This window comes from Cutibacterium sp. 37298 (genome assembly GCF_023838685.1).
In the GTDB taxonomy this organism is placed as follows: Bacteria; Actinomycetota; Actinomycetes; order Propionibacteriales; family Propionibacteriaceae; genus Cutibacterium; species Cutibacterium acnes.
Genome location: NZ_JAJNRJ010000003.1, coordinates 286,779 through 339,942 on the forward strand (window position 1 = coordinate 286,779; position 53,164 = coordinate 339,942).

Genomic DNA, 53,164 nt, shown 5'->3' on the forward strand with positions numbered 1-53,164 from the left:
CGTCATCGTCTGCCCTGAGTTGCCGTCGTCCCCGCAGGAACACCGCACCGGCTCCCCCAACGCCTTGGTGCTGGCCGGCAAGCGTGCCGACGGCGGGCCTGGATATTTGCCGGTCATCGTCAAGGACTACCTGGTGCTGGAGAGCCACCACACCCTGGCGGAATTCACCTGGGTGTCCCCCCTGAATGATCCGGATCCTCGCCACGCACGGATGTCACTGGACCAGACCTTCCGCGCCGGCCGGGAACGCGCCCTCATCCAGGCCGCCCATCACTGGAGGCTCCTCGAGGGCCTGGGCCTGGTCGCCACCCCTGACGAGTGCCCCAGCCATCGACGTCTCGTGGGGCTGGTCGGCCACGACGAGATTGGGATCCTCGACGACAACTTGGCCGTCTCCTGGCTCGATCTCGACCACAAGTTCATTCGCACCTTCTCGCGCTCGTCCGCCTCGGGATGGCGTCGCCGCAGCGTGCTGGACCGATACGACCACGAGCACACCTTCCGGGTGTCGGTGGCCGAGCACGCCATCGCCGGCGGCGAGCCGATGGTCGCCCCGATCGTCGTGCGTGAGTGCGAGTCCTGTCAGTGGTGGGCCATCTGTGAGCCACGTCTCGACGATGCCGATCTCTCCCTGCGCATCTCCAAGGCTCCCCTGGACGTCCGGGAGATCTCGACCCTGCGTCGTCTCGGGGTTTCCACCGTCGACGACCTGGCCGACGCCGACCTGGACGAGCTGCTGCCGGTCTACCTGCCTGAGGTTCAACACCGTCCCCGACCCGAACAACGACTCCGGGCGGCCGCCCGTCGCGCGCGCCTCATCCGTCAGGGAGTCCTGCTGGAGCGCAACGATGAGGGACCCATCGAGGTGGCCTCGTCCCGACTGGAACTCGACTTCGACATCGAGACCTCTCCGGATGGCCGGGTCTATCTGTGGGGTTTCGAGGTCAGTGATCCTGAACGCCTGCTCGACTCGACGACCGGTGACGTGCCCTATTACGTCGCCTTCAGCGAGTTCGCTGACATGGGCGACGACGATGAGAACGCACTGGCCGCCCGCGCCATCGCCTGGCTCGACGAGATCCTCTCGGCCCACCCGGAGACGATCGTGGTCCACTACTCCGACTACGAGATCGTCCATCTGCGTCATTTCGGCCACGTCTGCCAGGACGTGGAGACTCGTCAAGCGGTACGTCGGCTGCTGGACTCCGGCTGTTTCGTTGACCTCTTCACCACCATCAAGGCGCACTTCTTCGGGGTCAACGGGATTGGTCTGAAGGTCGTTGCCAACGCCGGCGCCGGGTTCTCCTGGCGTGACCCGGACCCGGGTGGCCTCAACTCCCAGACCTGGTGGGACCTCGCCGTCCATGACCCCGATCCGCAGGTCCGCGAGTCCTCCAGAACCCGAGTCATGGAATACAACGAGGACGACGTGAAGGCTACCCTCGCTGTTCGCCGTTGGCTTGCCGAGAGGCCCTCCGAGTAATCCTGGGACGCCTGGTCACGACGTTTCGCCGTGACGGGTGTCGCCATCGGCATGAGGTCAGGCAAAGATGATCCTGGCATGGCAAAGGTATACGGTTTTGTTGACACGTCCCTGACGATCCCTATCCGCTCATCTGGAGACCCATGCGTTCCTTGACACGAATCCTTCGATTCACCTCGCAGCTGTGGAAGTTCTACCTCGGGGTCGTCATCTCGGCTGTCATCGTCGCAATCACTCAGCTGGCCGTACCCTTCGTCATCGCCCGGGCCACCGACCTCGCCGTGGCAGGCGTGCGCGGCAACGACCACCACATCCGCGACATCATGCTTCTCGCGGTGGTCATCCTCGTCCTCGACGTCGTCAACTCCCTGCTCACCAACGTCAACGGATGGCTGGGCGACATCATGAGCGCCAAGATGCGCCAGATCCTGTCGACCCGGTACTTCAGCAAGCTGCTGGAGCTGCCGCAGTCCTGGTTCGACGAGGAGCTCACCGGATCGATCACCTCCAAGCTCACCCGATCGATCACCAATGTCACCGACTTCGCCAAGGCCTTCTCGAACAACTTCTTCACCCTGCTGCTGACGACGTTCGCCGTCCTCATCATTTCGGCCATCTACTACTGGCCGCTGGCCCTGCTGTTGGCGATCGTCTTCCCGATCTACGTCTGGTTGACGGCCTTGACGTCACGCAACTGGCAGACCCATCAGGACGTCATCAACCACCACATCGACACCGCCGGCGGGCGGTTCCAAGAGGTCGTCTCGCAGATTCGCGTCGTCAAGTCCTACGTCACCGAGGCCAGCGAGCAGAAACAATTCAACAACCACTACGACGCCACCGTCGACGCCACCCGCCAGCAGTCCAACCACTGGCACCTCATGGACACCGTGCGGAGGGTGGTCCTCAACGTCATCTTCTTCGGTATCTACGCCATCATCTTCGTCCGAACCGCCAAGGGATACTTCGGCGTCGGGGACATGATCCTGCTCATCCAGCTCATGACGATGGCTCGCCAGCCGGTGCAGATGATGAGTTACATCATCGACGTCGCCCAGCGCGCCGTGGCCGGGTCCAAGGACTACTTCTCCGTCATGGAGACCCGTCCGGCCCACGTACCGCAGACCGCCACGACGACCATCCGCGAGCCCGAGCCGGGCGTCCCGATGATCTCCTTCAACGACACCGTCTTCAGCTACGACGGCACCAATCGGGTCATCGACCATGTCACCTTCGACGTCAGTCCCGGCGAGAAGGTGGCACTTGTGGGCGAATCCGGGGGCGGAAAGTCCACCTTGGTGAACCTGCTGCTCGGCCTCTACCCGGTCACCGAGGGCGCCATCATGGTGGCCGGCAACGATATCTCTCAGGTGACCCCGGATGCCTTGCGACGCCGTATCGGAGTGGTCTTCCAGGATCCGGCACTGTTCTCCGGATCGATCCGGGAGAACATCGCCTACGGCACCGAGGCCACCGACGCGCAGATCCGCGACGCTGCTCACCGCGCCTACGCCGACCGCTTCATCAAGCGGTTCTCCCAGCAGTACGACACCCTCGTCGGGGAGCGCGGTATCAAGCTCTCCGGTGGCCAGAAGCAGCGCATCTCGATTGCCAGGGCCCTGCTCAAGGACGCCCCGATCCTCGTTCTCGACGAGGCCACCTCAGCCCTGGACACCAAGTCCGAGCGGTGGGTGCAGGCCGGTCTGGAATCCCTCATGGCCGACCGCACCAGCCTCATCATCGCCCACCGCCTCTCGACGATCTCCAGCGTCGACCGGATCGTCACCCTGGACGCCGGTCGCGTCGACGAGATCGGCACCCCGGCCGAGCTGGCCGCCTCCGGAGGTATCTACGCCGAGTTGTTGGCCCTGCAGGCATCCAGCTCGAAGGCCGACCGCAAGAGGCTGGAGCGATTCGGCATCAAACTGTAATGAGGACCGCGCCGACGATGGCACCGACGCAGCCGCGTCACGAACGGCGAATCGTCCCGACGCGTTTTGGGCCGGGCCGCAGCGGTGTCACGGGGTCGTGGATCAGGTAGCTCTCATGTCGAAGTGGTAACGGCGATGGATGGCGGCCCCCAGCAAGGATCCACCGAACATCCCGGCGGCCAACGCACCGAAGACCCACCACGCGGCCCCAAGCAGGTCCAAGGCTCCCGACAGGATCCTGCCTGTGAGCCACACCGCGACAACCGAGGAGATCACCCCGCATATCAGGGCGGCCAGCATTGTGGTAGCCACCTCCACAAGGATGACCTGGTCCACCCAACGCCTGCCCAATCCGATGCGTTTGAGGCTGGTCACCAGATCACTGTTGGCGGCTCTCTCCTCCTTCGCCAACAGGCCCGCCATGATGGCCGACAACACGATGAAGGTGACGGTCGCGACGATGGTGATCGTTGGCAGCGGGACATCACCGAGGATTCGGGGGGCCATGACATAAAATTCCCCCAACCCGTGCGCCTGCGCCCACTCGTTGGTCAGTCGATCCTGATCGGGGGTCAGCCCTGTGAACAGAATCGCCGATCCAGCGCCTCGTGGTATTCCTGCTTTCGGACGCACGGAGATGCGCTTGACCCAGCTCAGATCATCCGTCAGCCCGACGGTGTGTGCCGGGTCGGCCCTGGAGGGATCATTGGTCAAGTACCCGCCTGATACAAGGACGTCACGTTGGGCGTCGTCAAGCTTTGTGACGACCGCAACATCGTCAACCTTGGAGAAATACCACCATGATCCGCTGATGTTGGCGTCATCGACCTGGTGGACGGTGATGTTTTTGGCGCCTTCCAGGGCATCGGAAAACTGCTTGACCTGAGCCGACTCCAGGGCGGGCACACCCTCCATCGAGACATGGAGCAAGGCCATCCCCGGGGGCATACCGGTGCTCGTCTGCGCGTTGGCCTGGGAGAACAACGCTGAAACGATGAGAAGCCCGGTAGCGGTTGCGGTGACCAGACCCGCCGCCACACCTGCGAAGACGCAATGCCACCCGCCCCGGCTGGAAAGAGCTCGATGAGCAGCAAGAGCCCGGCCTACGGGGCGATGTGTCCGGACCAGACGAGAGAGCACGAAGGGTGCCCCCAAACCACCGGCCACTGCACACATCCCAGCGACCACAGCGACCGCGGTGAAGGTTGCGTCAGCCCCCAGGAGACCCCACAGGCACACTGCGCAGCCCAGTACCAGAGCCGCCCACCCCAGCCGACGAGCCGTGTTCATGTTGATCCCTCGCCGCTTCACGGTCTTACGACGGGAGGGAACCATGTTCACCATGGCCGCAGGAAGTACCCCGATGACCAATGCCATCACCAACGGGACCGTGGGGAATCGCCAAGGCCCCAACGGAGCAGAAGCCCTGGGGGCCATGTACCACCGCGCCGCAGCGACCACCGCCTGGCCCAGGGCCACAGACATCAGCGAGACGGTTTCTGCAACGAGGAGGGCCACCGTCTTACTCATGGCCGATACCGATCGACGGCGTACCCCGATAGCCAGAAGGGGGGATGCGATGCGTCTGAGTAGGGCCGTCAGTGCCGCGCCGGACACGACTGCCCCCAGCAGGCCAAACACCAGCCATGCCAGGTTCTGATCCACGAATGCCTTCGGCGTCAGCCCGTGAGCTTCGCTGGCAGAACGGGTCTGTGTGGTATCGCAGTCACCTGCAAGCTTCAGGGTCTCGGCGAGGAGACTGCATACGTCACCGGGCTCCTGGGAGGTGAACCCAATTTGCCCATTGCCCCTGATACCGGCACGTCCAGCGTCATCGCGGGAAATCCGCCATGACTGCCATGTGCCTGGAGCCGCAAGAACCAAGGTCGCAGCCCGATCGTAGACGGCTTCGACATGGCCGGTGACCGTGAGGTGGAGATCACCTGCCTTGGCAGACAACCGCGATCCATCATCAGCGCCAAGAGTACTGGTGGCCAGAACCTCCCCGGCCTTCGCCGGCCAGCGACCCGAGGTCAGCCGATAGCGACCTTGCGTGGCCGAACCGGCCATGGGCATCTCTTGGTAGGCGACGTCATCGTACTGTACAAGGTTGATATTGCTGTAGAGCTGGGGAAAGGGCGCCGATGCCTGCAACGTGTTATTACGGGGTATCGGTACGGGGGTACCTGGAGGCACGTCTTCCTGCAGCGAGAAGAGACCGCTGGTGGAGCCGTAGCTCGCGATGTTCTTCTGTTCATCGGACAGTTGCCGAGCATTGGTGATGCCGCTGGAGACAGTCAGAGCTACAACGACCAGAGCCAGCGGAATGACGCGAAGCCACGTCCGCCAGTTCGACACGACGAGCCGGGTGACGTGGACGACCCACATCTCATACCTCCTCGAGATCCCCGTCCTCCATGTCGAGAACCCGGTCGACATAGTCGCAGGCTCGCGGATCATGGGAGGACAGCAGGACTGCACGATCAGCACCGTCGGTGACGATGTGACGCAAGACCTTGAAGATCATGTCAGTATTGGCCCGGTCGAGCTGGCCAGTCGGTTCATCGGCGAGCACGATTCGATGACCGCCAGCAATCGCACGGGCGATCCCCACCCGCTGAGCCTGACCCCCAGACATCTCAGCAGGGCGTCGATCTGCCAATTCAGCGACCCCCACCTCTTTGAGAGCATCCATGGCAATGGCCGCAGAATTTTTAATTTCACGCGCCCGCAGGACAAGCTCAATATTCTCACGGGACGTAAAATCGGGGACGAGCCCATGATGCTGAAAAACCATCCCCATTTCATGAAGACGAATGGCGTCCCGTCGTGATTCTGAGATTTTCGTGATGTCCACTCCGTTGATGCACACCGTCCCGCGCAATGGAGACAGGAGCCCAGAGAGCACATTGAGCAGGGTTGTCTTTCCGGAACCACTCACTCCGCGAACGAGTATCAGCTCACCGGTGTGCAGCACAAGATCGACACCTTTGAGTACCTCGTCACCCTTAACATAGGAAACATGGACATCACTGGCCTTGAGGGGGTGAGCCACCCCCTCAAGGCCTTGTCGTTGCGATGTCAGCACCGATGACCCAATCCATAGGATGAGGCTTCATCATGATCTTTCCACCAGAACGACGAATCATTCGTCCACGGCTTATAATCCCAGCAATGCCCCTTCTGGTTTACATCATACCAAAATGCGGCACCATAAGGAGTCTGATTTTTTACAGAACTGAGAGAATCATTCTGATTTTTGTTAAAGTTATAGTAACCTACCTTAGTCTGTTTCGCAATGAGACCATGGAAATTCGAGTCGGCATACATTTCCAACGTAGCCTTCGACGGCGCCGGCGCTGCCGCCAAAACAGTGGCACCCATACACGCCGCCACGACCCCCCCCAACTATTTTCCTATTAACGGACATGGCTAAAGCCTCGATTCTTGATCGCCCGCTGCTCTGCGGCGTGTGATACTTAGGTTACCTAACCTAAGACAGCCTGTCAAGAGTGGGTCACAACGGCCGATCCAGCATCGCCCCGACCAGAAATCCCACAGCGCACAGCAACTCCGCCAGCCCGGTGTTCTTGAGGACCGGCACCAGGGCCATCCCGGTGGCCTCCGTGGCCAAGGCCTTCACCGGGGAGACGAGCAGAATGACCATGAGCAGGCCCAGAAGGACCCACCAGGTCGACAGGGCCGCGACGACGATGACACCGACGCAGGCCAGGGCCACCAGCACGAGGTACAAGATCCGCGTCCCCTGATGGCCCAGCTTGGTGGCCACGGTGTGCTTGCCACTGACGCGATCACCGTCGATGTCGCGCAGATTGTTGGCCACCAGCACCGCACAGGCCATCGCACCGATGACACAGGCCGTCACCCAGCCAGCCGTGCCGACGTGATCGGCCTGGACGTACACCGTGCCGCCGACGGCGACCAGCCCGAAGAAGATGAAGACGAAGGTCTCCCCCAGCCCGGCATAGCCGTAGGGGTGTGAACCACCGGTGTAGAACCAGGCCGCAAGGATGCAGGCCAGGCCCACGATGATGAACCACCAGTGTCCAGTCATGATGGTGATGATGAGTCCGGCCACCGCCGAGACCCCGAAGCACGCGAAGGCAGCAGCTTCGACGTGCGAGGGTTCAGCGACTCCTGACCCGACCAGCCGCAGCGGACCAACCCGGTCCTCCCCGTCGGAGCCGCGAATACCGTCGGAGTAATCATTGGCGAAATTCACCCCGACGACGAGCCCCAACGCCACCACGAGGCACAGGGTGGCCAGTTCCCACCGCGCACCACCGTCGGCAATGGCGATCGCGGTACCCGCCACCACCGGAGCAATCGCGGTGGGGAGGGTACGGGGACGAGCCCCCTCTAGCCATTCGGCTGCAGTGGCCATGGACAACTCCCTGAGTCAGTGGTGGAGACGCGGATCGTGCGTCAGGCGGGCACCACACCGAAGGACTTCTCGGAACGTGCACCAGTGGCGACCATATCGCCGCTGCATGTCCAACCCGTATCTGCACCAGTGACAGAAACGATGGATAATCACAGATGCCCGATACCCCACTCGAGTTCGGCAGGAGTCGTCACCGTGAGAACCATGTTCGCCAGCCTGAGCATTCCGAATTATCGGATCTACTTCTCCGGCACTCTCCTGACGAACATGGGGCAGTGGATGGCCCGTACCGCCCAGTCGTGGCTGGTGCTCGTCATTTTGACCCACGGCAATGCGGCGGTGCTCGGTTGGGTGATGGCGGTGAACTTCACGCCCATCCTGCTCGTCACGCCGTGGGCTGGCGCTTTGGCTGACCGAATGTCCAAGCGTCGCATCATGGTGACGGCGCAGATCGTTCTGGCGATTGACGCCGCGATTCTTTCCACCCTCGTCCTCACCGGGGCGGTGCGCCTGTGGATGGTGTTCGTCATCGCAGCCATGGATGGCCTCGCCGGCGCGTTCTACAGCCCGGCCACCCAGGCCTTCGTCTCCGAGCTCGTCCCACTGAAGAACCTGCCCAACGCCGTGAGCCTCAACTCTGCCTCCTTCAACGGCGCCCGCCTGCTCGGCCCTGGCGTCAGTGGCCTGCTCATCGCCGCCGTGGGAGTCGGCTGGGTGATGGCCATCAACGTCCTCTGCTTCATCGGGTTCATCACAACCCTGTTGTTCATCAGGGCTGACCGTCTCTACGTGTCCCCACCCTCAGCCGAGAAGGCACGGGTGCGCGACGGCGTCCGGTACGTCAAGCGTCGCCCCGACCTCGTCATCCTGCTGGCGATCGGGTTCATGATGGGAACCTTCGGTTTCAACTTCAACATCTCCGATGCGGTCATGGCGACTCAGGCCTTTGGCAAGGGATCTGGCGAGTACGGTCTGCTCGGTTCGCTCATGGGTATCGGCTCGATGGTTGCCGCTCTGGGAGCGGCTCGACGCAGGCCGCGGCTGCGCTGGGTCGAGCTGGCCCTGCTGGTCTACAGCGTCAGCATGGGTTTGTCGGCCCTGGCCCCGAATTACGGCATCTTCGCCGTGCTCAAGATGTTCGTCGGGTGGGGAGCCATCTCGACTCTCATCACCGCCAACGCCATGGTGCAGACCTCGGTTACTCCGCACATGCGTGGCCGGGTCATGAGCCTGTGGGCAACACTAGTCATGGGCGGCACCCCGCTCGTCTCCCCGGTCGTCGGGTGGATCGGCAATGCCATCGGACCGCGCGCCACGGTCGCCTGGGGAGCCATCAGCCTAGGCATCACCTTTGTGGTCATCACCGCCGTCATCATGCACAACGACCGCATCCGGGTCGTGTTCGATCCCTCCAAGCGGGCCCCGTGGCTGCGACAGGTACGCGGCAAGGTAACCATCGACTACGTCCAGCAGACGAAGTGAGTTAGCCAGTTGTGCCACAGCAAGTGAGTGCGTTAATCCATCTGATCGAGCCCCTGGAAAACCGGGGTCAAGATGGTTCACTAGTGCCATGAAGAAACTCATCAACGCTGTCGAGGATGTCGTCGTTGATTCCCTGCGCGGCGTAGCGGCCGCCCACCCACACTGCCTGAAAGTCGATCTCGACCATCGCATAGTGCTGCGCGCCAGTGGTCCGGTGAACGGAAAGGTTGGTCTGGTCTCTGGTGGCGGTTCCGGACACGAGCCGCTGCACTCGGGCTACGTCGGACGGGGGATGCTCGACGCCGCATGCTGCGGCGAGGTCTTCACCTCCCCCGTCCCCGACCAGATCACCGAGGCCACCAAGGCCGTCGATGGTGGGGCTGGCGTACTCCACATCGTTAAGAACTACACCGGTGACGTCATGAACTTCGATATGGCTGCCGAGATGGCTTCGATGGAGGCTGGCACCCGCGTCGAGTCCGTTGTGATCGCCGACGATGTTGCCGTACAGGACTCCCTGTACACCGCTGGGCGTCGTGGGGTCGGCTTGACGGTGCTGGCCGAGAAAATCCTCGGCGCAGCTGCCGAGGACAAGCGCGATCTCGACGCCTTGCTCGAGCTTGCTCAACGCATTAATGACGGTGGCCGCTCGTTTGGTGTGGCCCTGACCTCCTGCACTGTCCCGGCGGCCGGCAAGCCCACTTTCGACCTCGACGAGAACAAGATCGAAATGGGCGTCGGCATCCACGGTGAGCCTGGTCGCGAAACCGCCACGTTGGGCACTGCCGCCGAGGTCGCTGCCCAGATCGTCGAACCCATCCTGGCTGACCGTGACTTCACTACAACCCCGGTCATTGCCATGCTTAACGGCATGGGCGGCACCCCTCTCATCGAGCAGTACCTCGTGTGGGGAGAAATCGCCAAAATTTTGGCGGGAAAGGGCGTCAAGGTTGCCCGCACCCTGGTCGGCAATCACATTACGAGCCTAGAGATGGCAGGATGTTCCTTGACCTTACTCTCCGCTGACGACGATCTCCTGACACTGTGGGATGCCCCGGTGGAGACTCCTGGACTTCGATGGGGATGCTGATGTCTGAAATTTCTGCCGCAACTGTTTCCGAGTGGCTCAAGAACTACTCGGCGGTCATCTCGGAACACGCGAATGAGCTCACTGACCTGGATCGTCAGATCGGTGATGCTGACCACGGATCGAATATGGCTCGCGGAATGACCGCAGTGGCCGCCCTTGATCCCGAGCCCTTCGCGTCTGCCGCTGGGCTCCTCAAGAAGGCGGGGATGACGCTGGTGAGCACCGTCGGTGGCGCTTCAGGCCCCCTCTACGGCACCTTCTTCTTGCGTCTATCGACGGTTATCAAAACCGACGGCGAGCCCACTGCCCAGCTGCTCGCCGATGCCCTCGACGCTGGCTTGGCTGGCATCGTGGCCCGTGGCAAGGCTGAGGTCGGCGACAAAACCCTGGTGGACGCCCTGTCCCCCGCCGTTGACGCCGCTAAACAAGTTGCTGCTGACGATGGCTCTGCCGCCGAGGCGCTCGCTAAGGCAGCCGAAGCCGCTAACGAAGGCCGCGATGCGACTATCGAGATGGTGGCTCGTCGCGGCAGAGCGTCATACCTTGGAGAACGAAGCAAGGGACACCAGGACCCAGGAGCCACCTCGATGGCCCTGCTCGTGGCGTCCGCAGCACACTGCCTATCAGGAGCCAATCATGAGTGACCAAGGCGTCGGAATCGTCATTGTCTCCCATAGCTGCCCATTAGGCCGAGCTGCGGCCGACCTGGCATCCCAGATGCTGCCCGGCCCGGAAATTCCACCCATCGAAGTTGCCGCCGGTCTTGATGACACCACGTTAGGTACCGACGCCACCGCAGTGAGCGCAGCAATCGAAAAAGTGGGCAATTGTGACGGGATCCTCGTTCTCGTCGACATCGGATCGGCAATTCTCTCGGCCGAGATGGCCTTAGACCTCCTCGATGCCGATATCGCTAGCAAGGTCAAGATCTCCACTGCCCCGCTGGTCGAGGGGGCTGTAGTCGCGGCCGTCATGGCATCGACGGGGGCCGAGTTGGAGGTCGTCGCCGCCGAGGCGGAAAAAGCCTTGGACCCGAAAGTCTCCCAGCTCTCTAACGATTGAACCTATTAGACGGTGGTGCCCGGTTCGCCCAGGCACCACCGTTTCACATTCTTAGACTGGCCTTCTGACGAGGACGGTGGCTGTCACAGCTGCCAGTTGACCAGATCGTCTTCACCAAGCTCACCGTCGGGCCACACTGCCCGCACAACACCAGCTGCCGCCAGCGCCTTGCGACAGCCAGAACACGGCTTATCAGTCACGTACGCCGTGGACCCGGCAGTATCCCGAGTGGCGAAGAGTAACGCGTTCATCTCGGCATGAATGGCTATGCAGAACCCGGGGGAACCGGGCACGTCGTAGTCGGAGAATGCCGGCACCTCGCCATAATCCAGCCGGCCCCGCGGGCAAGCCCCCTCCAGACAGTCCGGACGACCGGGAGCAGCTCCGTTGTACCCCGTGGCAATGATGCGATGCTCGTGGACGAGCAAGGCCCCCACTCGACGACGGGTGCATTTGGCGCGTGCCGAGACAGCCTCCGCTATACCCAGGAAGTATTGGTCCCAATCGGGCACTGTCACGACTTTGCCGTTCACCTCGGCCATCGTGGGCTCCTCTCGCTCAACTCCATACGTTCACATCTGTCAGACGCTGCATTGACTGAATCATCATGTTCGACCTTAACCCGGGTCAGACGTCAATATCTTCGTAAGAACGCGGGTCCTCGATGGGTTCCAAATGGCCGCTCACTCTCATCTCAGGCCATTCTTCAAGGATCTCATCGATAAGGTCCTCCATAACGTCATGGCCCTGCTTGACCGTCCAGGAACCCGGAACGAGCATGTGGAACTCGAGGAATTGTCGGTACCCGGCCTCTCGGGTGCGCACCGCATGGAACGTCAGGTGGTCATTGGAATGGGCAGCAAGGAAGTCCCGGATAGCCGCGTTATCCTCTTCGGGCAAGGAGACATCGAGCAGGGCAGTACCAGACTGTCTCACGAGTTTGGCCCCGGTGACAAGGATATTGATCCCTACCGCGAAGGCGACGATCGGGTCGAGCCGCTGCCACCCCGTCAACCAGACCAGTCCGACTCCTACCAGGACGCCGAGGGAGGTCCACACATCGGTAAGGAGATGCTTGCCATCGGCGATAAGTGTCATCGATCGACGCTTGTGACCATTCCTAAGCAGAACCCACGCCACTGCCCCGTTGATGACCGAGGCCAGTACCGACACGAGAAGGCCGACACCGGCGTCCGCGATGGGGCGCGGATAGAGGAACCGCTCAACAGCGCTGTATACGATGACCGCGGCGGCGATGAAGATCATCATTCCCTCGGCACCGGCTGAGAAGTACTCGGCCTTCGAGTGACCGAATTGGTGATTCATGTCCGGTGGACGGATCGATACCTTCAACGCGACCAGGGCGATAATTGCCGCCACAAGGTTCACCAAGGACTCGGCAGCGTCCGAGAGCAGACCGACCGATCCAGTAATTTGCCAAGCGAGGGTCTTCAGCAGGATCGTTGCGATGGCTGCCGCGATCGACAACCATGCAAAACGGCTAAGATCCTCCGGCGGCCGGTGCCGCGAGGTGACCGCGGGAATGTCGGGAATCGTCGTCACCCGAGCATTGTCCCAGCCCCATCTGTACTCCCCAAACAGGACGGTCAATCATCCGCCCAGGACGCAATGTCGGCATAGCCAACGACCAGGGGACGGCCATGCGCGCCGCACGGCACGACCGCTACGGCGGAGGGGCGTCACGAAGTTGAAACCTGCCTGGTGAATGATGGAGATGTAAGCATGTACTGCGAAGGTACTTCGTGACGACTGCAGGAGGTTTCTATGCCCATCAAGCCACATAAGCTCGGGATTATCGGGGTCGGCCGAGTCGGTGATGCAGTGCTATCCGACGCCATGATGAGCGGACTCTTCGGTGAGATTTGCGTCATCGACGTCAATGAGAAGTTGGCTGCCGGGCAGGCCCTCGATCAGCATCACGCCACCGCACTGCCCAACGTCACCAATGTCGCCGTGTACGCCGGTGACTACGGCGACTTGTCTGACGCCGATGTCATCATCGTGACTGCCGGCCCGTCTATCGACGCGTCCAACGGCCCAGCAACCGGTGCTGCACGGCGTGAATTGGCTGCCACTAACGGCAAGATCATCCGCTCCACCATGACGGAGATCACCAGCCGCAACCACGAGGCAGCCATCATCATATGCTCCAACCCCCTTGATGCCTTGGTCCATATCGCCAGCACCGAGTTCGATCATCCGCAGGGGTTGGTGCTCGGTACCGGAACGATCCTTGATTCGGCCCGCATGTGTCGCGTGGTCGCCGATCATCTCGGAGTCGACCCAGATTATGTGCGTGGTTACATGATCGGCGAGCACGGCCCGTCCGGATTCCCGATGTTCACTGGAGTCAATGTCGGCGGCGTCGGCTTCGACGGCCTGGCCGAGCTCTTCGATACGGACCCGATGGACCGCGACGAGCTGACCACGCGCATTAACGATGCCGGTACTGCCGTATTCAACTTAAAGGGCTGGACGAGCGCTGGCATCGGCCAATCGGCCGTCACCATTGCGCGCTCTATCCTCCTCAATGAACACGCCGTCTACCCGGTTTGTACCACCTTGCACGGCCAGTACGGCCACGACGGCGACGTGTCTATGGGCGTGCCGTGCGTTATCGGCGCCGCGGGTGTCGAACGCATCCTCGAGGTGCCGCTGGATGACTGGGAGCAAGAGCACCTGGCCAGTACCATCAAAGCCATCCAGGAGACCGTCAAGGCGGCTTCCTGAACGCGCTTCGACGAAGCTCGTAGGATCGAGCCATGGAACTCCCCTCATGGCTCGGTATCCCTACCCTCGCATTCGGATTGGGGAGCCGAACCCCCCAGCAGGGTCTAGTCCTTGCCGGGGGAGGGTCCAGAGCCTCCTTCCAGATGGGTGCACTGCGGCACCTTTACGACGTTGTCGGGATTGCCCCCACTTCGATGGTGGCCACTTCAGCCGGGTCGATCGTGGCCTGCACCCTGGCCCAATGGACCGATCCAGCCAAGCAATCGGCGGCACTGCGTCAGCTAGAGGCGATGTGGCTCGAGATGACCGATCAGTCCGACATGTTCACGCCGCGGGCATGGTTTTCTCGGTTGCTCGAAATAGGCCCGGAATGGATGTCATTGCTCAACCGGGAAGCCGCTAAAACAAAGAGCCAACGTCCCTGGCTGAGCTTGCCATTCCATCGCGGCCCGGAGCAGACGAAAATCCCTGACCCCGCAGAACCTGTCGCTGGCCGTGACGACGACCGCCTCACCGGTCAGGCAAAGACCTTGGAAATCGCCACTCGTGACGACCCCATTACAGGTGGTTCCTGGACCCCAGGTGTCATCTTGCAGCTGCTATCAGCCCTGTCCCGATTAAGTCGCGACGGCGGTGATATTTCGACGATCGTGCGAGGAGCTGAGACCTCGGCGTCAACTTATCGTGCCGGACCTATCTTGGCGAAACTGCTCGATCGTGGCTTCTTCAAATCCGAATTATTAGCAACCTCGGGAATGTCAGTACGTATTGCCACAGTCGCCCTAGAATCCGGAGAGTTGCGGTACATGACCGAATCAGGGGTGCTCGTCGACCGTGACAACAACCCCATCGGCTCCTCAACCTTCGATGTCTCTCGCGGGGTACTCGCCTCCTGCTCCATTCCCGGGGTCTTCCGTCCCGTTGACCTCGACGGAGAGCACTACGTCGACGGTGGTCTACGGGAAAATGTGCCCGCCGAGATGGCAATCGGACACCTTGGTGTGACGAACCCCTACATCATCACGTGTTCGCCGCAGGGGGCCGCACGAGAGTCCGATTTTGGCTCTCGCAACATGCTCGATCTAGTAATGAGATCGGTGTCGATCCTGACTGACGAGACCGAGCGGGACGAGGTAGCTTATGCCCTCAATGCTGGCGCCGTCGTCATTGGCCCCGAGATTTCAGTACACGACTCAATGACGGTCGACCCTGGATTGCTGCGTATCAACCGCGATTACGGCTGGATGTGCTCGGCAGAAAAGCACGTCACGTCGAGCCCCGACGAGCACGAACTCGTCAAGGATGCGGTACGCACTCGAGTGCGTGGTTGGGAACTCGAACAGGCCTGGCTCAAAGGAGAAGCTTCCCGCGACGACATGGACGAGATGCAATACCTCAAGGACCACTTGCGTGACATCGCGGCCCGGCTACCACGCGATCTAGCTCCTGACGGGGTTAAGACGTGGGGGCGGGTTCTCGAAGGACATGGCCACCCGCAGGCACCCGAGGATGTCGTCATCCCCTGGCAAGTGTAAAAGTCCCAGGAACGTCCGGATACGACACGACGGCGGCGAACGTCACGTTTACCGCCGTCGCAGCATTTCGTCGATGTTTCAGATGAGCTCGTTGAGGTCGGCTACCGAATCAAGAATGATGTTGGGACGGTAGGGGTACTGTTCGACTTCTTCACGCTTGGTGATACCCGAGAGCACCAGGACAGTCAGCAACCCAGCTTCCATACCAGCAACCATGTCGGTATCCATTCGGTCACCGATCATGGCGGTGGTCTCGGAGTGAGCCTCGATGCGATTCAAAGCCGAGCGGAACATCATCGGGTTCGGTTTTCCGACGATGTATGGCTTGTGCTTCGAGGCAGCCTCGATCATCGCAGCGACGGCACCGGTGGCGGGCAGCGGGCCCTCCTTGCTGGGGCCAGTCGCGTCGGGGTTAGTGCAGATAAACCTGGCACCGTCGACGATGAATCGGACGGCCCGGGTAATGGCCTCGAAAGAGTAGGTACGTGTTTCTCCGAGGACGACGTAGTCAGGGTCGATGTCGGTGAGGATAAACCCGGCTTCGTGCAGAGCCGTCGTCAGGCCAGCCTCGCCAATAACGTAAAGGCGCGCGCCGGGCTGCTGATCGGCTAGGAAATGGGCGGTAGCCAGGGCGGAAGTCCAAATATTGTCCTCCGGCACGGTCAGGCCAGAAGCCTGCATCCGGGCAGCCAGGTCACGCGGGGTGAAGATGGAGTTGTTGGTCAGCACCAAGAATCGCTTCGAGGTGTCAACCCAACGATTAATGAGATCGCTGGCGCCAGGCACCTCATGGTTCTCGTGGACGAGCACGCCGTCCATGTCGGTCAGCCAGCACTCGATGTCTGCGGGATCTCTCATAGCCCTTAGCTTATCGACCGTCAACCGACCTCCGGTACATTACGAGCAGAACCTGAGCGCTCCTACAATCACCTAGCCGTGATGTCGTACGGAATGAACCGTCCCACCTCATACGCTCAGACACCAGTCTTGGGCAGCGCCCTCAACCCGACAACAATTTTCTTACCGGACAGAGCGGTGATAGCGACGGCTGGATTCCCCGGGACCTTTCCGGCATGCATCGACGGGAGGGACGAGGGTGCCGTGGTGGGCGGAACGATCGTCCGGTGGATGTCAGCCCCGATCGCGAACGGGGACCCGTCGGTCGGCACCGCCACTCCCCAGAAGTCGACGAGTCCTTCCATCGGTGCAGTATTGCCGGGCAGGACGTCATTCGACAGCGGAAGCGCCCTGCCAATGGCGGGGGACGTGGGGCCCAGTCGGTACAGGCCTCCGGTAGGCCAATCATGGGCCCGGGCGGTCTCGTCGGCCAACCCCGGCAAACCGTTGATGTCACCGGGCCAGTTGGAATTCGGATGAGTGAGATTGTGGGTGACGACGTTGCCAGGACGCCCGACTGCTCGATTCCCGTTGGCGTCAAAGCTGTACGGTGCACCGTTGACACGGATGATGTTGTTCACGATGCCCACCTTCGTATCGGTCGTGAACGGGGCCTGTAATCGGATGCCCGCACCATTTCCCTCGTTGTTAGCGCGGAAGATGGTGTTGCCGTAGATCCACAGGCCACTCACCTGCCCGGGAATGCCGGAGCCGTCGTCGTAGGACGACACCATTATTTCGGGGGCGCTGCCGAAGGTGCGTCCGTTGCCGACAATGACGTTGTTGCGGATCGTGGCGCTGGCCTTGTTCTGCGCCGAGATGACCGATACACCATAGTTGGCGTTGTCGTGCAGGTAGTTGTTCTGGATCACCGAGTTGACGGTGTTGCGGTCGGCGTCCAGGCCGGTGCCATCGTTGCCGGTCCACCCCTCACGGTTTCCCCAGGCGTTGTTCCACTCAGCGGTGACGTTCTGGGTGGTGTCCCACCAAGCGCCTGCGCCGTTCATGGTGTTGCTTCCAGGGGTCGGATTCGGGTTGCGTCCCGAGCCGTTGCGGTACAGATCGTTCTTGCGTACTACGACGTCGGTCGCCCCGAAGACACCGATTCCCATGGCGTCGTTGTCATGCAGTGACGAGTTGGCGATCACGGCGTTCTTAATGCCGTCTCGCGGAGTCACGTGCGGGTAGGGTTTGGCGTCAGCAGCGAAGCAGGTCGGCACCGAATAGCCATCGCGGGCGACCCCTGCTTCAAAATCCGACCACGGGTACAGCTGGTGATAGCCGAGCTGCACCCCAGCGTACTGAGTGTGGCTGGCCTCCACCTTGTTGATGGTGACCTGAGAAATCTGCGCCTTCGCCGAACACGGCATGACGGAGATCCCGCCAACGCCCATGACCCACATGTTCTTCGTGACCGAGTTGGCACCCCCGGTCCAGACGTTTTGCTGCGCGGTGACCCTCTGAATCGTCACACCGGTGATGTGTTCGCCGTTGTGAGCCTCGACGGAGATGTCATTGAAATAGCCGTTGCGAACGGTGAGGTCCTGGATGACGAAGTGCGACTTGTTGTCGACCTCGATGGCCGAACGCGGATTGTGCGCCGAGGCCTTGGCGTCGATCACCGGAGTCTTCCCCACACCGTAGGCACCTAGTAGAGTGTCGGCACCGGCGCGTCCGGAGGCATTGATGACGACAGTGCCAACGCACGTACTACCACGACGCAACAGCACTTTCCTGCCTGGGCCAAAGGCACTTTTGAGCTGGGTTAGGGAGTTCAACGGGCTCGTTTCGGTCCCCCTGCCGGGCGTGGGAGCCGAACAATCTACATAGGTCGTGGTGGTCGTGGCGGAAGCGGTGGGGGCTGCGACTGCGCCTGGAGCACCGCCAATGAGCGCTCCAAACAGTGCCAGGGTGACAGCGGTACGAAACCTCATCGGCTCTCCTACGGTGCGGTGCTGGGACCATCAGGTGAGAACCAGCAGCCTTGCTGACCCTCATCACGTGCCGACCATGTCGTCGGCTCCAATGGCATGTGACAGTCAACGCCGTCACACCAGAGTTGTCAAGATCTCTTTCGGAACTTCGTCAGACCCGCACTCAGACTTGTCGAGTCGAGGCCTCCAGCTGCGCCAAAGCAAGCTCCACAGCTCCTTGGACCACAGCATGAGCACCCGCTCGGGACGCCTCAATGTATGGCAGATGAGGTAGATCGTCGCGAAGACTGGCCCGCAACCGACGAGCGATGCGAACATGGGCCGGGCGAGCATGGCCGCCGATGACCAGTAGTCCAGGATCGAGGGCAGCCAACAGTGCAGCAACCCCCGGGGCGATGGCGTCGGCAAAAGCGTCGACGGCCTGCTCAGCCCAGACGGGGGCGTGTGGTGATCCAGCAAATTCAAACAATGCCTCGGCCGAGACGTCGTGCCTGGCAGCAACGTCGACCAGATCCAGGTGCGCGGTAGCCCACCCTGACCCTGGCAGGTAACTCATTTCGCCGGCATACCCGGCAGAACCGCGAATGGCGCGTCCGTCGAGGATAATTCCGGCTCCCACCGAGGCATCGATGAGCAGCGAGATCATTGATTCTGTGTCCGCCAGGCCACGCACATGCTGCTCAGCCAGAGCAGCGAGCACTGCGTCGTTCTCGATCATGACATTACCCACACGCCCGTCATGAAGGGCAGCAAAGTAGTCAGGGTCGGAAATTTCTGGCAGGGACTCATTGTGACGCAACCGACCGTCCGGTCCGACGCTACCGAGGGCACCGATGACCATCGTGTCAACGGAATCCAGGCCCAGCTCTTGTAGCAGATCATCGAGGGCTTCATCAAGCAAAGCTCCGGGGGAACCGCCACGTAGAGGTCGCGACGTGCTGGTCAACATCTCACCGTGCCAGTCGGCCAGGCCTAGCTCGACGCCCTGCAACCGGATGGCCGCCCCGGCCTGAACCCTCTTCGTGGCGTTCAGCGTAAACATCCGGGAGCGACGCCCTCCCCTGCCCCCGGCGTGCATCGATTCCTGCTCGAGGGCATCGCCCTGTTCTAGGAGCGAGTTCATGGCGGTACTGACGGTGGGGCGGGTCAGACCGGTGAGTTCCTGGAGACGTCGGATCGTCACGGGCTGAGTTGCCGTCACCAGACAATCCAGTACTGCCGCCTGGTTATGGTCGCGCAAGTCGGTCAGCGACCTGCCGCCAAGCTGTTCAGCACCGTCGGAGCGTCCTTGACCCATCAGGAACCAGCTTTCCACGAAAATCCGTCCATTTTCAGGCTCAGCTTACTTGCCCCAGATCAAGTTACGAATTACTCTTTCTAAACATCGTGGACACCGTCGCCCCGACGGGACTCGCATCGATGAAGATGGAGGAAAGCCGTGCGTGAGAGCTGTACAGCGGTGGTAACCGATCTCTCCACTCGCGTACGTCCAGACTCCGTGCCCCAATCGCTGTCAGAGCAATGGTTCGCCTCCGATCAGGCGGTGCGCGTCCAAGTCGCCTACCGGTGTGGCGCGGAAGGCTCCGAACATGTGTACGACCGCGTCACCGCCTCCGTCATGGTGCTGGTCGACGATCATGAGATCGCCGCCAACTGCTGGCGCGTCATGGAGGTTGCTGCTCCGCTGGTGCGCTACCCGGAATCCGGTGGCGTCTACGAAATCGACGTCCCCGGCCTAGTACCCGACCGACTTGACCCGCTAGGACGCTTCGGGACCCGGTTCCTGCCTGACCAGTGGCAGTCATTGGTGGTGGAACTGACGGCCCCACTTGACCCCGGAAGTCACACCCTAGACATTCGTTTTGTCGACGACGACGGGATCATCGCCGACGCCACGCAACGCCTCGAAGTGGTCTCGGTGACCGGGACCGTGGCGAGCTTCCACCACTCCGAGTGGATCCACGTTGATGCGCTTCAGGCGTGGTCCGGCGTGGAGGCCTTCGATGAGCGCCACTGGGACCTCATTGACAAAGCCGTCGAGCTGGCTGCCAGCGCGGGCGTCGACACCCTGTTCACCCCTATACTGACCCCTCCTATCGACGTCGATCCCACCAGTCCGCCGCTGGCCACTCAGCTGGTCGTCGTGCACCGTCAGGGCGACCGCTGGAGCTTCGACTTTGACCGTCTGGATCGTTGGAGTCGCATCGCTCGACGTCACGGTATCACCCACCTCGAGTTCTCCCATCTGTTCTGCCAGGGGGAAGTCGACCGTCCGGCTGACGTCTACGATGCCGACGGCAACCACCTCTTCGGTTCCCATCTGCCTACTGAGGGGTACCGCGATTTCCTGGCCATCCTGTTGCCGGCCCTAGACCAGTGGTCACGACGCCATGGCTGGTCTGATGCACTGTACTGGCATGTCTCGGATGAGCCCCGGGCCAATCAGTACACCTCTTACCGCAAGGCCGTCGACATGGTACGTCGCACCGTCCCCGAGGCCACCGTCATCGACGCCGTGGACGATCCGAGGTTCGCCACCGTCGTCGACGTTCCGGTGACCATCTACGGACACCTCCTCGAGTGCGAGGCCGCAGGACTTGACGGCATGTGGGCCTACACTTCCTGCGCCTCGACTTTCTGGGAACCGAATCGCCATCTCGGCATGCCGCTCACCCGACTACGTGCTCTGGGACTGCTGCTGTGGTGGCACCACACCCCCGGTCTGCTGCACTGGGCCCTCAACTTCTGGTTCGATCAGTTTTCGCGCTACCTCGTCGATCCCAACGCCGACACCTCGGCTGACCTGGCCTTTCCCTCCGGTGATAGCTCCGTCATCTACCCCCGTATCGATGGTTCCCTCGTGCCTTCGCTGCGATTGAAGGTTCTCGCACAGCTCCACGAGGACGTCCGACTGTTGCGGCGTGTCGAAGATGCGGTCGGCCGCCCTACTGTCGTTGAACTCATCGAACACTTGGCCCCCGGATCCACCGCCGATCTGGATCACCATTACCCCTTGGAGCCTGATTTCTACCGGTCTCTGACCGCCAACTTGCTTTGCCTGCTCAAAAATATCGATGGAGCCACCGTATGAAAGTCGTCGCCACATCCGGCCATCGCCACCACTCCTCCACCCAGCCCAGGCTGGCGCCGTGGTTGTTCCTGTTCCCGGCCTTGCTGCTGTTCGTCTTCATCTTCGTGTTGCCGATCGCCTATACGATCATGCAGAGTTTCTTGAAGCCAGGACAGAAGAAACTCCTGTACGCCCCCAGCGGGCCCACCGCGCCGCAGTTCGCCGGAATCTCCCAGTACACGGCAGCCTTTCAGGATTCCCACTTTCTGCTGTCGATCGGGCGAGTATTGCTCATCGGCGTGGTCCAGGTACCGCTCATGCTGCTGTTCTCAGTGTGTCTGGCACTATTGTTGGACGCCCGTCGGGTCAAAGCCCGGCAGGGATTCCAGCTGGCCTACTTCCTGCCTTACGCAGTGCCCGGTGCGATCAGCGCCTTGATGTGGACCTTCCTGCTCCAGCCGCAGCTGTCGCCGTTCACCTCGTTATTCCAGGAGATGGGTCTGAACCTCAACCTGTTAGCCCCGTCGGTAGTACCTATCTCGGTGGGGAACATGATCACATGGGGTTTTGCGGGCTACAACATGGTGGTCATCTACTCCGCCCTGAAGGCCCTACCCAACGAAATCCTCGAGGCTGCCCACGTCGACGGTGCCAGCTCTTGGCGCACCGCCTGGCAGATCAAGGTACCGATGGTGCGTCCCGCAGTCATCATGACCGCAGTGTTTTCCATTATCGGCACCATCCAGTTGTACAACGAGCCCGCGATCCTGCGGAACTCCGCGCCCCGTATCGACCCCGATTTCAGCCCGATTATGGCGGTCTACAATTTAGTAACCACGGGTGACTACTTCGGTGCTGCTGCTCGCAGCGTCATTCTTGCCGTCATCACCCTGGTGGCCTCGTTCGGATTCCTGAAGTTGCAGTCACGCCGCGGAGGTGCCTTCGATGAGTGAGCAGAACCTCATGGAGTCGACGGACCACGGCACCACAAGCGTCGTGCCACCGGTCAAGCGCAACCGCGGCAGGGGAGGCAAACCACAGTTCGGCCTCACCGGAGCCTCGATGCTGGTCGTTATGACCATCGCCGCGCTGTATTTTCTTGCCCCGCTGTGGTGGTTTCTCGTCTCGGCCACAAAAAGCAACGGTGGGCTGTACTCAGGCAATCCATTCTGGTTCCATGACTTCAGTCTTGCGGAAAATTTCACTGACATCGTCCACCGCGACGGAGGCATCTACTTCCGCTGGCTGCGAAACTCCGTCTTCTACTCGCTCGTCGCCGGGGTGGGTGCCGGACTGATCTCGGCCATGGCCGGGTACGCGCTGGCCAAGTACCGGTTCCGTGGGCGAGAAGCGGTGTTCAACTGCGTGCTGGCGGCGACCCTGTTGCCGATCATGCTGCTGACCGTCCCGTTGTACCTCATGTTCTCGAAGGTCGGTCTGGTGGACACGATCTGGGCGATGATCCTGCCCAGTCTCATCAACCCTTTCGGCATTTACCTGTGCCGTGTGTACTCGGCAACCGTACCCACCGAGGTGCTCGAAGCAGCTCGTCTGGATGGCACGAGTGAAGCCGGCATTTTCTTCAAGATCGTGCTGCGCATCATCTCCCCCGCACTGGCCACGGTGTTCCTTATCCAGTTCGTGAGCACCTGGGCCAATTTCTTACTGCCAACAATGATGTTGACCACGCCCGAGAAACAGCCGTTAGCCGTCGGACTCGTCACGTGGCAAGCGACCATTCAGACGGGCAACCCGGTACCTACCAACATTCTCATCTTCGGGGCCTTTTTGTCAGTGCTGCCACTTGTGGCCCTCTTCCTTCTATTGCAGCGCTACTGGAAGACCGGTCTGACGACCGGCGGAATCAAGTAAGGAACAAAACATGGCAAACTTGCACAGTTTCAGTCGCCGTGGACTGTTGCTCGGAGGCGGTGTCGCTATGACGACCATGGCTCTAGCAGCATGTGGCGGATCCACAGGTGCATCCAGCAGCAGTACGAGCAGCGACACCTCGGACGCGAAGGTTTCGTTGACTTTTTGGGGGTGGGCCCCCGGATACAAGGAAGCCGTCGAGCTGTGGAATAAGAAAAACCCGAACACTCAGGTCAAGTGGATCGCCACCGAAGCCAGTCGCAAGATTTACCCGAAGATGCTCACGGCAGTCAAGGCCAACAACGCCCCCGACCTCGCTCAGGTAGGTTACGAGGCGCTGCCCTCCTTTGTGATCCAAGATGCGGTTCAAGACATCAAGGAATGGGCTGGTGACGTCGGCAAGAATTTCACCGCAGCTGGTGCTAAGTCCGTCAATCTCGGCGGTGCCGTCTACGGAATTCCAGTGGATACTGCCCCGATGGCCATGATCTATAACAAAGCCTTGTTGGACTCGTTGAAAATCAAGATGCCCAAGACCTGGGACGAGTTCGCCAGCGCAGCTCGGGCTGTCAAGAAAGCCGACCCGAAAGCCTCGTTGACCTACTTTAGCTCCGACCCGAACTTCTTGGCTGGTTTGGTCCGGCAAGCAGGCGGACGCTGGTACGACGTCACTGATTCCACCGTAAAGGTCATCATGACTCAGGACGCCGCCTCGAGGAAGGTGGCTGACTTCTGGCAAAAGCTCATCAACGAAGGCAGCATTCCCGTCCACGAGGGCTACACCCCGCAGGTGTACAAGCAGATGAATGAGGACACCCTCATTTCGGAACTCTACGGCATCTGGGACACTGCACTCATCGCCCAGAACGTGTCCAAGGGGAAAGGCAAGTGGGCTGTTGCTCCGCTGCCAGAATGGCCGGACCGTCCCGGTGGAGCCGACATGGGAGGGTCAGCCACAGTGGTGCTCAAGGGTTCAAAGAACGCAGAAGCGGCCGTTAGGTTCGCCACGTGGATGAGCACTGACCCGCAGGCCGTGTCGATCTTGATCTCGAAGGGTGGCTTGTGGCCGGCCTCAACCACGGGGCTGGCGAATAAGGCCCTGCAGAAACCTGACGCCTTCTACAGCAACGACAAGGTTTTCGTTCCCTTCATCGACGTGGCGAAGAACCTCAAGTACGACTGGGTTTGGGGACCCACCCAGGTTCAAGCTGGGCAAGACATGGAGAACAACTTGGTCAAGGTCTCAAAGTCGTACCCCATGACCAAGGCATTGGCTGACACCCAGGAGTCGACCTTGGCCAAGCTGAAGAAGCAGGGCATCAAGGTCGGCTGACGCTCGACGGCACCTGGCCGACTGCAGTCGGGAACCGAATCACCAGTGCGGATGAATCCACACTGGTGATAGGTGCGTTATGCGAGAATGTCGTCGACACGGACCGTGGGTCAGGCGAACCACTTTTGACGCAGTGCAAGAACCATAGTGCTCCAGTCGCTCTTCCAGTGAGTTTCACCCCTAGATCGTCAGATCATGAAGAAACACGAGATACGCATTGTTGATGGTCATGCTTTCTCGTTACCCGCACAGCCCGCAGTCCTACGCGTCATACGACCCAACGTCATCGAAGAATGCAGCGTGCACTTCATCACTTCGATGACAGATCCGCTGCTGTTGGACGCCAGGGATGCCGTCCACCTTCCTGCCAGTGCAAGTTGTGCCCCCACTGGGACTCGAACCCAGGACCCGCGGATTAAAAGTCCGCTGCTCTAACCATCTGAGCTACGGGGGCTCCCCTAGTGTAGCGATGCTTCCTTCATCATGCGAAGCGACCCGAGTATCCGGCGGCCGATTCTCGGTCCTTTGCCACAGCGCGTGTCGATACCTACTCCTAAGCGTCAACCCGTACTTCAGAGTTGGCATGAACTTTTTAGACTCGCCATGGCAATGGCAGCGCTCGAGAGGATCACCCTCACAGTATCCAACATAACCCCTAGTCAAAGCCGACTAGGAGACCCTCAGCGTCGCCAGTGAACCCCAAACAACATCTTTGAGATTCTCAGCCATTTCTCGGCGTGTCGCCTTGCGGGAGACGAAAAAACTCTTCGACGCAAGTAGACGAAACCAGTTTTGACAACTTGAATTGCCCTTGTCACGCGAGGTGTTCCTGGTTGGATCGGTGGACGGATCCGGGGAAGAGCCGGGAGCGCCCCATAGGGAGGCGGGTCCACACGCCGGAAGGAGTCAGTCCCATGGGTGTAGTGCGCCCGCTCCGGGCCGGGGTTGCAACCCTGGCCACCGCTGGTCTCGCCATCGGCGGCAGTCAATTCTTCGTCCCCCCGGCCCAAGCCACCAACAGTTCAGTAAAGGCCCGAGTGTCCGCTCGCACCGCCGTTAACATCAGGGCCCAGGCAGGCATACACGGAAAGATCGTGGGCGTACTCGAGAGGGGCCAGCAGCTCAATCAGACCGGCGTCCCCGTCAATGGCTGGGCCCCGGTCGCCTACCGTGGCCACACTGCCTTCATCGACCACCACTACCTGTCGTCAGTCGCCTGGCGCCCATCGCCCTCCAGCCCCTCCGCCTCCAGCTCTCCAGTCGGAATTGCCCAGGCAACCACGTACGTCTATGTTCGCGCTGGGCACTCTATGCAGGCCGCCAAGGTGGGTGTGCTCTCCCCCGGTGAGAAAGTCGGCGTAACCGGACGCTCCGCGCAGGGCTTTAGCGAAGTTGTCTACAACGGCGTTCACCGGTGGGTTGGTTCCCGCTATCTGAGCCCCACCGCCGCCAAGCCCTCCCCGAAACCGACGCCGGCTCCCAAGCCATCCAAGACCGTCTACACGACAGCTAACCTCAACCTACGAAACGGCGCTTCCATGAGCGCTGCGGTGTACACCTCAGTCTCACGTGGCACCGCCCTAGCAGCTACCGGTCGGACTACCTCCGGATGGACCCAGATCACCCATCGGGGACGCACCTTGTGGGCCTCCAGCAAGTACCTCACCACTACTGCTCAGCCCACACCGGCACCCAGGCCCGCCCCCGACCCCTCGGTGTCACCTCGTGGCGCTCGGGCCGCCATTGTCAACTACGCCACGGCTCAGGTGGGCAAAGCCTACTTTTGGGGAGGCGAGGGCCCCGACGGCTTCGACTGCTCGGGCCTAGTGTTGAAGGCCTACCAGCAGGCGGGGATTAACCTGCCCCACTACTCGGGGTCACAAATCGAGCGCGGCCACCGCATTTCCCTAGACCAAATTCAGCCCGGGGATCTTTTCGCCGCCTCGGGTGGCGGTCACGTCGGCATTTACGTCGGCAACGGGTACATGGTGGAGGCAGCCAATCCTCGTGCCGGGGTGCGTCTGAGCCCCATCCGTTCCTCGATGTACCCAGTTCGCATCAATTCAAACCTCCTCAACTGAACCAGCGTGACGCCGGCAATCCCTATGCCGGCGTCTGCGGTGCCACCAAGGTAGGCACGCTGGTAAGCGCTCGTCTGCCCCGACGGCCAGCATCCGGTGGGGCAATTTCTCGCCAGTGATACGACCTGGCTATGATGGCCCAGTTCGACGATTGCTATCGCATTGATCATGCATCCGTCGAGTCCCGGTCGTCCAGAGGCCTAGGACACCGCCCTTTCAAGGCGGCAACGCGGGTTCGAATCCCGTCCGGGATACCTTAGGGGTCCTGCATCGACATCGATGCAGGACCCCTAATCATGTCCGGCCAGGTCGGTTTATCGGCGGACCCACCGTTTCACGCCTCAGACCCATAACCATGTGATCGGCACGCTTAGGCAAAAGTACGCGCGTCACGAGCGCGTCATACCCGCCAGCGGCCCGCCCAACCATGGCGACCTTCAGGTGATCCGTCCCTGCTCATCTCCCTTGGCACAGCAGCGGATACCTTGGGTGGACGCCCACAACTTCTAGTTCGCTTACAGCGAACCCGGTGCCCCTGCAAGATAGCCCCACCAGGCCATGCAAATCCCCTAGTCACAGCCGTTTTAACCTGGCATTCAGAGGTCGATTTCCCTTCAGGGTTACATCCTTGCTATATTTTTCGAGCTGCCTGAGGCAGTGGTCAGGCTCAAAAGAGTCAAGGCCCCGTAGCGCAGTTGGTTAGCGCGCCGCCCTGTCACGGCGGAGGTCGTGGGTTCAAGTCCCATCGGGGTCGCTGAAGCGGTGATGAGTTCATCACCGCTTTCGTGTTCATGCGCCCTTTGCGTGGGCACTATGGCCGGGTAGCTCAGTTGGTAGTAGCGTTCGCCTGAAAAGTGAAAGGTCACCGGTTCGACCCCGGTCCCGGCCACCTTGCGGAATAGTTTCCGTCATCTCAGACTGTAGGCTCGCAGGGCTTATTCCGGATTACACAACTAGCCGGGTTTTTCCCTAGCGTGGCAGAAAAACGCCGAGGCCACGTCAGCGTCTTTCCTAACCTCACTTGACCGAACCGCTCATGAGGCCAGAGACGAAGTACTTACCCAGGGCGATGTACACCACAACAGTCGGCAAACAGGCAATGAGCACACCAGCCATGATCTGCGGATAATTCGGGTTCTGTCCGGAAGCCAGCGCCTCACTCTTTTCATGATGAAATCTCCCGATTTTTTTGGGGGGGTGACGAGCGCTATATAGCGCCCCTCATGTGAGCACGAACGCGCAACGTTAGATCAAGAACAATTCCGGTATGGGGTCCGACCTGCGGACCCCATCCACGGCTCACTTGCCGTATTTGTCGTGTGCAGCCACCAGCGCGGAAGCCAGGTTGTCGGCGTTCTTGTCCTGATAGAACTTGCTCATCGCAGTGTTGATCTCGGAGCTCCATGCCAGCGAAACAGCCGCACCGTGAGCGATCGACGAGACGATCGGCACCTCTTTGAAGTCCTTCATCGCGGCCTGCTGGTACGTGCTGAAACCGTCGGGTTTGACGTCGGTACGAGCCGGGATAGATCCCTTGATCTTGTTGAACGTCAACTGGGCGTCGGTCGAACCGACGAAGCGCAACCAATCCTTGGTGACCTCGGGGTTCTTGGTGCCGGTGGGCAGGGTGAAGGAGTCAGCTAGGAAATCGTAGACGACCTCCTTGCCGGGCACCGCGAAAGCGGTGTAGTCGACGTTGTACTTCTTGCCCTTCATATCGAATTCCGCAACGGCCCAGTCACCCATGACGTTGTAGACAGCTTTGCCGGAAGCCATCATGTCAGTGGCAGCCGGCCAGTCGTCGCCGTCGGAGGCGGTATTGGTGAAGGTGAGGGCCTTCTTGTAGTCCTCGATGGCCGCCTTAACCTCAGGACTGTCCCATGTGCCATCGGGAGTGAAAAGCTTGTTGTAGCCGTCGGCGCCCATATCAGCGGCCAGAATCGACTCGAAGAGTTCGGTCTGAGTCCAGGTGCCACCGATCGACAACGGGGTGGCGACGCCAGACGCCTTAACCTTCTCCATATCAGCAATCCAGCCCTTGACGTCAGTCGGAGTCTTGGTGACGCCGGCCTTCTTGAGGAGGGCGGAATTAGCCCACACCACATTGGCGCGGTGGATGTCGACCGGCACCGAGTAGATGTGGCCATCGACAGTGAGACGGTCAACTAGGGTCTTTGGGAACACCGACTCGCCACCGAGTTCCTTGATAATCCCATCAACGGGCTCGATCTGCTCATTGTCAATATAGTCGGTGAGCTCAGCACCAGCGTGACCTTGAAAGGAACCCGGAGGGTTGCCGTTCTTAAGATCGGAAGCCAGCTTGGCCTTAGCGTTAGACCCAGATCCACCAGCAACGGCAAGGTTTTTAAACCTATCGTGCGGGTACTTTTCGGCGAACATCTTCTCGAGAGCCTGCAAGCCCTTCGCCTCGGAACCGTCGGCCCACCAGGTAAACACACCAACCTCGCCGCCGGCGCCGCTCGCTTTGGGAGTCGACGAGGACATCGTCGACCCCTGGTTCCCCTCCTCGCTAGTCGATGTGGAACTACAGCCAGCCAGGACGAGCATCGATGCCGTCGCCAAGGCTGCGATCTTCTTCGCGTACATTCCAAACCTCCGTGTGGTTCGGTCAGATCGCCGTCTCCCGGCGCCGATGCTGCAGAGTCGATCTGTACCTGCTGAGCGACGGCGCCCAGCACAGGAAGTGTGTCAAAAAATGTTAACGACGTCCAAAAACGTGTCAGATGTGAGTTACTACGCTAAATAGGCGTCAACCCAGCGCTCCATTTCAGCGAAAACACCGGCCCGCACCGACGGAGCAGAGAGCACCACATCATGGAGTCCACCCCGGACACGGACCAAGGTGAGATGACGACCCAGGTTAACTGCTGCACGCGCCAACCGATCGACGTCGAGAACGGTATCAGCGGTCTTCATCGACGGCTTCCACGTCGCCGAAAGGTCGCTGCGAGCAGAAATGAGCACCAACAGCGGGACGTCAATGTGCAGCCCCTGGGCCACCTTCTGATGACCATCGAGGATAGCTGCCAACCACCCGGCGCGAGTGACGAAAGGAGCCCATGACGGATCCTTGACCTCCGGGACGTCCCATTCCCCGCCAAACTCACGACGGATTGAGTGACCAAAATTATCCCGGGACGGGATAGGCAGCACAGTCGTCGGTTCTGCGACGCGGACTGACCGGGCCAGCGGCCCGGCTAGGGCTCGGGTAAGGAACGACCCCTGAAGGTCGATCCACGGTGAGTTGAGAATAACCCCGTCAACCCGTCCCGGATGACGCGACACCCACAACGGGACAATAAGCCCCCCTGTGGAGTGACCCATAATCGTCACCGAGTCGTGATCGGCCCGCAGCAATGACACCGCGGCGTCAATTTCCTCATCGTATTCGGCCAAGTCACGAACCCAGCCAGCCATCTGACCGGGAACAAGATTTCGCCCGTACCGACGCAGATCGAGCCCGAGGAAGTCATACCCCCAGCTCTCCACCACCTCAGCTAGATGAGCTTGGTAGAAGCAGTCCGACCAGCCGTGGACGTAGAGCATGGCACGGCCATGACGCGGCTCAGCACGACGCACCACACTCGCAGTTAGGAGCCCGCCGGGATCCCCCACAGCCTTAGCTGCATGCGGGAGCCCGATCCGGGCGTATTCAAACCCGTCGAGTAAGGGGTCGTTCAGCCACCTCATGGCCACATTACCGGCTCAGTCATCCTCGCCGTAGTGGGCGTACTTCTCAGCCAAATCTGCGTACTCATCCGACAGGCCGTCCTCATCATGAGGATCCTCCTGCTGATGGTTCTCGCCTCTCAGCTCTCGCTCCAGTGACTCGAGATCCATGTTCACCGAGCGATACTTCAAATCGCGGGCAACCTTGGTCTGTTTCGCCTTTGCACGGCCGCGCCCCATGTGGGTCGACCCCCTCGCTTCATCAATAGCGGCATTGCCGCCCAAAATCATCAACTGTCGTGGTGCACAGGCTACCCGAGCGATGACCCACGTACCAAAGTGGGCCACCGCAAATTGTGTTTCCAGGCGAACGGCCTAGCGGCAAGGATGGCTCGAAACCAGCACCGCCCCCGGCTCATTCGTCGCGTCACGATGGGAAACATGACCGCACTGCCAAGCGGAAAGACCATGCTCGGCAAGTAGATTGATAGCTGCAGAGATGTTCGCGTCAGGCATGACGACGACCATCCCAACTCCCATATTGAGGGTCGCCTCGATATCAGGCTGTGAGACGTTGCCCACCTGCTGGACGAGGTTGAAGATCGGCGCTGGCGTCCACGTGGACCGGTCGACGGTGGCAACGAGATCATCAGGCAGGACACGGGCCAGGTTGTTAGCTAGTCCCCCGCCGGTGACGTGACTCATAGCGTGCACCTCGACCTGGCGGATGAGGGCCAGCAGATCAGCTGCATAAACCGTCGTCGGCTCCAACAGCTCTTCGCCAAGAGTGCGACCCAACTCATCGATATGACGGTCCAGAGTCCAGCCAGCGTCAGCCAGCAGCACCTTACGGACCAGTGAGTAACCGTTCGAGTGCAGCCCCGAGGAAGCCACCGCCAACAAAGCGTCGCCCTCCTGCACGCGCTGCGGGCCAAGAATGTCGTCATACTCGACGGCACCCGTAGTAGCGCCTGCGACGTCGTACTCGTCGTCGGCTAGCAGACCCGGATGCTCAGCTGTCTCGCCGCCCAACAGGGAACAGCCGGCTTGAATACAAGCTGCGGCGATGCCCTTGACGACAGCGGTAATCCGGTCGGGGTCGACGTGGCCGCACGCAATGTAGTCGGTGACGAACCACGGCTCAGCACCCACCACGACGAGATCGTCGACGAGCATGCCGACGAGGTCAAAACCGATGGTGTCGTGAACGTCCATGGCCTGGGCGATGGCTGCCTTAGTGCCAACCCCATCAGTCGAGGTAGCCAGCACCGGGTGACGGTACTGACCCAGGACGGAAGCGTCGAAGAAGCCAGCGAAGCCGCCCAAGCCGCCAAGGACCTCTGGACGACGGGTGGCGGCCACGTGGGCCTTCATCAGGTCAACGGCGCGCTCACCAGCCTCAATGTCGACTCCGGCACGGGCGTAGGCGGACTCGTTGCTCACTGCTGCTCCTGGTTCGGGTCGGTGTGGGTGGCGTCGGCTAGCACGGCTCGCGCCGAGACAGGCACTGGTACGGGATAAACGCCGTCAAAACAAGCCCGGCAGAGGTTATCGGCGTCAACGTGCGTGGCACGGACGAGGCCGTCAAGGCTGACGTAGCCAAGCGAGTCAGCGCCGATAGATCTGCAGATGTCCTCGACGTCAAGGCCCGGGGCGATGAGCTGAGCGCGAGTAGCGAAGTCAATGCCGTAGAAGCAGGGCCACTGCACCGGCGGAGAAGAGATGCGCACGTGCACCTCGGCCGCACCAGCCTCACGCAACATTCGAACCAACTGACGCTGGGTATTGCCGCGCACGATGGAGTCATCAACGACGACGATGCGTCGGCCCTCAATGACGTCCCGCAGCGGGTTAAGTTTGAGTCGAATACCCAAATTGCGCAGGGTTTGAGAGGGCTGGATGAACGTCCGGCCCACGTAGGAGTTCTTGACCAGGCCCATGCCGTAGGGGATATCGGACTCGTCGGCATAGCCGATAGCAGCCGGGGTGCCAGACTCTGGCACCGGGATGACGAGGTCGGCGTCGGCAGGGCTCTCCTGGGCGAGGATCTTGCCGACTTTGACGCGAACGTTGTGGATGCGTCGTCCAGCGATCACGGTGTCAGGGCGAGCCAGGTAAACGTATTCGAAGATGCACCCCTTGGGACGGGCCGCAGCGAAACGGCTGGTGCGCAACCCAGCTGCGTCAATGGCGACCATCTCGCCAGGCTCGATCTCGCGAACAAAGGTGCCACCGACGATGTCGATAGCCGCAGTTTCGGAGGCGACTACCCAACCACTAGACAGGCGCCCCAGCACCAACGGTCGGATGCCCTGCGGATCACGAGCAGCGCACAAGGTGTGGTCGTCCATGAAAACAAGGCTGAAGGCGCCCTGAAGGTGAGGCAGGACCTGGGCGGCAACCTCCTCAAGAGTGCCGTCATAGGTCGTCATGAGGGCTGTTACCAGCGAGGTGTCGCTGCTGGAGTCCATCCGGTCCTTGTGGGGAACCTCGGTATCCGGGGCACGCTCAGCGATGAGGGCTTCGAGGGCGCCGGTGTTGGTGAGGTTGCCGTTATGGGCCAGAGCTAGCCCGTCACCACCTTGACGCGACCTGAACGTCGGCTGGGCGTTGTCCCAGATACTCGCACCGGTCGTCGAATACCGGGTGTGCCCGACAGCCATATGCCCCTGGAGGGAATTGAGGGTGGCCTCGTCAAAGACCTGGGACACCAACCCCATGTCCTTAAAGACCATCATGTGGCGACCGTCTGACACCGCCATGCCAGCTGATTCCTGGCCACGGTGTTGCAGGGCATACATGCCGAAGTAGGTAAGTTTAGAAACCTCCTCACCAGGGGCATAGATCCCGATGACGCCACAGGCGTCTTGGGGCCCGTGGTCCTGGGGGTTGAGGTCTGCGGTAAGCCTTCCGTCTGCGCGCGCCACATCAACACGCTATCGCACACCGAGGCAACTCACCGTGAATTGCGCGTCGGAGCGTCGGCGTCACCACACCCATTCTCGACGGCGACAAGCGAGTTCAGTGTCTCGGGGCTACCCTCGATGCCGCCGGAAGGGCCAACAAGGTCGCCGCCACACCGACGCCCCACGTCACCGCATAGGCCGGAGTTGCACCACCCCAGTCAGCCAGCCGCCCGGCCAGAGTCGTACCGAAGGCATACCCAAGGCTGTTCATAGCCGCTAGCAGAGTCATGACGGTGCCAATCCGTCCAGCCGAGGCCGACCTCTCCGCCACACTGAACAGGGTGATCATGTACGGGGCCGCCGCCATACCAAGGATGATGAGGACCGGCACCAATGGCCCAAGGCGATCGACCAGCAGCAAGGGGGCTGCAAAAAGGGCCAATCCGGCAGCGAAAAGACGCCACCTGGCCGGCAGGTCCAGACGATGAGCCAACCGTGGCAGAGCCAGCCCAGCAGCAGCGCTACCCACCGAAAGCAAGGCGTGGAACAGCCCTGCCAGGCCTGGACGTCCAGCGTCGGTGGCGAGGCTGGTCGTGCCGGTCTGCACAGACCCAAACACCATGCCCATAAAGATCATGCCAACGCAGGTGGCCGCGACACCGGAGGTAAATAGCGGACCGGGGCCACCACGATCTGACCGAGCCAAGGCCCCGGCACGAATCGTTCGGCCCGGATGAACCTCAACGAGTTTCGACGTCGGGTCCAGGGCAAACCAACTCCCCAACACCACCAGCATGGCGCCGGCGACGATAAGCCCCGGAACGGGACCGGCTAGCACAGCGAAAGCGCCGACCGCGGCCGGGCCGAGAGCGAAAGAGGCTTCGTCAATGGCACCTTCCCAAGCAAAAGACGTTTCGAGGATCCCCGCCTCCATAGTGGGATTTGCCGCACCCATGGCGCGCCAACGAACTCTCGCCATCGTGCCAATTTGCGGCAGGAAAAACCCCGCTAAACCACCCATAACGGCCACTACCGGCCATGCGGCACCCATGACTGCAGCCAGTCCCTCAGCGATCAGGGCTGTGCCACCGACCAGAGACTGCGCAAGCAGCACGACACGCTGACCGTGACGGTCCGTCAGAGCACCAAAAAACGGGGAGCCGATAGCGATAGCCAAGGCGACCACGCCGGCAGCCAGACCACCGGGGCCCAGCCGCCCCGATACTTGCGGACTGGACACCAGCAGCAGGGTGCCCAACTGGCTCATAGCTAGGGGCAAACGAGCCAGAGCGGAGACGGTGACGAACGTCCCGCCAGGCAGCGAGAACAGGGTTCGGTAGCTCACGGAACCAGAGGGCATGAGGCGGACCTCTCAATGACAGGGACAACGTGCTGCCCGCGCCTGCCCACCCTTCTGACGCGAATCCCGGTGATCGTCACACAAACGGGGCAACTCCCCGCTGAACGTCCCAGGCCCTGCCTGCCGGCACAGCCGACGGCAAGGTTATTCTACGCGGGAACACCGTGCAGTGGAACTTCGCTCCTCACTCGGCGAGGCCAGCAAGCATGAGGGCCTCGGTGAGGATCGCCCGACGGAAATCACCCAGGTGCAGGGACTCGTCGATGCCGTGCATACGCGACTCCGGGTCAGTAACAGCAGTCACCAGGACGGTGGCCTCCGGGAAGGCGTGTTGCAGGTCAGTCACCAGCGGGATAGCGCCACCAGTGCCCATCTCGACCGGCTCCTGCCCCCATGCCAGCCTGAAGGCCTCCTTGGCGACCTCGGCCTTGTCACCGGTGAAGGGGACGACGCCCGGCTGTCCCACCTGACCACGGGTCACCTTGATATGAGCACCGAACTCGACGTGGGACTCCAGATGCTTGACGAGGGCTTCCATAGCCTCGCCGGCGTCTTGGCCGGGAGCGACACGCAGGCTGATCTTGGCCCGAGCGCTGGCGGGAAGGATATTGATGGCGTCCTTGACCGGAGTGGCGTCAATAGCAATGACGGTCACCGACGGCTTGGTCCACATCTTCTCGACTGCATGTCCGCGCCCGACCCACTGAACACCGTCGAGGATGCCGGTCTCCGCACGCAAACGATCCTCCGGGTAATCCAGTTCAGGGCCCGCGAATCCCTGCAGCCCGTCGACGATGACCTCACCGGTCCCGTCGTGAAGGGTGGCGATAAGTCGACACAGGGTGGTCAAGGCATCGGGCACGATGCCGCCAAACTGGCCGGAATGCAGGGCGTGGTCGAGGGTGGAGACCTCGACGATGCAATCGACGACGCCGCGCAGGGTGGTCGTCACGGACGGGACGCCCTGCTCCCAGTTGACCGAATCGGCGACGACGATGACGTCGGCGGCTAGCTCGTCCTTGTGCTCGGCGATGATGGCCTCCATAGAAGCCGAGCCGATCTCCTCCTCGCCCTCGACGAAGAGGGTGACGCCGACTGGGGGCTTGCCGTCGAAGGCACGAATGGCAGCCAGATGGGCGGCAACGCCACCTTTGTCGTCGGCGGTGCCACGACCATAGAGACGCTCACCTTTGGCGGTGGCGACGAAAGGTTCGGTGTGCCACTCATCAAGGTTGCCGGTGGGTTGGACGTCACCGTGGGAGTACAGCAGGACAGTGGGCATACCCTCAGGCGCCGGCCAGTGGGCGATGACAGCGGGAAGGCCGTCGTTCTCCGTGACGACGGTGACGTCGGCGGCACCAGCCTCCTTAGCAGCGGCCGCAACGAACTCGGCTCCAGACCTCACGTCGTCGGGCCGCTGGGAACTAACCGACCGGACTGCCACGTGGCGGGTGAGTTGCTCAACGGCATCGTCAAAACCAGAATCAACCTTGGCTGACAGGTTCTTGAAAGTATGAGAAAGATCCATGATCAAAGTGTAGGGCCGCCTCCGCGCCTCATCGTCGGATTATGAGGCGGTTACATACCCGACTGCTCCATGCCTCGGGCAGGCAGGCCCCCACGCAGGCAGGTGGGGCCCAACCGTCCCGAAGTCCAGACCCCTCATCGGTCAATTCCCGTGATCTTTGCGAAGGAGGGGAGCGAGGATATCCATGGGCAATGGGAACACGACCGTCGAGTTCTGATCGGCTCCCAACTCAAGAAGCGTCTGCAAATACCGCAACTGCAGGGAGGCCGGGCTCTTCGAGAGTTCGTCGGCCGCCTGCCGCAACTCACCGGACGCCTGCATCTCGCCGCGTGCGTTGATGACTTTCGCCCGCCGCTCCCGCTCCGCCTCCGCCTCACGGGCCATGGCCCGCTGCATCGCCTCCGGGATCTCCACGTCCTTAATCTCCACGACGGACACATCGACACCCCACGGGTGCGTCTGCACCTCGATGATCTCACGGAGGTCCGTGTTGAGTTCCTCCCGGTGGGCGAGGAGGGTGTCGAGATCCGCCCGGCCTAGGACACTTCGCAACGTCGTCTGAGCGATCTGGCTCGTCGCGATCGCGTAATTCTCCACATTCATGACAGCATCCATGGGGTCCGTCACGTTGAACAGGACGACGGCGTTGACACGAGCCGGCACGTTGTCGCGGGTGATGATCTCCTGCGGCGGGATCGTCAGGGTCACGGTGCGTTGGTCGACTCTGTGCAGCTTGTCGAGGCCGGGGAAGATAAACACGAGCCCGGAACCGTGCAGCCCGCCCAGTTTGCCGAGCCGGAAAACGACGCCGCGCTCATATTCGGGGATGATCTTGAAGCTCGATATCAGGAACCCGATAACGAGGATGACGAGCGCGATCGTGGTGAAGGTCCATTCGAGATCACTCATGTTCTGCTCCTGTCGGCATCGACGTCGTCCACACCTCGGTATTACCTGCCCCGGTCATACGTGCTCCGCGCCGCGGCCTCGACCGCAGCCGCCTGCTCGACCGAGCGGTACCGCGTCCGTCCGGACCTCCAACGGGACCCGTACCGGGCGATAAGACGGTCGGCCTCGTCACCGGCTCGATCGGTCGTCGCCTGTCCATGAACGCCGAGCACGCGGACACGACCGTCGTCGTGCGCCGTCCCGGTATCCGGCACTGACGCCTCCAGCGGCAGCCCCTCCGGGATGTCCACTGGGCGCCGGCGCATGGACGCAGCGGTGGGAACGAGAGCCAGGCAGACGATAGCGATAGTCGCTATAAGAGTGACCACCTCCGCCACCGTCCGTGCCACGAAGAGCATGCCACCTGGCAGGGCCAGAGCAGCGACCATGACGCACACCGTCATACCGCGATGGAACAGTCCGGCCTCGGAGTACGGCCACGGGTCGACGGGCATGGTTACCTCGCGCGCCGTCATCGTCGGCGAGCACGTGTCCTTGACGGGGCATCGACCACAAATCTCGTGCTGACCGCGGTACCTGACGACCCGCTTCTGCGGATCGAAGCTCGCGGGCCACAGCCAGTGATCCTCATGGCACTTCCATCCGTCCCGATCGTCGTGGTAGACGAAGTTCGTCGTCTTCCACTCCCGACTCATCCGGGCGCTGTGGCGACCCAAGACATCGAGCAACCAGGCCACGGCAAGCAGAAAGAGGGAGTAGCAACAGGTGAGCACCACCTGGAGGGACGGGCTCACCTCGTCGCCTCCGGCAACTGGGCGTGTCCTTGCTCGCCCGGGGCCTCCTCGATGAAGAGCCGCTCCACCGGCAGCTCGTCGACGGTCCGCCCCTCCCGGTGGTGCATCAGTCCCTGGAATGTCATCCACAAGAACGGCAGCACTCCGCCGATGATGAAGACGAGGTCCCCCGGCATGCGGAGCCACTCGAGGACGACATTGCGGTGCTCGGTGATGTAGTTGAGCTGGCGGGCTTCGAAATAGCCTGCGTCCACCGAGTGGTATAGCTGCAGGATGCCAAGCGGTAGCAGGGTGACGAAGACCATCCAGGCGAGCCCGATGTTCGTGCACCAGAACGAGATTTTCGCCAGCTTGTCGTTCCACGCAGGGATGAGGTACCTCAGCGCGAACATCGCCAAAGCCATGGCCATCATCCCGTAGACGCCCATCATCGCCCCGTGGGCATGGTTGGCGGTGAGGGCGGTCCCGATCTCGTAGTAGGACACGATCGGCAAGTTGATGAGGAATCCGAAGACACCAGCACCAACGAAGTTCCAGAACCCGACTGCAACGAGGAACATCACCGTCCAGCGATGCGGGAACGGCGTCGACGACCGCGACTCACGCCGGGCTCCGAGCTGCATGAATCCCCACGCCTCGACTGTGAGGAACGTCAGTGGGATAACCTCCGCAGCCGAGAAGAAGGCGCCGATGGCCATGTGCGCGCTCGGGGTGCCCGAGAAGTACAGGTGGTGCATGGTGCCGAGCACCCCACCGGCCGAGTAGAGGATGACGTCCATGTAGATGACACCCAACGCCACCTTCTCGCGGACGACACCGAGCATGACGAAGATGTACGCCACCATGACGGTGGTGAAGAGCTCGAGGAAGTCCTCGACCCAGAGATGGACCACCCAGAAACGCCAGAACTCGGCTACCGACAGCTGAGTGTGCGTCCCGGCGAGGAGACCCACAGCGTAGAACATTGGGATCGACAGGGCCGAGAAGAAAAACACCCACGGCATATTGCCGACCGATTCGGTCCTCATCCGGGTACGCATGGCACGCCAAATAATGAACACCCACAGGAACATGCCAAGGGTGAGCAGGAGTTGGAACATCTTCGACAGGTCGATGTACTCCCACTGCTGGCCGAAGACCGGACCCTTGGCCCACGAGACTCCATAGACCGATAACGCCTCACTGATGAGGGAACCGAATACGACGAAAGCCACTGCTCCAAGCAGCACGTAGGTCAGCACGTGCTGTCTTCTGGGCTCCTTACCTGAGACGAAGGGAGCCAGGAAGATGCCTCCGGCGAGGAAGGCCGCCGCCGTCCAGAACAACGCCAACTGAACATGCCAGGTTCGGGCAAGGTTATAGGGCAACCAGGCCGCCAGATCGAGCCCGAAGAAACTTGAAATATCAGCCCGGTAGTGTTCCGCCGCCGCACCAACAAGGGTCTGGATGAGGAACAAAACAGCAATGACAAAGAAGAACCATGAGGTGGCGCGTTGCGACTTCGTGAGCCCAACCTGGCTGGGACGGATAAAGCTCAGTGACGGAGTCTCAGACTCGTGCCAGCCGATGTTCTTGCTCCAGCGCCCATATATTGCGAACATCACTCCGGTACCACCGATGAGGACGATGAGAGACAGCACCGACCAGACGACCATGTCAGCCGTTGGACGGTTCGCCACGGTCGGGTCTGCCGGCCAGTTGTTCGTGTACGAATAGCTGTGCCCAGGCCGATCTGCGGCCGCCCCCCATGCGGTCCACGCGAAGAAGTCGGTCAAGTGCCTAGCTTGTGCCGGATCCTTGATGTCGTGGGCTAGCAAACCGAGGTTGTGCGAGTTCTTCCCGAAGTACGTCGTGTAGTAGGAAACGAGATGGTGGTATGCGGCAGTCTGCTGACGTGACAGGACGAGCACGCCGGTGCGGGAGTCGTAGCGGTTGGTACGCCAGTCCTTGATATTGGCCTGGTGCGGTTGATTCTCTCTAGCTTTGATTCGAGCGTCCAGGGTCAACGTCGCGGCACGACGCAGATAGTCGGCAGTGAAGTCGGGGCCAAGGTACCCACCGTGGCCGACGATGGACCCATATTCCATGAGGCCTCGGTTATTGAAGGCTTCCTGCCCGGCAACGATGTCGTCATGGGTAAACAGCACCTCTCCGGTGGTGGAGACAACCTTGTCGGGTATGGGTATGGAGTCGTTATAGGTGTGATAAGCGAGGATGCCCATCACCGTGAATCCCAGGATCATCACGAGGGCGATCCCTTGCACCCACCCTTTACTGACGACCATCGGTCGACGACGGGTCTCCTCGGGTTTCTTGCCTTCATCGCCCATGGCGCAAACCTATCGTTTATTGACGAAAATATCATTAATAATGATAAGCGTGTCCTCCCCCACCACGGCACGATGCCAGGACAGCCCGTTTCGGGAAGTGGCCCCTATCCTTGTGCTATTGCTCTTGCACTGCAGCGGATGTCACCGAGGAGGGCCCGTGATCCTGCTGGTTGACAACCACGATTCCTTCACCTTCAACCTGGCACACCTATTGGCCGAAGTCAGCGGGATCGAGCCAGTGGTGGTCCGCCCCGAGGAGGTCGAGCGTGCAGGGATCCTCCGCCGATTGGCTGACGGCGAATTCGACCACGTGGTCATCGGACCAGGACCTGGCACCCCGCACAACGACAAGGATTTTAAGATCGCCGGGCAGATAATCGATGCCTCCAGCAAACTCCCCCTGCTCGGGGTGTGCCTGGGCCACCAAGGCCTCGGGTTACGTCACGGTGCCCAGTTGCAGACCATTCGGCCCCATCACGGCATCGTCAGCCGAATTCATCACTCCAGGCGTGGAATCTTCGCCGGATTACCGCAAGATTTCGAGGCAACTCGGTACCACTCACTGTGCTTGACCACGTTGGGTGACCAGATCGTCGAACATGCTCGCGCCGAGGATGGCGCCATCATGGCGTTCAAGGTTGCCGACCGGCCACATTGGGGCGTGCAATTCCACCCAGAGTCAGTCATGACGCAGGTCGGATGTCAGTTAATGACGAACTTCCTGGCGATCGGCAGCCAGCCACGACACAGCGAAGTACGCGACAAACGCGAACCGCGCAACATCCAGTCACGAAAGTGTCCCCGGACTACGGCACGGTGGACAATCCACCACCAAGCGGTGGACATCGACCTCGACGAAGAAGCCACCTTCAGCCGCCTCGCTGCCGACGGTGACGCCTTTTGGTTGGACTCGGCCACCACGCGTGGCGACACCGGCCGTTGGAGTGTCATGGGCACGGTGTCGGGGGCGGCGTCCGAACTGGTCAGTTACGACGTCGCCACGAACACGTTAACGGTCAACGGGCGAACCCAGTCTGGTAATGTACTGGACTTCTTGGAACGCCGTCTTGCAGATGGAGTACCACGGAGGGACCCGGAACTGGATAACATCCCGTTCGCAGGTGGTTATGTCGGTTTCCTGGGCTATGAGTGCAAAGCGCTGACCTTGGGCCCGAATGCGCACTGCAGCGAACTGCCCGATGCCATGTGGATGCGTCCGGCCAGCTGGATTGCGTATGACCACTACCGACATCACGCTCACCTCCTAGCCTTGGACGACCGTAACACGCCCGGCTGCAATGAGGCCGCTGATCTGTTGGACGCACTGGCTGCGACGCTGGTGGAGCGACCAGGTAGCAGCGAAGGGCCCGCACCGCTAACCGTGCCTGTGGAAGGGTCGTGGCGGCTCAGCCGAGGGGGCTACCAGGACCGTGTTGCCGCAATCCAGCAGGCGCTAACACGCGGTGACTCGTACGAGGCCTGTCTCACCGACACGTGGACCTCCCAGTGCGACGTGGACGGCTGGCAGTTGTACCGCGCACTACGGCGTCGAAACCCAGCCCCCTATGGGGCGTATCTTCGGTTTACCGACCCGCATGTAGAGGTGTGCTCTTCATCCCCGGAACGGTTCCTGCGAGTACGCGACGGCATCGCTGAATCCAAGCCGATCAAGGGGACGATGGCCCGCTGTGATGATCCGGTGGAGGATGCCCGGGGAATTGTCGATTTACACACTGACGCGAAAAACCGCGCCGAGAATCTCATGATCGCTGATCTGGTGCGCAACGACCTGTCGCGCGTGTGCCAACCAGGCACGGTGGAGGTACCACGTCTGATGGCGATCGAGTCATATGCGACGGTGCACCAGATGGTGACCACGGTGCGCGGACGATTGCGTGAGGACGTCGGATTGGTCGACGTACTGCGAGCGACCTTCCCTGGTGGATCGATGACCGGGGCACCGAAGGAACGGTCCGTGGAGATCTTAGACGGTCTAGAGGTCGGCGCCCGGGGAATCTACTCGGGAATCCTGGGATATCTCGGCTTCGATCGCACCGCCGACCTCAGCATCGTGATACGGACGGTGGTCCGAACGGGGTCGCGAGTAACGGTCGGTGCCGGCGGCGCAATCGTCGCAGCTTCCCAGCCCGACGAGGAGTGGCGCGAGAAGAACCTCAAAGCGGCTGCACCGTTGGCTGCGCTGATGGAGGCAGTGCACAACGTTCCACGAGTCTGAAGGCGATCCAGCAAGGCGCGCTTTTTCGCACGGGAAGTGCGCCATGACAACGAGGGAACCGTCAAACCTGCTCAATCACAGAGTCAGCCGGGCCAGGAAACTCCTGTCACTCCCCCATGGCAGTCGGAATCGGCTTGCGCCAGGCTCGTTCGATCTCGCCAAGGGGGAGGCTGAACAGACCGTTAACCTCGATCTCACCGTGATCAATGACCTCGCCAATACGGGCAGTCGGCACACCGTGCTCCTGGCACAGCGCCTTGAACTCACGGTAACCGTTACCGCACAGCGAGACGATCGCTCGGGCCGGGGTCTCCGAGAACAACATCACCGATGGTTCGCCCTCGGGCAGACTCACCGACACGCCAAGACCCCCCTGTAGGCAGCTTTCCACAAGCGCCTGTGCCAGGCCACCGTCGGACAGGTCGTGGGCGCTAGACAGCAGGCCGCGCTTCGACGCTTCCACCATCACCGCGGCCAGGGCCTTCTCGGCATTCAGGTCGGGCATCGGGGGCATACCGCCTAGGTGGCCAGCGTGGATAACGTCCTCATAGACCGATCCGCCGAACTCGCACTTCGTCGTTCCCAACAGCAAAACAGCGTCACCGTCGTGAGCGAAGGCCGACGGGATGCGACGATGCACGTCATCAATAACACCGAGCACACCAACGAGCGGAGTAGGCCGAATCGACTCATCTCCAGTGCGGTTGTGCAGGGAAACATTACCGCCCGTAACCGGCACACCAAGCTCGCGGCAGCCGTCAACCAGACCAAGGATGGTCTCGTCGAATTGCCACATGACGTTGGGATCGTATGGGGAGCCGTAATTGAGGCAGTCGGTGACGGCCACCGGAGTTGCACCAGAGACAGCCACATTCCGGTAAGCCTCGCAGAGAGCCAGCTGGGCGCCAAGATACGGGTTAAGGGTGGTCTGGCGTCCGTTAGCGTCCAAGGACAGCGCGATGCCGAGGTTGTCGTCAATACGGATCATGCCGGCATCATTCGGCTGAGCGAGCACAGTATTGCCGCGCACGAACCGGTCATACTGGTCGGTGATCCAGGAACGGTCGCACAGCTGGGCGGAGCCAACGAGGGCCAGCAGCGCCCCAGCAAGACCCTCACCAGAGTTATCGCGCGGTAACGCGTTAGCGTCGTTCTCGTTGAGCTCATCAATCCACCACGGACGGGCGGCCGGCATGTCGAGAACCGGTCCGTCGTGAGCAACCGTCCGCGGATCGACGTCGACAATCCGCTCGCCCTGCCAATCAATGTGAAGTCGACCGGTGTCGGTGACCTCGCCAATGACAGTGGCAGCAACACCCCAATGGGCGCAGATCTCCATGAAGCGGTCAAGCTGATCGGGGCGCACCACCGCGGCCATCCGCTCCTGGGACTCGCTCATGAGGATCTCCTCGGGGGCGAGGTTCGGGTCGCGCAGCGGAACGCGGTCGAGCTCGACGTGCATGCCACCGTCGCCAGCACTGGCCAGCTCGGAGGTGGCACAGGAGATTCCGGCGGCACCGAAATCCTGCAAGGCCTCAACTACCCCGGCGTTGAAGAGGTCAAGGGTGCACTCGATGAGCAGCTTCTCCATGAACGGGTCGCCCACCTGGACGCTGGGTCGCTTCGACTCACCCTCTGCAGCGAAGGATTCCGAGGCAAGGATCGACGCGCCACCGATACCGTCGCCACCGGTGGCCGCACCAAAGAGAACGACGAGATTGCCTACACCCGAAGCCTTGGCGAACTGTAGGTCCTCATGACGCAGCACCCCGACGCACAGGGCGTTGACGAGCGGATTGCCGTAATAGGTGGGGTCGAAGAGGGTCTGGCCGCCGATCGTGGGCAGGCCGAGGCAGTTGCCATAGTCGGCGATCCCAGACACAACACCAGGCAGCACACGTGCGGTATCTGGAGCATCCAGCGGGCCGAAAGCCAAAGCATTCATGACGCCGACCGGGCGAGCGCCCATCGCCATGATGTCGCGAACGATGCCACCGACTCCGGTAGCTGCACCCTGGTGGGGCTCGACGTAGGAGGGGTGGTTGTGGGACTCCGCCTTAAAAGTGACGGCCAGTCCGTTGCCAATATCGACGACACCAGCATTGTCCCCGATGCCAGCTAACAGCGGGCCAAGCGGCGTCTGCTGAGGCAGGTCACCGAATCGGCGCAGGTATTTCTTCGATGATTTGTAGGAGCAATGCTCCGACCACATCACCGAGTACATGGCGAGCTCGCCGCCGGTCGGGCGGCGTCCCAGGATCTCCCGGATGCGCTGGTACTCGTCGGCGGACAACCCCAACTCAGCCCAGGGCTGCTCAACGTCGGGGGTGCTGACGGCGTTCTCCACTGTGTCTGCCACAGGACAAATCTAGCCGTTGAACGACGTCATTGCCGCCTCGACCACAGATGCAGGCCACTCAGGGCGCATCGGAGTAATGGAACGTCTTACCATGAGCCAGGTGAGTACCACCACATCGAGCCCTCGTCGTCGCGTCGCCATGACATGGGTAGTGTGGATCACAGCCGTGATCGCGTACGGGTTTGCGGTCATGCAGCGAACCTCTCTCGGCGTCATGGGGTTAACGGCAGCCGCCCATTTCAACGCCCCCGCCTCCGTCGTCGCCACCTTCATGGTGTTGCAGCTAGCCGTCTACGCGGTGCTCCAGATTCCAGCCGGTATTACCGTCGACCGACTGGGATCAAGGGTCGTCATTACCGCTGGGTCGATCGTCATGACTGTCGGTCAGGTCGTCATGGCACTCACCGGGAGCGCCGGCGGAGCAGTGCTGGCTCGCGTCCTGGTCGGATGCGGCGACGCCTTCATTTTTGGTGCCGCGATACGACTAGTGCCGGCTTGGTTCCCTCCCAAGCAGACCCCTCTGGTAACCCAGCTCACCGGTTTGCTGGGCCAGTTCGGACAAGTGATCTCAGCTGTTGGCCTCGTGGCCATGGTCAACAGCAGCGGATGGCGTTCCACCTATCTCCTGGCGGCCGGTGGTGCTGCAGTAGCGGCTGCGTTGGCATTCCTCCTCATCCGTGACGCCCCGCCCGGAGTGGAGCCGGAACGTACTGACGGCAATGTCACACAACTCCCCCACCAGGTCGCTGAGGTCATCAGCCATCCCTCGACGCGACTGGCTTTTTGGGCACACATGTCGTCAAACTTCGCCGGAATCGTATTTTCGCTGATGTGGGGTATGCCCTACCTCACCCACGCCGAGGGACGCTCAACGGCCACCGCCTCAACACTCATGACAGTTTATGTCATCGCCAATGCCATCGCCGGACCAACGGCGGGCATCTTGACCAGTCGGCACCCCATTCGTCGTGGCACCCTCATCGAGGCCATGATCGCCGCCTCCGCGGTGGCGTGGCTGATCGTCCTGGTGTGGCCAGGGCCTGCTCCGTTGTGGATGCTTTTCCTCCTCGTCATCTGTCTGGGCATCTCCTTGCCTGGCGGAAACGTCGGCTTCGATGTGGCCCGCACTTTTCAGCCAGGCAACCGGTTGGCCACCGCGACCGGTGTAGCGATTACGGGCGGCTTCTTCTTCGGTCTTTTGGAGATCGAGATTATTGGCCTACTACTCGATATGCTGTGCCCCGGCGGTCACTACACCCTCAGCGGGTTCCGCTGGGCGATGTCGACCCAACTCGTCCTCTTCGCCATCGGGCTGGCCGGGTTAGAGGTCAACCAGCGTCGGCTCTACCAGATCATGACGGACAACGGCGTCACCGTGCCCACTTGGCGCGAGGCCTTGGCACGGCAGTGGCGGGTCGTCAAACAGCGTCGCCGCTAAAGCCGTTACTCAGTTATTGAAGTCACGGGCGGTCTCGGCACGAGATGCCGCGTCACGACGTTCCCTAACCATCCGGGTCAGACCACCAGTGGCCGATTGGTGACTCGCCAACCAACGGTCAGCAGTCTCGGCGGCATCACCGTCAGGGAACAGCCCGACGACTAAACGCTGGGCCATCTCGATCGGGAACTCCTGCCAGATCTGCTCAAGATCATCAAAGTAGGAGCCATTGAGATTGGCAAACGTCTGGGCACCCAGCGGGGTACGCAAACCCTCGAGGAGGGCCAGACAGTGCTCATTGGACAGCTCTCCCGGGGTGCGTAGGCGACGATAAGCCTCCTGCTTCGCGGCATCGTCAGGACGAGCGGTGAGGGCTGCCATGTGATGGGCGACACCGGTCTTGGTGTGGTCACACTCTAGCTCGGCATCCAGGTCTTCGACGCTAGCCTGACCCAGAGCGGCCAGGGCCATCCAGGACTGCCACCTCATTTCTGGATCGACGACCAGACCGGCGACATTGCCGTCGAGCAGGCCGCGAACCCGTCCAGCCGAGTCCGGATCGGTGGCTGACAAGGCCAGGGCGTGACGCGCCCACAAGCGCTGTAGGTCGCTACTCAGCTCGGACTCGTCGAGTCCCTGCCAGGCCCGGGCTGCCTCGGCACGCCGTGCGGTCTTGCGAGCAGAATCAGGAAGATAGTTCTCGACGGCCATTCGTAGCTGCTGCAATACGGTGGCGAGGATGGCCGGTTCGGTCTCTTTGGGACCATGCGCAGCAACGGCGTCGAGGTAATCCTGAACCTTAAGCTTGGCGTCGCGCACGGCGTTCCACAGCATCGACCAGACCAGAGCGCGAGCCAATGGGTCGGCCAGACCCGACAGGTGAGCAAGGACGGTCTTCGTACCAGTAGCGCCAAGTCGCACCTTGGCGTACGTGAGATCGTCGTCGTTGATGAGGATGAGGTCGGGGGCCGGTTTGCCCGCCGCCTCAGGAACCGGGGTGCGTGGGGAGGAGATAGTGAGGTCGATGAGGTTAGTGCGCACCAAATCTTCGCCGTGCAAGGAGTACAGCCCGACGCGCAGGGTGTGGGGACGATTGACGTCGCGGCCGGTGCGGACGTCAATCGAGTCACGCACGACAGCCAGCTCGGAAACAACGCCATCACTGATAGTAAGTTCCGGCAGCAGGACGTCGGGACCAGCAGTCTTAAGCCAAGCGTCGACCCAGGCGCTCAGATCACGTCCGCAGACCTTTTCGAGGTGACGAATGAGGTCGTCAAGGGTGGCTGACGAGAAGGCCAATTCACGAAAGTAGTGGCGGGCTGCGCTAAAGAACCGCTCAACACCGACATGGGCCACCAACTGCTTGAGCACCGAGGCGCCTTTGGCATAGGTAATGCCGTCGAAGTTCTGACGGGCAGCTTCCAGATCGACGATGTCAGCGACGATCGGGTGGGTTGTCGACTGCTGGTCGGCGGTGTAGGCCCAGGTTTTGCGCCCGACGGCGAAGTTCGTCCAAGCCTCGCGGTATTCGGTGCCGGCAACCGAGGCGTGGGCACCCATGTACTCGGCGAAGGACTCCTTGAGCCACAGATCGTCCCACCACTTCGGGGTAACGAGGTCGCCGAACCACATGTGAGCCATCTCGTGGAGGATGGTGTTGGTGCGGCCTGCAAGCTCAGATCGAGTAGCTGGGCCGCGATGGATGTAGTTCTCGGTGAAGGTCACCAAACCCGGATTCTCCATCGCAACAAGGTTGTATTCCGGCACGAAAATCTGGTCGTACTTACCCCATGGGTAGGGGTAGCCAAAGGTGCGATGGTAGAAGGCCAAACCCTGCTTGGTGATCTTGAAGATCTCCTCGTGGTCGACGTACTCGGCCAGCGAGGCACGAGCCAAGATACCCAGCGGAATCGATTCGGAGCCGTCACGGGAATGCCACTCGTCTTGGAACCTGACGTAGGGGCCGGCAGCAATGGCGGTGAGATAAGTCGACATCCTCGGGGTGAGGGCGAAATCGTGCAGGAGGCCATCTTCCTCCTCCCGAATGTCTTCGTGAACCTGATTGGAGGCGACCCGCCAGTCGCTCGGGGCGATGACGTCAAAGTCGACGTGGGCTTTGAGATCGGGCTGCTCAAACACTGAGTACATCCGGCGAGAGTCGGCGGCCTCAAAGTGGGTGTAGAGGTACACCTTGCCGTCGGCCGGGTCGACGAAGCGGTGCAAGCCCTGCCCAGTGTGTTGATAGGGCAGCTTGGCGGTGACGATGACGAGGTTCTCGCGGTGAGTGTGGAGTCCGTGCAGCTGAATACGCGATCCGTCGTATTCCGGCTCGATTTCCTCGCCGTTGACGATGACCGATCCGATCTCGCCGTCGAGCAGGTCCAGGAAGGTGTCGGGCTCCGTGGTGGAGAACCGCACTCTGGTGTTGGAGGTGAAGTGGGTGGCGCCATCAGCGTCAGCACCGCGTACGTCGATACGGACGTGGTACCTCTCGACTTTGATGATCTCAGACCGGTGACGGGCTTCCTCGCGGGTCAAATTCATCGAACTCACACCACCAGAGTATGGCAGTGGCGCATGCCATGAGCATCGAGACCGAGCAGTTCCTCCCGGTGAAGCCGCGCCCCAGCTCGACCAGGGTGTCTGGTGTTCGTTCTTGGCGGGTGCGAGCCGGTAGCCAAGGGCAGCAGTGTCAGGGTAACTGATCCAGCGATTCCTTTGGGCAGTCAACCTGCTGGACCGTCACCCCATGGGCCACGTCGTAGACCCGACACGCGACCGAGGAAGCAGATTTTCCCGCGTCAGGTGGAAGCAGGGAGCCAGACTTCATATGCCTATAGAAGTCGACACGAAACCGGGTCCCCCGACGCGAACGCACCACCCAGTAGCCGCCAATAAGGATGTCCACCGGTCTGGTCTCGTTGAACCATGTCTGCGCGGCGTCCGCACGCGCAGTAGGAGAGGTGAGCCCTCGTGAGTCCAGTTTCTTACGCAGCGCATCGGGCACGGCGTAGTCGGCGCATGCCGCGGCATCCTCATCCGTCTCAGACTGGATCGTGCTGCAACCCGCCAAACCAAAGCAAAACAGCACACACGCAGCCATCACAGCCAGGAACCGAGGACTCCTCATCGGTGCCTCCTCAGCTCTCGCAAAGCAGCCACACGCCGCTCAGGTAGATAAGCATCCACGGTACCAGCGCCTCCACAAAAGCTCAGACAGAAGGTTGGAGCGTTGCAGTGAAAGCCCCGGTCGGGATGCCCCCGGAAGCGACCAGACGTCTTAGCCACGAGTGCAAGGGGATTCATCAGCGAAAACAAACGAGTCTCGCACCGGCACGTATCGGCATTAATACCCGCTACGCGAAAAGAGGTTGGTCCGGCCGGGTACCGAGAAAGAATGGCATCGTCGGCGCTCCGATGGTCCACCGACCACCAATCGCGTATACACGAAAGGGCGAACCATTGTTGAATAAAGAGTTCACGGTCGATGTTTTGGTCATCGGATGGGGTAAGGCCGGCAAAACGATCGCCGGACGCCTGGCGGCGGAGGGACGCAAAGTCGCCCTCGTCGAGAGATCAGCACAGATGTACGGGGGCAGCTGCATCAACATCGCGTGCGTGCCTACCAAGGACCTCATCGACTCGGCATCCAAGCGGGACGGCCGCGACCCCGTCTCCTACTTCACCTCAGCCGTCGCCGACCGAGACACCCTCATCGCCACATTGAACCGCACCAACCATGCCATGCTGGAGGGCAAAGTGCTCCTCCTCGACGGGGTAGCCAGCTTCACTGGGCCGCACACTGTCAAGGCGGTCGGGGGAGACGATGAGATCACCGTGCAGGCGGAGACGATCATCGTCAACACCGGATCTCACTCAGCCACCCTTCCGGTTCCCGGAGCCGATGGCCCGCGAGTCCATGACTCCACCACGATCCAGCACGTCGATCCCCTGCCGTCGCGGCTCGTCATCGTAGGCGGCGGGTTCATCGGGCTGGAGTTCGCCCAGATGTTCGCCCGATTCGGCTCCCAGGTGACCCTGCTCGAGGCCGGCGAGACCTTCGCCCCCGCCCTTGACGCCGACATCGCCGAGCGTGTGCGCAACATGCTTGAGGGTGAAGGGGTCACCGTCGTCACCGGGGCGCAGGTGACCTCCTGCGATGAAACAGGTGGCCATGTCGACGTCGTCACCGACGATCAGACATTCGCCGCCGACGTGGTGTTGGTGGCAGCAGGCAGACGCCCAGCAACCGAGGATCTCGATCTGGCCGCCGCCGGGGTGGCTACCGATGAGCGGGGCTACATTACTGTCGACGATCAGCTGCGCACCAATATTGACGGGGTGTACGCAGTCGGTGACGTCAATGGTGGGCCGTAGTTCACCTATATCTCCCTTGACGACAACCGGGTGTTGTGGGACACCTTGCACGACGGGCCACGTCGCCGTGACGATAGAGTGGCCGTCCCAGCGACCACTTTCCTCGACCCGCCGCTGTCCCAGGTCGGCATGACGATGCGCCAGGCCCGGGAGTCCGGTCGCTCCGTGCTCGTGGCAACCAAGGACGTCGCCACGATCGCCGCCATGCCGCGACCCAAGATTGTCGGCCAAACCGAAGGCGTCATTCGAGTTCTCGTTGATGCCGACGACCACACCGTCCTGGGTGCAACCCTGTGGTGCATTGATTCACAGGAACTGGTCAACTTTGTCTCACTGGCCATGCGGTTGGGAGTGCGCTACGAAACGTTGCGTGACGGGATCTGGACCCACCCGTCCTCGACCGAAGCTTTCAATGAGGTACTCGGAGTACTCGAGCCTCTCACCTGAGAAGTGATCGAAGTCCAGTCATTGTGACCGAGTAGTCACGGCCACAATGACTGGACTTCGTTCGGTTTGACCTCAGGAGGCCTGAGGAGCCGAGACGACCTCAGGTTTGAGGTTTCCGGTCTCGATCTTGACGACGTGACCGGCCTTGTCAACGGTCACTTTGGCGCTCATGGCTGCGGCCAGATTGATGCGCTGCCATCCACCCGAGGACGAGTCGAGGGCATACCCGGCATCGATTTCGGTGGCGGCCAGCACCTGACGCCGCTGGGCATCAGAGAGGGTCGGGAAAGCAGTGCCTAATAGATTCTCGGCACCAGCCGGGACGACCGGAGCGGTAGTGGCGGGGGCCGGGCCACCATAGACGGAAGCCTTGTCGAAACCGTAGGTCATGCGGGCGCGATAGGCCTTAAGAGCCGAAGCGCGATCGACCACCGGCGTCGTAGACACCGAGTCGGTGAAGGTGTTGTAGTAGCCCTTCTTGTCGTTGGCACCCACATTTCCGATGCATGCCTGCACAGTGTCACCATGACCGTCGGCCTCACAACGGCGAGTGAGGTATGCCATGAGCTCAGTGCGGGCGGCCTTGAGGGAGGCAACGTACAACCTATTCGTGGTCAGCGCGGCGAACACGTTGCTGTGGCCCTCGATGCGCCCACCCATGATGTCCATCGGGTAGTGCACGCCGAGTACAGCGCGATTGTTGCCGGCCTCGGATGCGCGGGTGAGGATCTCGGGACCCAGCTCAGGCAAGATCTCGGCCATCGCCAAACCATAGGCATAGGCAGCGGTGGTGTGGCCCGACGGGAAAGCCTGGCTGACGGTCAGATTGGTACCCGAGGCGCCGTCCATCAGGTCGTAGCCGGCAGTAAGGAGGGCCCGTCCACCCCTCTTGTGATTCACGTCGATCCGGCTTGGCACCCGCGCAATGGCAAGGTTTTTCTTAAGGCCGCGTAGATTGTTCGGATTCCCGGAATCGGCAAAGCTGCGATCAGCAAGGTAGGGGCGCGGGTAATTGAAGTACTTCTTGGCGGGCCCGGTGCTTTTCTTCGTCACTTCCTGAAACCCTGTCAACCACAGGAACCGGGCAACGTGGGTGAGGCTGCAGGAGTGAACATTCGCCGGGGTGCACTGGGCGAGCCCCTCGGCCACATACTTGCTAAGCACCGGGCCGAGGGAATCGTTATCTTCTTGCAACGGGTCCGTAAACATCGTGGCATCGCGCAGGGCACGCCACTGCTGGGATCTGCCCTGTCGGTCAGCGGCTTGGCTCGCCTCGTCAACCCCGGCCTTGTTGATCTGCTCAACGCCCTCGTCGTTGCGAGCCAAGATCTTCGAGCCTTGAGGGGTCACGTCACCGCGAAAAGCAGTGTCGAAGTTCTGCTTGTCGAACGGTTTGGGGGTCCAGTAGCGGTTGTACTCGCTCAAAAGGGCGACATGCGGATCTGCGGATTCATCGGGTTGGGCCGCCTGGGCGGGGCTCACCCCCACACTGCTGACGAGCGCCGTCGCACAGGCAAGGCCCAGGACAGAGGTACGAAGAATTTTCACCAGTTGACTCCTAGCGTGGTAATGGGCTGCTCAGACGTAGCCCCAGGACTGTCACGAATTGACGGTATGGGGACGAAGTGACGGGCAGTGGTCTATAAGGTGACGAATTACCCACACGTCATAGGCACGTTGCCCGATAGTCTGCGCGAGAGCGCGTCTCCCATGACAGAATTCCGGAAGATACGTCATATGTTCGACCCTCCTGGAGAAACAGGACCGACGTAGCACCGAGACGTCTCCGCTGAGCGCGGCGACCGCGAGGTGGTGTGCCGTTTGGGGTTCTTCGGGGGTAGTGTGTTCGCTGTCGGCCCAATGG

At 61.3% G+C, this 53,164-nt stretch carries 40 protein-coding genes, 4 tRNA genes and 2 pseudogenes (1 of these 46 running past the window's edge); 19 read left to right on the plus strand and 27 right to left on the minus strand.

Annotated features, from left to right (window positions below; all coding sequences use genetic code 11):
• Nucleotides 1–1,483 carry the 3' portion of a TM0106 family RecB-like putative nuclease gene (locus tag LRP59_RS10020; RefSeq protein ID WP_002514942.1) on the plus strand. 266 nt of this gene lie to the left of the window's left edge, so 1,483 of the gene's 1,749 nt are visible here — the last part of the coding sequence; its start codon lies beyond the left edge, outside the window; it ends in the stop codon at nucleotides 1,481–1,483.
• A gap of 143 nt (nucleotides 1,484–1,626) precedes the next feature.
• Nucleotides 1,627–3,414 carry an ABC transporter ATP-binding protein gene (locus LRP59_RS10025; protein WP_002533352.1) on the plus strand — a complete coding sequence of 596 codons (1,788 nt, stop codon included), beginning with the start codon at nucleotides 1,627–1,629 and terminating at the stop codon, nucleotides 3,412–3,414.
• A 102-nt stretch (nucleotides 3,415–3,516) separates the two neighbouring features.
• Here LRP59_RS10025 and LRP59_RS10030 read toward each other — a convergent pair whose 3' ends face one another.
• The 4 genes from LRP59_RS10030 to LRP59_RS10040 form a co-directional block, all read right to left on the minus strand.
• Nucleotides 3,517–5,802: a hypothetical protein gene (locus LRP59_RS10030; protein WP_002515392.1), complete on the minus strand. Its 2,286-nt coding sequence runs from the start codon at nucleotides 5,800–5,802 to the stop codon at nucleotides 3,517–3,519.
• A 1-nt stretch (nucleotide 5,803) separates the two neighbouring features.
• The gene (locus tag LRP59_RS10035) at nucleotides 5,804–6,502 is read right to left on the minus strand and encodes an ABC transporter ATP-binding protein (protein ID WP_002514945.1); all 699 of its coding nucleotides are present in this window, start codon (nucleotides 6,500–6,502) and stop codon (nucleotides 5,804–5,806) included.
• Nucleotides 6,496–6,798, minus strand: coding sequence for a hypothetical protein (locus LRP59_RS12165; protein WP_075260962.1), 303 nt, complete (start codon nucleotides 6,796–6,798; stop codon nucleotides 6,496–6,498). The genes LRP59_RS10035 and LRP59_RS12165 overlap by 7 nt, the downstream gene beginning before the upstream one ends.
• 133 nt (nucleotides 6,799–6,931) lie before the next feature.
• Nucleotides 6,932–7,819: a 1,4-dihydroxy-2-naphthoate polyprenyltransferase gene (locus LRP59_RS10040; protein WP_002514946.1), complete on the minus strand. Its 888-nt coding sequence runs from the start codon at nucleotides 7,817–7,819 to the stop codon at nucleotides 6,932–6,934.
• A 204-nt stretch (nucleotides 7,820–8,023) separates the two neighbouring features.
• On the opposite strand from LRP59_RS10040, the gene LRP59_RS10045 reads away from it, so the two are divergent.
• From LRP59_RS10045 to dhaM, 4 genes are all read left to right on the plus strand, one after another.
• Nucleotides 8,024–9,301, plus strand: a complete 1,278-nt coding sequence (locus LRP59_RS10045; protein WP_014604212.1) for an MFS transporter — start codon at nucleotides 8,024–8,026, stop codon at nucleotides 9,299–9,301.
• Between the two features lie 88 nt (nucleotides 9,302–9,389).
• A complete protein-coding gene (gene dhaK / locus LRP59_RS10050) occupies nucleotides 9,390–10,391 on the plus strand; it encodes a dihydroxyacetone kinase subunit DhaK (protein WP_002514948.1) in 1,002 nt (333 codons plus the stop codon).
• Nucleotides 10,379–11,035 (plus strand): dihydroxyacetone kinase subunit DhaL, encoded by a 657-nt coding sequence (gene dhaL / locus LRP59_RS10055; protein ID WP_002520112.1) that lies wholly within the window; start codon nucleotides 10,379–10,381, stop codon nucleotides 11,033–11,035. Before dhaK ends, dhaL begins: the two co-directional genes overlap by 13 nt.
• Nucleotides 11,028–11,453, plus strand: a complete 426-nt coding sequence (gene dhaM, locus LRP59_RS10060) for a dihydroxyacetone kinase phosphoryl donor subunit DhaM (RefSeq protein ID WP_002514950.1) — start codon at nucleotides 11,028–11,030, stop codon at nucleotides 11,451–11,453. Before dhaL ends, dhaM begins: the two co-directional genes overlap by 8 nt.
• Nucleotides 11,454–11,536: 83 nt before the next feature.
• On the opposite strand, the gene LRP59_RS10065 is transcribed toward dhaM, so the two are convergent.
• From LRP59_RS10065 to LRP59_RS10075, 3 genes are all read right to left on the minus strand, one after another.
• The gene (locus LRP59_RS10065) at nucleotides 11,537–11,995 is read right to left on the minus strand and encodes a deaminase (protein ID WP_002514951.1); all 459 of its coding nucleotides are present in this window, start codon (nucleotides 11,993–11,995) and stop codon (nucleotides 11,537–11,539) included.
• 85 nt (nucleotides 11,996–12,080) lie between these two features.
• Complete coding sequence (locus LRP59_RS10070; RefSeq protein ID WP_002533143.1) at nucleotides 12,081–13,064, minus strand: cation diffusion facilitator family transporter; 984 nt, start codon at nucleotides 13,062–13,064, stop codon at nucleotides 12,081–12,083.
• The gene (locus tag LRP59_RS10075; protein ID WP_002531934.1) at nucleotides 13,065–13,256 is read right to left on the minus strand and encodes a hypothetical protein; all 192 of its coding nucleotides are present in this window, start codon (nucleotides 13,254–13,256) and stop codon (nucleotides 13,065–13,067) included.
• Between LRP59_RS10075 and LRP59_RS10080 the strand changes: the two genes are divergently transcribed.
• Both LRP59_RS10080 and LRP59_RS10085 read left to right on the plus strand, forming a co-directional pair.
• Nucleotides 13,239–14,204 (plus strand): L-lactate dehydrogenase, encoded by a 966-nt coding sequence (locus LRP59_RS10080; protein WP_148378574.1) that lies wholly within the window; start codon nucleotides 13,239–13,241, stop codon nucleotides 14,202–14,204. The genes LRP59_RS10075 and LRP59_RS10080 overlap by 18 nt on opposite strands.
• Nucleotides 14,205–14,236: 32 nt before the next feature.
• Complete coding sequence (locus tag LRP59_RS10085; RefSeq protein WP_002514954.1) at nucleotides 14,237–15,739, plus strand: patatin-like phospholipase family protein; 1,503 nt, start codon at nucleotides 14,237–14,239, stop codon at nucleotides 15,737–15,739.
• Nucleotides 15,740–15,817: 78 nt separating this feature from the next.
• Here LRP59_RS10085 and LRP59_RS10090 read toward each other — a convergent pair whose 3' ends face one another.
• The 3 genes from LRP59_RS10090 to LRP59_RS10100 all read right to left on the minus strand — a co-directional run bounded on the left by LRP59_RS10090 (nucleotide 15,818) and on the right by LRP59_RS10100 (nucleotide 19,867).
• Nucleotides 15,818–16,597, minus strand: a complete 780-nt coding sequence (locus tag LRP59_RS10090) for an HAD-IIA family hydrolase (RefSeq protein ID WP_002522034.1) — start codon at nucleotides 16,595–16,597, stop codon at nucleotides 15,818–15,820.
• Nucleotides 16,598–16,713: 116 nt separating this feature from the next.
• Complete coding sequence (locus tag LRP59_RS10095; RefSeq protein WP_002514956.1) at nucleotides 16,714–18,570, minus strand: right-handed parallel beta-helix repeat-containing protein; 1,857 nt, start codon at nucleotides 18,568–18,570, stop codon at nucleotides 16,714–16,716.
• 163 nt (nucleotides 18,571–18,733) lie between these two features.
• Nucleotides 18,734–19,867, minus strand: a complete 1,134-nt coding sequence (locus tag LRP59_RS10100) for an ROK family transcriptional regulator (protein ID WP_002514957.1) — start codon at nucleotides 19,865–19,867, stop codon at nucleotides 18,734–18,736.
• Nucleotides 19,868–20,068: 201 nt separating this feature from the next.
• Here LRP59_RS10100 and LRP59_RS10105 point away from each other — a divergent pair, with 201 nt between their 5' ends.
• The 4 genes from LRP59_RS10105 to LRP59_RS10120 are packed head-to-tail and all read left to right on the plus strand — an operon-like array spanning nucleotide 20,069 to nucleotide 24,845.
• Nucleotides 20,069–21,661 carry a DUF4091 domain-containing protein gene (locus tag LRP59_RS10105; protein WP_002531932.1) on the plus strand — a complete coding sequence of 531 codons (1,593 nt, stop codon included), beginning with the start codon at nucleotides 20,069–20,071 and terminating at the stop codon, nucleotides 21,659–21,661.
• Nucleotides 21,658–22,593: a carbohydrate ABC transporter permease gene (locus LRP59_RS10110; protein WP_002514959.1), complete on the plus strand. Its 936-nt coding sequence runs from the start codon at nucleotides 21,658–21,660 to the stop codon at nucleotides 22,591–22,593. Before LRP59_RS10105 ends, LRP59_RS10110 begins: the two co-directional genes overlap by 4 nt.
• Entirely contained in the window at nucleotides 22,586–23,512 is a 927-nt protein-coding gene (locus tag LRP59_RS10115; protein ID WP_002514960.1) for a carbohydrate ABC transporter permease, read from the plus strand. Before LRP59_RS10110 ends, LRP59_RS10115 begins: the two co-directional genes overlap by 8 nt.
• A 10-nt stretch (nucleotides 23,513–23,522) precedes the next feature.
• Entirely contained in the window at nucleotides 23,523–24,845 is a 1,323-nt protein-coding gene (locus LRP59_RS10120; RefSeq protein WP_002531931.1) for an ABC transporter substrate-binding protein, read from the plus strand.
• A 380-nt stretch (nucleotides 24,846–25,225) separates the two neighbouring features.
• Here LRP59_RS10120 and LRP59_RS10125 read toward each other — a convergent pair.
• A tRNA-Lys gene (locus tag LRP59_RS10125) sits at nucleotides 25,226–25,299 on the minus strand.
• A gap of 460 nt (nucleotides 25,300–25,759) precedes the next feature.
• Here LRP59_RS10125 and LRP59_RS10130 point away from each other — a divergent pair.
• From LRP59_RS10130 to LRP59_RS10145, 4 genes are all read left to right on the plus strand, one after another.
• A complete protein-coding gene (locus LRP59_RS10130; RefSeq protein WP_148378577.1) occupies nucleotides 25,760–26,926 on the plus strand; it encodes a C40 family peptidase in 1,167 nt (388 codons plus the stop codon).
• A 181-nt stretch (nucleotides 26,927–27,107) separates the two neighbouring features.
• Nucleotides 27,108–27,180 (plus strand) — tRNA-Glu (locus LRP59_RS10135).
• 426 nt (nucleotides 27,181–27,606) lie between these two features.
• Nucleotides 27,607–27,680, plus strand: a tRNA-Asp gene (locus LRP59_RS10140).
• A gap of 61 nt (nucleotides 27,681–27,741) precedes the next feature.
• Nucleotides 27,742–27,815: transfer RNA gene (locus LRP59_RS10145), tRNA-Phe, on the plus strand.
• A gap of 128 nt (nucleotides 27,816–27,943) precedes the next feature.
• Here the strand turns inward: LRP59_RS10145 and LRP59_RS10150 are convergent.
• The 11 genes and pseudogenes from LRP59_RS10150 to LRP59_RS10200 all read right to left on the minus strand — a co-directional run.
• Nucleotides 27,944–28,081 (minus strand): annotated as a pseudogene (locus LRP59_RS10150) (carbohydrate ABC transporter permease); the annotation flags it as partial.
• A gap of 144 nt (nucleotides 28,082–28,225) precedes the next feature.
• A complete protein-coding gene (locus LRP59_RS10155) occupies nucleotides 28,226–29,533 on the minus strand; it encodes an ABC transporter substrate-binding protein (RefSeq protein ID WP_002514963.1) in 1,308 nt (435 codons plus the stop codon).
• Between the two features lie 147 nt (nucleotides 29,534–29,680).
• Complete coding sequence (locus LRP59_RS10160; RefSeq protein WP_002522042.1) at nucleotides 29,681–30,637, minus strand: alpha/beta hydrolase; 957 nt, start codon at nucleotides 30,635–30,637, stop codon at nucleotides 29,681–29,683.
• A gap of 15 nt (nucleotides 30,638–30,652) precedes the next feature.
• Entirely contained in the window at nucleotides 30,653–30,856 is a 204-nt protein-coding gene (locus tag LRP59_RS10165; protein WP_023033906.1) for a DUF3073 domain-containing protein, read from the minus strand.
• A gap of 135 nt (nucleotides 30,857–30,991) precedes the next feature.
• Nucleotides 30,992–32,059, minus strand: coding sequence for a phosphoribosylformylglycinamidine cyclo-ligase (purM, locus tag LRP59_RS10170; protein ID WP_148378580.1), 1,068 nt, complete (start codon nucleotides 32,057–32,059; stop codon nucleotides 30,992–30,994).
• Entirely contained in the window at nucleotides 32,056–33,543 is a 1,488-nt protein-coding gene (gene purF / locus LRP59_RS10175; RefSeq protein WP_002514967.1) for an amidophosphoribosyltransferase, read from the minus strand. The genes purM and purF overlap by 4 nt, the downstream gene beginning before the upstream one ends.
• Before the next feature lie 94 nt (nucleotides 33,544–33,637).
• The gene (locus LRP59_RS10180; RefSeq protein ID WP_002522043.1) at nucleotides 33,638–34,882 is read right to left on the minus strand and encodes an MFS transporter; all 1,245 of its coding nucleotides are present in this window, start codon (nucleotides 34,880–34,882) and stop codon (nucleotides 33,638–33,640) included.
• A gap of 184 nt (nucleotides 34,883–35,066) precedes the next feature.
• Nucleotides 35,067–36,410: a dipeptidase gene (locus tag LRP59_RS10185; RefSeq protein ID WP_002522044.1), complete on the minus strand. Its 1,344-nt coding sequence runs from the start codon at nucleotides 36,408–36,410 to the stop codon at nucleotides 35,067–35,069.
• Between the two features lie 141 nt (nucleotides 36,411–36,551).
• Nucleotides 36,552–37,319 carry a slipin family protein gene (locus LRP59_RS10190; RefSeq protein ID WP_002514970.1) on the minus strand — a complete coding sequence of 256 codons (768 nt, stop codon included), beginning with the start codon at nucleotides 37,317–37,319 and terminating at the stop codon, nucleotides 36,552–36,554.
• Between the two features lie 41 nt (nucleotides 37,320–37,360).
• A complete protein-coding gene (locus LRP59_RS10195; protein WP_002514971.1) occupies nucleotides 37,361–38,113 on the minus strand; it encodes a hypothetical protein in 753 nt (250 codons plus the stop codon).
• Nucleotides 38,110–40,443 (minus strand): nitric-oxide reductase large subunit, encoded by a 2,334-nt coding sequence (locus LRP59_RS10200; RefSeq protein WP_002514972.1) that lies wholly within the window; start codon nucleotides 40,441–40,443, stop codon nucleotides 38,110–38,112. The genes LRP59_RS10195 and LRP59_RS10200 overlap by 4 nt, the downstream gene beginning before the upstream one ends.
• Before the next feature lie 157 nt (nucleotides 40,444–40,600).
• Between LRP59_RS10200 and pabB the strand changes: the two genes are divergently transcribed.
• Nucleotides 40,601–42,679 (plus strand): aminodeoxychorismate synthase component I, encoded by a 2,079-nt coding sequence (gene pabB, locus LRP59_RS10205; RefSeq protein ID WP_002522048.1) that lies wholly within the window; start codon nucleotides 40,601–40,603, stop codon nucleotides 42,677–42,679.
• Nucleotides 42,680–42,785: 106 nt separating this feature from the next.
• Here pabB and purL read toward each other — a convergent pair whose 3' ends face one another.
• Nucleotides 42,786–45,038 (minus strand): phosphoribosylformylglycinamidine synthase subunit PurL, encoded by a 2,253-nt coding sequence (gene purL / locus LRP59_RS10210; protein WP_002522049.1) that lies wholly within the window; start codon nucleotides 45,036–45,038, stop codon nucleotides 42,786–42,788.
• Nucleotides 45,039–45,177: 139 nt separating this feature from the next.
• On the opposite strand from purL, the gene LRP59_RS10215 reads away from it, so the two are divergent.
• Nucleotides 45,178–46,476 carry a nitrate/nitrite transporter gene (locus tag LRP59_RS10215; protein ID WP_002531925.1) on the plus strand — a complete coding sequence of 433 codons (1,299 nt, stop codon included), beginning with the start codon at nucleotides 45,178–45,180 and terminating at the stop codon, nucleotides 46,474–46,476.
• A gap of 9 nt (nucleotides 46,477–46,485) precedes the next feature.
• On the opposite strand, the gene pepN is transcribed toward LRP59_RS10215, so the two are convergent.
• Nucleotides 46,486–49,020 (minus strand): aminopeptidase N, encoded by a 2,535-nt coding sequence (gene pepN / locus LRP59_RS10220; RefSeq protein ID WP_002514976.1) that lies wholly within the window; start codon nucleotides 49,018–49,020, stop codon nucleotides 46,486–46,488.
• A 148-nt stretch (nucleotides 49,021–49,168) separates the two neighbouring features.
• Complete coding sequence (locus LRP59_RS10225; RefSeq protein ID WP_002514977.1) at nucleotides 49,169–49,606, minus strand: hypothetical protein; 438 nt, start codon at nucleotides 49,604–49,606, stop codon at nucleotides 49,169–49,171.
• 332 nt (nucleotides 49,607–49,938) lie between these two features.
• Between LRP59_RS10225 and LRP59_RS10230 the strand changes: the two are divergent.
• Nucleotides 49,939–51,300 (plus strand): annotated as a pseudogene (locus tag LRP59_RS10230) (dihydrolipoyl dehydrogenase family protein).
• A gap of 72 nt (nucleotides 51,301–51,372) precedes the next feature.
• Here LRP59_RS10230 and LRP59_RS10235 read toward each other — a convergent pair.
• Nucleotides 51,373–52,848, minus strand: a complete 1,476-nt coding sequence (locus tag LRP59_RS10235) for a phosphatase PAP2 family protein (RefSeq protein ID WP_002514979.1) — start codon at nucleotides 52,846–52,848, stop codon at nucleotides 51,373–51,375.
• Between the two features lie 51 nt (nucleotides 52,849–52,899).
• A partial coding sequence (locus tag LRP59_RS10240) for a hypothetical protein (protein WP_098827484.1) occupies nucleotides 52,900–53,164 on the minus strand: 265 nt, incomplete at its 5' end.

Bases quoted from the DNA above. Each gene is read 5' to 3' on its own strand.
- LRP59_RS10040 (WP_002514946.1), bottom strand. From the start codon at position 7,819: ATGGCCACTGCAGCCGAATGGCTAGAGGGGGCTCGTCCCCGTACCCTC.
- LRP59_RS10130 (WP_148378577.1), top strand. From the start codon at position 25,760: ATGGGTGTAGTGCGCCCGCTCCGGGCCGGGGTTGCAACCCTGGCCACC.
- LRP59_RS10120 (WP_002531931.1), top strand. From the start codon at position 23,523: ATGGCAAACTTGCACAGTTTCAGTCGCCGTGGACTGTTGCTCGGAGGC.
- dhaK (WP_002514948.1), top strand. From the start codon at position 9,390: ATGAAGAAACTCATCAACGCTGTCGAGGATGTCGTCGTTGATTCCCTG.
- LRP59_RS10075 (WP_002531934.1), bottom strand. From the start codon at position 13,256: ATGTGGCTTGATGGGCATAGAAACCTCCTGCAGTCGTCACGAAGTACC.
- LRP59_RS10095 (WP_002514956.1), bottom strand. From the start codon at position 18,570: ATGAGGTTTCGTACCGCTGTCACCCTGGCACTGTTTGGAGCGCTCATT.
- LRP59_RS10160 (WP_002522042.1), bottom strand. From the start codon at position 30,637: ATGAGGTGGCTGAACGACCCCTTACTCGACGGGTTTGAATACGCCCGG.
- LRP59_RS10165 (WP_023033906.1), bottom strand. From the start codon at position 30,856: ATGGGGCGCGGCCGTGCAAAGGCGAAACAGACCAAGGTTGCCCGCGAT.
- dhaM (WP_002514950.1), top strand. From the start codon at position 11,028: ATGAGTGACCAAGGCGTCGGAATCGTCATTGTCTCCCATAGCTGCCCA.
- LRP59_RS10185 (WP_002522044.1), bottom strand. From the start codon at position 36,410: ATGGATCTTTCTCATACTTTCAAGAACCTGTCAGCCAAGGTTGATTCT.
- LRP59_RS10115 (WP_002514960.1), top strand. From the start codon at position 22,586: ATGAGTGAGCAGAACCTCATGGAGTCGACGGACCACGGCACCACAAGC.
- LRP59_RS10180 (WP_002522043.1), bottom strand. From the start codon at position 34,882: ATGCCCTCTGGTTCCGTGAGCTACCGAACCCTGTTCTCGCTGCCTGGC.
- LRP59_RS10090 (WP_002522034.1), bottom strand. From the start codon at position 16,597: ATGAGAGATCCCGCAGACATCGAGTGCTGGCTGACCGACATGGACGGC.
- LRP59_RS10045 (WP_014604212.1), top strand. From the start codon at position 8,024: ATGTTCGCCAGCCTGAGCATTCCGAATTATCGGATCTACTTCTCCGGC.
- LRP59_RS10215 (WP_002531925.1), top strand. From the start codon at position 45,178: ATGACATGGGTAGTGTGGATCACAGCCGTGATCGCGTACGGGTTTGCG.
- LRP59_RS10080 (WP_148378574.1), top strand. From the start codon at position 13,239: ATGCCCATCAAGCCACATAAGCTCGGGATTATCGGGGTCGGCCGAGTC.
- LRP59_RS10100 (WP_002514957.1), bottom strand. From the start codon at position 19,867: ATGGGTCAAGGACGCTCCGACGGTGCTGAACAGCTTGGCGGCAGGTCG.
- LRP59_RS10225 (WP_002514977.1), bottom strand. From the start codon at position 49,606: ATGAGGAGTCCTCGGTTCCTGGCTGTGATGGCTGCGTGTGTGCTGTTT.
- LRP59_RS10025 (WP_002533352.1), top strand. From the start codon at position 1,627: ATGCGTTCCTTGACACGAATCCTTCGATTCACCTCGCAGCTGTGGAAG.
- LRP59_RS10110 (WP_002514959.1), top strand. From the start codon at position 21,658: ATGAAAGTCGTCGCCACATCCGGCCATCGCCACCACTCCTCCACCCAG.
- LRP59_RS10030 (WP_002515392.1), bottom strand. From the start codon at position 5,802: ATGTGGGTCGTCCACGTCACCCGGCTCGTCGTGTCGAACTGGCGGACG.
- LRP59_RS10190 (WP_002514970.1), bottom strand. From the start codon at position 37,319: ATGAGTGATCTCGAATGGACCTTCACCACGATCGCGCTCGTCATCCTC.
- pepN (WP_002514976.1), bottom strand. From the start codon at position 49,020: ATGAATTTGACCCGCGAGGAAGCCCGTCACCGGTCTGAGATCATCAAA.
- LRP59_RS12165 (WP_075260962.1), bottom strand. From the start codon at position 6,798: ATGGGTGCCACTGTTTTGGCGGCAGCGCCGGCGCCGTCGAAGGCTACG.
- LRP59_RS10200 (WP_002514972.1), bottom strand. From the start codon at position 40,443: ATGGGCGATGAAGGCAAGAAACCCGAGGAGACCCGTCGTCGACCGATG.
- LRP59_RS10085 (WP_002514954.1), top strand. From the start codon at position 14,237: ATGGAACTCCCCTCATGGCTCGGTATCCCTACCCTCGCATTCGGATTG.
- LRP59_RS10065 (WP_002514951.1), bottom strand. From the start codon at position 11,995: ATGGCCGAGGTGAACGGCAAAGTCGTGACAGTGCCCGATTGGGACCAA.
- dhaL (WP_002520112.1), top strand. From the start codon at position 10,379: ATGGGGATGCTGATGTCTGAAATTTCTGCCGCAACTGTTTCCGAGTGG.
- LRP59_RS10155 (WP_002514963.1), bottom strand. From the start codon at position 29,533: ATGTACGCGAAGAAGATCGCAGCCTTGGCGACGGCATCGATGCTCGTC.